At 67.2% G+C, this 55578-nt stretch carries 55 protein-coding genes (2 of these 55 running past the window's edge); 31 read left to right on the top strand and 24 right to left on the bottom strand.

The features are described 5' to 3' along the window. From purD to AUL33_RS02080, 5 genes are all read left to right on the top strand, one after another. Positions 1 to 29: the final stretch of a phosphoribosylamine--glycine ligase gene (gene purD, locus AUL33_RS02100; protein WP_156419236.1), read on the top strand. It extends 1237 nt beyond the left edge of the window; the window shows 29 of its 1266 coding nt (coding positions 1238-1266); its start codon lies off the left edge, out of view; it ends in the stop codon at positions 27 to 29. Between the two features lie 48 nt (positions 30 to 77). Further along, positions 78 to 548, top strand: a complete 471-nt coding sequence (locus AUL33_RS02095; RefSeq protein ID WP_062203161.1) for an ABA4-like family protein — start codon at positions 78 to 80, stop codon at positions 546 to 548. A 73-nt stretch (positions 549 to 621) separates the two neighbouring features. Beyond that, positions 622 to 2907, top strand: a complete 2286-nt coding sequence (locus tag AUL33_RS02090) for an acyl-CoA dehydrogenase (protein WP_062203159.1) — start codon at positions 622 to 624, stop codon at positions 2905 to 2907. Further along, the gene (locus AUL33_RS02085; protein WP_062203157.1) at positions 2904 to 4187 is read left to right on the top strand and encodes an acetyl-CoA C-acetyltransferase; all 1284 of its coding nucleotides are present in this window, start codon (positions 2904 to 2906) and stop codon (positions 4185 to 4187) included. Before AUL33_RS02090 ends, AUL33_RS02085 begins: the two co-directional genes overlap by 4 nt. Before the next feature lie 41 nt (positions 4188 to 4228). Next, on the top strand, positions 4229 to 6322 hold the full coding sequence (locus AUL33_RS02080; protein ID WP_062203155.1) for a 3-hydroxyacyl-CoA dehydrogenase NAD-binding domain-containing protein: 2094 nt from the start codon (positions 4229 to 4231) through the stop codon (positions 6320 to 6322). Between the two features lie 2 nt (positions 6323 to 6324). On the opposite strand, the gene AUL33_RS02075 is transcribed toward AUL33_RS02080, so the two are convergent. Then, positions 6325 to 7167, bottom strand: coding sequence for a fumarylacetoacetate hydrolase family protein (locus AUL33_RS02075; protein WP_062203153.1), 843 nt, complete (start codon positions 7165 to 7167; stop codon positions 6325 to 6327). A gap of 159 nt (positions 7168 to 7326) precedes the next feature. On the opposite strand from AUL33_RS02075, the gene AUL33_RS02070 reads away from it, so the two are divergent. Together AUL33_RS02070 and AUL33_RS02065 are read left to right on the top strand one after the other, a co-directional pair. Further along, complete coding sequence (locus AUL33_RS02070) at positions 7327 to 9129, top strand: acyl-CoA dehydrogenase (RefSeq protein WP_062203152.1); 1803 nt, start codon at positions 7327 to 7329, stop codon at positions 9127 to 9129. An 11-nt stretch (positions 9130 to 9140) separates the two neighbouring features. Further along, on the top strand, positions 9141 to 9878 hold the full coding sequence (locus tag AUL33_RS02065) for a crotonase/enoyl-CoA hydratase family protein (RefSeq protein WP_062203150.1): 738 nt from the start codon (positions 9141 to 9143) through the stop codon (positions 9876 to 9878). Here the strand turns inward: AUL33_RS02065 and AUL33_RS02060 are convergent. The 7 genes from AUL33_RS02060 to aroC form a co-directional block, all read right to left on the bottom strand. Beyond that, positions 9846 to 10505: a DedA family protein gene (locus AUL33_RS02060; protein WP_062203147.1), complete on the bottom strand. Its 660-nt coding sequence runs from the start codon at positions 10503 to 10505 to the stop codon at positions 9846 to 9848. The genes AUL33_RS02065 and AUL33_RS02060 overlap by 33 nt on opposite strands. 77 nt (positions 10506 to 10582) lie before the next feature. Next, positions 10583 to 11812 carry a class I SAM-dependent RNA methyltransferase gene (locus AUL33_RS02055; protein WP_062203145.1) on the bottom strand — a complete coding sequence of 410 codons (1230 nt, stop codon included), beginning with the start codon at positions 11810 to 11812 and terminating at the stop codon, positions 10583 to 10585. Continuing rightward, positions 11806 to 12570, bottom strand: a complete 765-nt coding sequence (locus AUL33_RS02050) for a TlyA family RNA methyltransferase (RefSeq protein ID WP_062203142.1) — start codon at positions 12568 to 12570, stop codon at positions 11806 to 11808. Before AUL33_RS02050 ends, AUL33_RS02055 begins: the two co-directional genes overlap by 7 nt. 86 nt (positions 12571 to 12656) lie before the next feature. Continuing rightward, positions 12657 to 14573 carry a 1-deoxy-D-xylulose-5-phosphate synthase gene (gene dxs / locus AUL33_RS02045; protein WP_062203141.1) on the bottom strand — a complete coding sequence of 639 codons (1917 nt, stop codon included), beginning with the start codon at positions 14571 to 14573 and terminating at the stop codon, positions 12657 to 12659. 132 nt (positions 14574 to 14705) lie between these two features. Next, positions 14706 to 14975 (bottom strand): exodeoxyribonuclease VII small subunit, encoded by a 270-nt coding sequence (locus tag AUL33_RS02040; protein ID WP_374754394.1) that lies wholly within the window; start codon positions 14973 to 14975, stop codon positions 14706 to 14708. A 25-nt stretch (positions 14976 to 15000) separates the two neighbouring features. Then, positions 15001 to 15927 carry a histone deacetylase family protein gene (locus AUL33_RS02035; RefSeq protein ID WP_062203138.1) on the bottom strand — a complete coding sequence of 309 codons (927 nt, stop codon included), beginning with the start codon at positions 15925 to 15927 and terminating at the stop codon, positions 15001 to 15003. 58 nt (positions 15928 to 15985) lie between these two features. Then, positions 15986 to 17080 carry a chorismate synthase gene (gene aroC, locus AUL33_RS02030; protein ID WP_062203136.1) on the bottom strand — a complete coding sequence of 365 codons (1095 nt, stop codon included), beginning with the start codon at positions 17078 to 17080 and terminating at the stop codon, positions 15986 to 15988. Positions 17081 to 17129: 49 nt separating this feature from the next. Here aroC and AUL33_RS22705 point away from each other — a divergent pair, with 49 nt between their 5' ends. Next, entirely contained in the window at positions 17130 to 17498 is a 369-nt protein-coding gene (locus AUL33_RS22705) for a DUF1344 domain-containing protein (protein ID WP_244491883.1), read from the top strand. On the opposite strand, the gene AUL33_RS02020 is transcribed toward AUL33_RS22705, so the two are convergent. From AUL33_RS02020 to AUL33_RS02005, 4 genes are all read right to left on the bottom strand, one after another. Then, positions 17499 to 18110 carry a histidine phosphatase family protein gene (locus AUL33_RS02020; RefSeq protein WP_082652250.1) on the bottom strand — a complete coding sequence of 204 codons (612 nt, stop codon included), beginning with the start codon at positions 18108 to 18110 and terminating at the stop codon, positions 17499 to 17501. Position 18111: 1 nt separating this feature from the next. Then, positions 18112 to 18930, bottom strand: a complete 819-nt coding sequence (gene fabI / locus AUL33_RS02015; RefSeq protein ID WP_062203132.1) for an enoyl-ACP reductase FabI — start codon at positions 18928 to 18930, stop codon at positions 18112 to 18114. Positions 18931 to 19062: 132 nt separating this feature from the next. Continuing rightward, entirely contained in the window at positions 19063 to 20037 is a 975-nt protein-coding gene (locus tag AUL33_RS02010; protein ID WP_062203130.1) for a DnaJ C-terminal domain-containing protein, read from the bottom strand. A gap of 158 nt (positions 20038 to 20195) precedes the next feature. Continuing rightward, positions 20196 to 20618 carry an RT0821/Lpp0805 family surface protein gene (locus tag AUL33_RS02005; RefSeq protein WP_062203127.1) on the bottom strand — a complete coding sequence of 141 codons (423 nt, stop codon included), beginning with the start codon at positions 20616 to 20618 and terminating at the stop codon, positions 20196 to 20198. A 76-nt stretch (positions 20619 to 20694) separates the two neighbouring features. On the opposite strand from AUL33_RS02005, the gene pdxH reads away from it, so the two are divergent. Then, on the top strand, positions 20695 to 21318 hold the full coding sequence (gene pdxH, locus AUL33_RS02000) for a pyridoxamine 5'-phosphate oxidase (protein ID WP_062203125.1): 624 nt from the start codon (positions 20695 to 20697) through the stop codon (positions 21316 to 21318). A 54-nt stretch (positions 21319 to 21372) separates the two neighbouring features. Here the strand turns inward: pdxH and tldD are convergent, their stop codons facing one another. Both tldD and AUL33_RS01990 read right to left on the bottom strand, forming a co-directional pair. After that, positions 21373 to 22788 (bottom strand): metalloprotease TldD, encoded by a 1416-nt coding sequence (gene tldD, locus AUL33_RS01995; RefSeq protein ID WP_062203380.1) that lies wholly within the window; start codon positions 22786 to 22788, stop codon positions 21373 to 21375. Between the two features lie 112 nt (positions 22789 to 22900). Then, entirely contained in the window at positions 22901 to 23398 is a 498-nt protein-coding gene (locus AUL33_RS01990; RefSeq protein ID WP_062203122.1) for an invasion associated locus B family protein, read from the bottom strand. A 326-nt stretch (positions 23399 to 23724) separates the two neighbouring features. Here AUL33_RS01990 and coxB point away from each other — a divergent pair, with 326 nt between their 5' ends. From coxB to rnhA, 11 genes are all read left to right on the top strand, one after another. After that, positions 23725 to 24669 (top strand): cytochrome c oxidase subunit II, encoded by a 945-nt coding sequence (gene coxB / locus AUL33_RS01985; RefSeq protein ID WP_062203120.1) that lies wholly within the window; start codon positions 23725 to 23727, stop codon positions 24667 to 24669. Between the two features lie 29 nt (positions 24670 to 24698). Beyond that, a complete protein-coding gene (ctaD, locus tag AUL33_RS01980; RefSeq protein WP_062203118.1) occupies positions 24699 to 26297 on the top strand; it encodes a cytochrome c oxidase subunit I in 1599 nt (532 codons plus the stop codon). A gap of 132 nt (positions 26298 to 26429) precedes the next feature. Continuing rightward, positions 26430 to 27374 (top strand): heme o synthase, encoded by a 945-nt coding sequence (locus tag AUL33_RS01975; protein WP_062203117.1) that lies wholly within the window; start codon positions 26430 to 26432, stop codon positions 27372 to 27374. After that, a complete protein-coding gene (locus tag AUL33_RS01970; protein WP_062203115.1) occupies positions 27364 to 27513 on the top strand; it encodes a hypothetical protein in 150 nt (49 codons plus the stop codon). Before AUL33_RS01975 ends, AUL33_RS01970 begins: the two co-directional genes overlap by 11 nt. 4 nt (positions 27514 to 27517) lie before the next feature. Next, positions 27518 to 28135, top strand: a complete 618-nt coding sequence (locus AUL33_RS01965) for a cytochrome c oxidase assembly protein (protein WP_062203113.1) — start codon at positions 27518 to 27520, stop codon at positions 28133 to 28135. A 116-nt stretch (positions 28136 to 28251) separates the two neighbouring features. Further along, positions 28252 to 29133 (top strand): cytochrome c oxidase subunit 3, encoded by an 882-nt coding sequence (locus tag AUL33_RS01960; protein WP_062203111.1) that lies wholly within the window; start codon positions 28252 to 28254, stop codon positions 29131 to 29133. Between the two features lie 81 nt (positions 29134 to 29214). Then, entirely contained in the window at positions 29215 to 29610 is a 396-nt protein-coding gene (locus tag AUL33_RS01955; RefSeq protein WP_062203109.1) for a DUF983 domain-containing protein, read from the top strand. A gap of 4 nt (positions 29611 to 29614) precedes the next feature. Next, positions 29615 to 30406, top strand: coding sequence for an SURF1 family protein (locus AUL33_RS01950; RefSeq protein ID WP_062203107.1), 792 nt, complete (start codon positions 29615 to 29617; stop codon positions 30404 to 30406). 59 nt (positions 30407 to 30465) lie between these two features. Next, a complete protein-coding gene (gene ispH / locus AUL33_RS01945) occupies positions 30466 to 31494 on the top strand; it encodes a 4-hydroxy-3-methylbut-2-enyl diphosphate reductase (RefSeq protein ID WP_062203105.1) in 1029 nt (342 codons plus the stop codon). Position 31495: 1 nt separating this feature from the next. Further along, on the top strand, positions 31496 to 32476 hold the full coding sequence (locus AUL33_RS01940; RefSeq protein WP_062203103.1) for a homoserine kinase: 981 nt from the start codon (positions 31496 to 31498) through the stop codon (positions 32474 to 32476). Then, positions 32473 to 32955: a ribonuclease HI gene (rnhA, locus tag AUL33_RS01935; protein ID WP_062203102.1), complete on the top strand. Its 483-nt coding sequence runs from the start codon at positions 32473 to 32475 to the stop codon at positions 32953 to 32955. Before AUL33_RS01940 ends, rnhA begins: the two co-directional genes overlap by 4 nt. A gap of 9 nt (positions 32956 to 32964) precedes the next feature. On the opposite strand, the gene AUL33_RS01930 is transcribed toward rnhA, so the two are convergent. Both AUL33_RS01930 and AUL33_RS01925 read right to left on the bottom strand, forming a co-directional pair. Beyond that, on the bottom strand, positions 32965 to 33450 hold the full coding sequence (locus AUL33_RS01930; protein WP_062203100.1) for a peroxiredoxin: 486 nt from the start codon (positions 33448 to 33450) through the stop codon (positions 32965 to 32967). 51 nt (positions 33451 to 33501) lie between these two features. After that, positions 33502 to 34332 (bottom strand): protein-disulfide reductase DsbD domain-containing protein, encoded by an 831-nt coding sequence (locus AUL33_RS01925; protein ID WP_192843121.1) that lies wholly within the window; start codon positions 34330 to 34332, stop codon positions 33502 to 33504. Between the two features lie 120 nt (positions 34333 to 34452). Here AUL33_RS01925 and AUL33_RS01920 point away from each other — a divergent pair, with 120 nt between their 5' ends. Continuing rightward, complete coding sequence (locus AUL33_RS01920; RefSeq protein WP_062203095.1) at positions 34453 to 35061, top strand: YqgE/AlgH family protein; 609 nt, start codon at positions 34453 to 34455, stop codon at positions 35059 to 35061. Between the two features lie 49 nt (positions 35062 to 35110). Here AUL33_RS01920 and AUL33_RS01915 read toward each other — a convergent pair whose 3' ends face one another. From AUL33_RS01915 to thrC, 4 genes are read right to left on the bottom strand one after another with little or no spacing between them, the layout of a single operon-like run. Beyond that, on the bottom strand, positions 35111 to 37999 hold the full coding sequence (locus AUL33_RS01915; RefSeq protein ID WP_062203093.1) for an EAL domain-containing protein: 2889 nt from the start codon (positions 37997 to 37999) through the stop codon (positions 35111 to 35113). 44 nt (positions 38000 to 38043) lie between these two features. Continuing rightward, positions 38044 to 38652, bottom strand: a complete 609-nt coding sequence (locus AUL33_RS01910) for a GNAT family N-acetyltransferase (protein WP_062203090.1) — start codon at positions 38650 to 38652, stop codon at positions 38044 to 38046. A gap of 17 nt (positions 38653 to 38669) precedes the next feature. Continuing rightward, complete coding sequence (locus AUL33_RS01905; RefSeq protein WP_062203088.1) at positions 38670 to 39974, bottom strand: pitrilysin family protein; 1305 nt, start codon at positions 39972 to 39974, stop codon at positions 38670 to 38672. Beyond that, positions 39971 to 41380 carry a threonine synthase gene (gene thrC, locus AUL33_RS01900; RefSeq protein WP_062203086.1) on the bottom strand — a complete coding sequence of 470 codons (1410 nt, stop codon included), beginning with the start codon at positions 41378 to 41380 and terminating at the stop codon, positions 39971 to 39973. The genes AUL33_RS01905 and thrC overlap by 4 nt, the downstream gene beginning before the upstream one ends. A 144-nt stretch (positions 41381 to 41524) precedes the next feature. On the opposite strand from thrC, the gene AUL33_RS01895 reads away from it, so the two are divergent. Continuing rightward, on the top strand, positions 41525 to 42085 hold the full coding sequence (locus AUL33_RS01895) for a hypothetical protein (protein WP_062203085.1): 561 nt from the start codon (positions 41525 to 41527) through the stop codon (positions 42083 to 42085). Between the two features lie 23 nt (positions 42086 to 42108). Here AUL33_RS01895 and AUL33_RS01890 read toward each other — a convergent pair whose 3' ends face one another. Next, complete coding sequence (locus AUL33_RS01890) at positions 42109 to 42792, bottom strand: HAD family phosphatase (protein ID WP_062203083.1); 684 nt, start codon at positions 42790 to 42792, stop codon at positions 42109 to 42111. A 192-nt stretch (positions 42793 to 42984) separates the two neighbouring features. Here AUL33_RS01890 and AUL33_RS01885 point away from each other — a divergent pair, with 192 nt between their 5' ends. Next, positions 42985 to 44118 carry a site-specific DNA-methyltransferase gene (locus AUL33_RS01885; protein ID WP_062203081.1) on the top strand — a complete coding sequence of 378 codons (1134 nt, stop codon included), beginning with the start codon at positions 42985 to 42987 and terminating at the stop codon, positions 44116 to 44118. Here AUL33_RS01885 and AUL33_RS01880 read toward each other — a convergent pair whose 3' ends face one another. Both AUL33_RS01880 and AUL33_RS01875 read right to left on the bottom strand, forming a co-directional pair. Next, positions 44119 to 44727, bottom strand: coding sequence for an HAD-IA family hydrolase (locus AUL33_RS01880; RefSeq protein WP_062203079.1), 609 nt, complete (start codon positions 44725 to 44727; stop codon positions 44119 to 44121). It abuts the gene before it with no gap. Beyond that, a complete protein-coding gene (locus AUL33_RS01875; protein ID WP_082652248.1) occupies positions 44724 to 45935 on the bottom strand; it encodes an A/G-specific adenine glycosylase in 1212 nt (403 codons plus the stop codon). Before AUL33_RS01875 ends, AUL33_RS01880 begins: the two co-directional genes overlap by 4 nt. On the opposite strand from AUL33_RS01875, the gene AUL33_RS01870 reads away from it, so the two are divergent. From AUL33_RS01870 to AUL33_RS01855, 4 genes are all read left to right on the top strand, one after another. Continuing rightward, positions 45913 to 46671, top strand: coding sequence for a glycosyltransferase family 25 protein (locus tag AUL33_RS01870; protein WP_082652263.1), 759 nt, complete (start codon positions 45913 to 45915; stop codon positions 46669 to 46671). The genes AUL33_RS01875 and AUL33_RS01870 overlap by 23 nt on opposite strands. Before the next feature lie 2 nt (positions 46672 to 46673). Next, the gene (locus AUL33_RS01865; protein WP_192843120.1) at positions 46674 to 47918 is read left to right on the top strand and encodes an O-antigen ligase; all 1245 of its coding nucleotides are present in this window, start codon (positions 46674 to 46676) and stop codon (positions 47916 to 47918) included. Further along, on the top strand, positions 47915 to 48463 hold the full coding sequence (locus AUL33_RS01860; protein ID WP_062203073.1) for a DUF721 domain-containing protein: 549 nt from the start codon (positions 47915 to 47917) through the stop codon (positions 48461 to 48463). The genes AUL33_RS01865 and AUL33_RS01860 overlap by 4 nt, the downstream gene beginning before the upstream one ends. A 180-nt stretch (positions 48464 to 48643) precedes the next feature. After that, a complete protein-coding gene (locus AUL33_RS01855; protein ID WP_082652247.1) occupies positions 48644 to 49378 on the top strand; it encodes a DsbA family protein in 735 nt (244 codons plus the stop codon). 298 nt (positions 49379 to 49676) lie between these two features. Here the strand turns inward: AUL33_RS01855 and metC are convergent, their stop codons facing one another. Then, positions 49677 to 50855 (bottom strand): cystathionine beta-lyase, encoded by a 1179-nt coding sequence (gene metC, locus AUL33_RS01850; protein ID WP_062203071.1) that lies wholly within the window; start codon positions 50853 to 50855, stop codon positions 49677 to 49679. A gap of 207 nt (positions 50856 to 51062) precedes the next feature. On the opposite strand from metC, the gene AUL33_RS01845 reads away from it, so the two are divergent. The 4 genes from AUL33_RS01845 to AUL33_RS01830 all read left to right on the top strand — a co-directional run. Next, complete coding sequence (locus AUL33_RS01845) at positions 51063 to 52082, top strand: amino acid ABC transporter substrate-binding protein (RefSeq protein ID WP_062203069.1); 1020 nt, start codon at positions 51063 to 51065, stop codon at positions 52080 to 52082. Between the two features lie 83 nt (positions 52083 to 52165). Then, positions 52166 to 53365 (top strand): amino acid ABC transporter permease, encoded by a 1200-nt coding sequence (locus AUL33_RS01840; RefSeq protein ID WP_062203376.1) that lies wholly within the window; start codon positions 52166 to 52168, stop codon positions 53363 to 53365. Positions 53366 to 53375: 10 nt separating this feature from the next. Then, on the top strand, positions 53376 to 54875 hold the full coding sequence (locus AUL33_RS01835) for an amino acid ABC transporter permease (RefSeq protein WP_062203067.1): 1500 nt from the start codon (positions 53376 to 53378) through the stop codon (positions 54873 to 54875). A 92-nt stretch (positions 54876 to 54967) separates the two neighbouring features. After that, positions 54968 to 55578, top strand: the 5' portion of a protein-coding gene (locus tag AUL33_RS01830; protein ID WP_062203374.1) for an amino acid ABC transporter ATP-binding protein. It continues 178 nt past the right edge of the window; only the first 611 of its 789 coding nucleotides appear in the window; the start codon lies at positions 54968 to 54970; its stop codon lies beyond the right edge, outside the window.

Genomic DNA, 55578 nt, shown 5'->3' with positions numbered 1-55578 from the left:
CTCATCGCGCGGTGGCCCCGACCGTGTAACCTGATCGCGGCGGCGCAGATCGCGCCGGCCGACCGGGGAGGACGACCATGCCGCTCGACACGATCTTCGGCGCGATCAACCTGATGGCCATCGCCGGGTGGATCGCGCTTCTGGCCGGCCCGCTGATGCCGGTGTTGTCGCAGCGCATCGCGGCGTTCCTCTGCCCAACCCTCTTGGCGCTGACCTATGTCGCGCTGATCGCCGCCGCGCTGTCCCGCTTGGACAGTGTTGCGCCGGGAGGCGAAGGGCCGTCGCCGGGCTTCACGACGCTCGACGGCGTCGCCGCCATCTTCGCGACGCGCGAGGCCGTGTTGACAGGCTGGGCGCACTACCTCGCCTTCGACCTCCTGGTTGGCGCGTGGGAAGCCCGCGAAGCCCGCCGCCTCGGCATTCCGCACTGGCTCGTCGTACCCTGCCTCGTGCTGACCTTCGTCGCAGGGCCGGCCGGCTTCCTGGTCTTCCTGGCACTGCGCTGGCCGTATCGGCGCTCGTCCCTTCGTCAAGTTCCCGCGCGGTAAGCTGTTCGGGTTGGGAAACGGCGCCGAGCCCCTTACGTTAGGCTCCAAGAGCCGAATCGAGGGAGGAGATGCGATGTCGTTGCGAAGGGACAGGCTGACGCGGCCAATCTTCCGCTGGGCCAAGACCGCGATGCCTTCGATCTCGCAAACCGAGGAGAAGGCGATCGACGCCGGCACCGTCTGGTGGGACGGCGAACTCTTCAGCGGCCAGCCCGACTGGGACAAGCTCCTCGCCATGGCACCGGCCAAGCTCAGCGCCGAGGAGCAGGCCTTCCTCGACGGTCCCGTCACCGAGCTGTGCACGATGATCGACGAGTGGAAGATCGTCTGGGAAGACCACGACCTTTCACCCGAGGTCTGGGATTTCCTGAAGAGCCGCAAGTTCTTCGGCATGATCATCCCGAAGGCCTATGGCGGCCTCGGCTTCTCCAACACCGCCCACTCGGAGGTCGTGCGCAAGGTCTCCTCGGCCAGCGTCGTCGCGGGCGTCACCGTCATGGTGCCGAACTCGCTCGGGCCGGGCGAACTGATGATGCATTTCGGCACGCAGGCGCAGCGCGACCATTGGCTGCCGCGCCTCGCCGATGGCCGCGAAATCCCCTGTTTCGGCCTGACCTCGGCGCAGGCCGGCTCCGACGCCGCCGCGATGACCGATCGCGGCGTGGTCGAGTATGGAGAGTTCGAGGGCGAGCGGGTGCTCGGCATCCGCCTGAATTTCGAGAAGCGCTACATCACGCTGGCCCCCGTCGCGACGGTGATGGGCCTCGCCTTCAAGCTGTTCGACCCCGAGAACCATCTTGGCCGCGGCCCCGAACGCGGCATCACCGTGGCGCTCATCCCCACGGCGACGCCGGGCGTGCGCCATGGCGAACGGCATATCCCTGGCTTCACCTTCTTTCAGAACGGCCCGATCCACGGCAAGGACGTGTTCATTCCCCTGAGCTGGATCCTCGGCGGCGAGGCGCAGATCGGAGAGGGCTGGACGATGCTGATGACGGCGCTCGCCGCCGGCCGCGGCATCTCGCTGCCCTCGCAGTCGGCGGCGGCCGCCGCCATGGCGGCGCGCGTCACCGGCGCCTATGCGCGGGTGCGCACCCAGTTCAACGTACCGATCGGCCTGTTCGAGGGCATCCAGGAGCCCTTGGCGGAACTTGCCGCGAATGCCTACCAGATCGACGCCGCGCGGCGGCTGACGGTGGCGGCGCTGGACGAGGGCCATCGTCCGTCCGTGATTTCGGCGATCATGAAGTCCAACGCGACCGACCTGATGCGTCAGTCGATCGAGCGCGCGATGGACATACACGGCGGCAAGGCGATCATCGACGGCCCGTCCAACGCGCTCTCGGCGCAATACCGCTCGGTGCCGATCGGCATCACGGTGGAAGGCGCCAACATCCTGACCCGCAACCTGATGATCTTTGGCCAGGGCGCTATCCGCGCTCATCCCTACATGCTCAAGGAAATGCGGGCGCTGGCCGATAAGGACACCGAACGCGGCCTGACCGATTTCGACCGCGAGTTCTGGGGCCACGTCGGCCATTCAACGGCCAATCTCGTGCGCACATGGCTCTTCGGCTGGACCGGGGGCCTTGCCGCGCCGGCACCGCGCGGTGCGGCCTTCACCAGCCACTGGCGTCAGCTCTCGCGCTATGCGGCGACCTTCTCGATGGCGGCCGACCTCGCGCTGCTGACGCTCGGCGGCGCGCTCAAGCGCCGCGAGATGATCTCGGCGCGGCTCGGCGACGTCCTGTCGGAGCTCTATCTTCTCGGCGCGACGCTCAAGCGCTTCGAGAGCGAGGGGCGACCGGAGCTCGATCGTCCGATCGTCGAATATGTCATGCAGCGCGGCTTCAACCGGATGGGCCTCGCCTTCGCTGGCGTTTTCGCCAATCTACCGGCGCGCTGGGCGGCCGCGGCGGCGAAGATCGTCGCGTTTCCGCTGGGCATTCCCATGCGCCCGCCGGCCGACGAACTGGTGACCGAGGTCGCCGAGATCCTGATGCGACCGTCCTCGCAGCGCGACCGTCTGACGCCCGATCTCTATCTCGGCGAGGGGCGCGAGCGCCATCCGATCGCCGATCTCGAACACGCCTTCCGCCTCGTCACCGACGCCGCGCCGATCGCCAAGCGCATGCGCGAGGCCAAGATCCGTGACCGCGCGGCGGCATTGGCGGCCGGTGTCGTGACGGCGGAAGAGATCGCGCAGCTTGAAGCGATGGACGCAGCCGTGCTGCGCGTCATCGAGGTCGACGCCTTCCCGATGGAGGAGGTCTCGCCCATCGCCGCGCAGCACCGCCGGCCGCCGGCCGAGGAACCGCGCGCTGCGACCGGAGAGACCCGCGCCGAGGCCGCCGAATGAACCGCGCCGTCTATCTCGTCGACGGCGCGCGGACGCCCTTTCTCAAGGCGCGCGGCCGGCCCGGCCCGTTCTCGCCGGTCGATCTCGCCGTCCAGTGCGGCCGGCCGCTGCTCCTGCGGCAGCGCTTCGATCCCGCGCTCATCGATCGCGTGGTGCTCGGCTGCGTCAACGTCGTGGCGGACGAGATGAACCCGGCGCGGGTGGCCGCCCTGCGGCTCGGCCTGCCCGACACGATCCCGGCCGAAACCGTACAGGTCAACTGCGGCTCCGGCATGCTGTCGATCGACACCGCATTCCGCGACATCCAGCTCGGCCGCTCCGACATCGTTCTGGCCGGCGGCACGGACGCGCTCAGCCATTCGCCGCTCGTGCTCCAGCGCGACGCCGTCGAGTGGTTCGCGCGGCTCAATGGCGCCAAGACCACGGCCGACCGGCTGAAGGCTTTCACGGCGCTTCGGCCGGGGTTCCTCAAGCCGGTGATCGGTCTCGAACGGGGGCTCACCGATCCGATCACCGATCTCAACATGGGCCAGACCGCCGAAAAGGTCGGCCATCTCTTCGGCGTGACCCGGCGCGAGGCCGATGACTATGCGGCAAGGAGCCATCTCCGGTTGGCGGCGGCGCAGGCCGAAGGTCGGCTCGACCGGGAACTCGTGCCCGTCTTCTCACGAGATGGCACGGTGTTCGATCACGACGACGGCGTGCGGCCGGACTCCTCGGCGCGCAAGCTCGCGAGCCTCAAACCCGCCTTCGAGCGACCCTACGGCAACGTCACCGCCGGCAATTCCTCGCAGATCACGGACGGCGCCAGCTGGACGATCCTCGCCTCTGAGGCAGCGGTCGAAGAGCACGGGCTGCAGCCGTTGGCCCGCATTGTCGATTCGCAATGGACGGGGCTCGACCCCTCCATCATGGGGCTCGGGCCCGTCGTCGCCATGGCGCCGCTTCTCCAGCGCGCCGGCCTGCGGCTGGACGAGATCGATTTGTTCGAACTCAACGAGGCCTTCGCGGCGCAGGTGCTCGGCTGCGTGCGCGCTTTGGCGGACGAGACGGTCTGCCGCGAGGTGCTCGGCTTCGACGGAGCGCTCGGCACGATCCCCGACGATCGGCTGAACGTCGATGGCGGCGCCATCGCGCTCGGTCACCCCGTCGGCACGAGCGGCAACCGGATCACGTTGCATCTGGCGAATGCCTTGCGCCATCGCGGCGCGCGCTTCGGGCTGGCGTCGCAATGCGTCGGCGGGGGGCAGGGCGGTGCCATGCTGCTCGAGGCGGCGTGAACGCGGTGCCCCTTTCTTCTAGGACGACCGGAGGCCCGACGATGGCGACGATGATGGACGTGCTGCGCGACCGCGCGCTGGAACTTTCCGTTGCAGCCGACGCCCCGCGCGAGGGCAACTGGCGCATGGCGAGCGACGAGGACGGCATCTGCTGGCTCGTGCTCGACCGGCCCGGCAAGAGCGTCAACACGATCGACCGCAGCGTGCTCGAAGACCTCGACCGCTGCCTCGGGCTCATCGAGGCGCAGAAGCCACGCGGGCTGGTGATCCGCTCCGGCAAACCGTCCGGCTTCGCGGCGGGTGCCGACATCGAGCAGTTCGTGGGCGCCGGCGTCGCCGGGATCGACGCCATGCTGGAGGAGGGGCACCGCGTCCTCGACCGTCTGGCCGCGCTGCCCGTCCCAACCGTCGCGGTGATCCACGGCCATTGTCTCGGCGCCGGGCTCGAACTGGCGCTGGCCGCCAAGCTTCGCATCGCCATCGCCGGCGCCTCGCTCGGCTTTCCGGAGGTGATGCTCGGCCTTCATCCCGGCCTCGGCGGCACATTCCGCGCGACGGCTGTCGCCGATCCGATCGAGGCGATGACGATGATGCTGACCGGACGAGCGGCCTCGGCGCGCCGCGCCAAGGCGATCGGTCTCGTCGATGCGGTGGTGGAGGAGCGACACGTCGCCAATGCCGCGCGCGCCGCCGTCTTCGGCGATCTCCGCCCGGCGGCGGTCGGCCTGAAGGCGCGCGCCAGTCATCTGCGTCCGGCCCGCAAGCTCGCGGCCCGCCAGATGCGCGCCAAGGCTCGCGAAAAGGCGACGCCGGAAACCTACCCGGCGCCGTTCCGCCTCATCGACCTTTGGGAAGCGCATGGCGGCCACCCGGACCGGATGCGACAGGAGGAACAGGCGAGCTTCGCCGCGCTCGTCGAATCGAAGACGGCACAGAACCTTGTGCGCGTCTTCTTCCTGCGCGAGGCGCTGAAGGGCTTGCGGGACGGCGCGTCGGGCATCCGCCGTGTCCATGTCATCGGCGCGGGCGCGATGGGCGGCGATATCGCGGCCTGGGTGGCGCGCAAGGGCTTCCGCGTCTCGCTGTCGGATGTCGATGTCGAGCCGATCGGTCGCGCGATGAAGGCCGCGGCGAAGATGCTGGAGGCGACGCTGAAGGACCCGCTGAAGGTCCGCGATGCGCTCGACCGGCTTGTGCCCGATCCCGGCGGCGCCGGCATCGCGGGCGCCGATCTGGTGATCGAGGCGGCGCCCGAGCGCATCGAACTGAAGCAGGCGATCCTGCGCGACGCGCTCGCCCGGATGAAGCCCTCCGCCATACTCGCGACGAACACCTCGGCGCTGCCGATCGCCGAACTCGCGAGCGCGCTGGACGATCCCTCCCGGCTCGTCGGCATTCACTTCTTCAACCCGGTGTCGCGCATGCAACTGGTGGAGATCGTGCGCCACGATGCGGTGTCGGCCGAGACGCTGCGCCGCGCCACCGCCTTCGTCACCGAGATCGGCCGCTTGCCGGCGCCGGTGAAGCCGAGTGCCGGCTTCCTCGTGAACCGGGCGCTGACGCCCTACATCGCCGAAGCACTGCTGATGGTCGGCGAGGGCATCCCGAAGGAGCGGATCGACGCGGCAGCCGAACGCTTCGGCATGCCGATGGGACCGGTGGAACTCGCCGATCAGGTCGGACTCGACATCGCCGCCGAGGTCTCGCAGACCCTGCGCGAACGGCTCGGCATGGCGCTGCCCGAAACGCCGGCCTGGATGCACGAGCTGATCCGCGAGGGCCGGCTCGGCCGCAAGACCGGGCGCGGCCTCTACGAGTACGACGAGGCCGGCAAGCCTCGAAAGCTTGATCTCGACGCGCTGCCGGACGGCTCGCCCGACGATCCCGCGCTCGTCGATCGCCTGATCCTGCCGATGCTGAACGCCGTGGTGGCATGCCTGCGCGAAGAGGTCGTCGCCAGCGAGGAGATCGCCGATGGCGCGATGGTCTTCGGCACCGGCTTCGCGCCGTTCCGGGGCGGCCCGATCCGCTACGCCCGCGAGCGGGGCGTCGACACGGTGATCGCGCGCCTGCGCGAACTCGAGATGTCGCACGGCGCGAGGTTCCGGCCTGATCCCGGCTGGGACCGGATCTGACATCAGCCCTGAATGCAGACGGCGCTCTGCTGCCCCAGCCCGGTGCCGCCAAGCGTCACCCGGTCGCCGGGGGCCAGGAAGCGCGGCGGATCGAAGGAGAGGCCGACGCCGCTCGGCGTTCCCGTCATGATGACGTCGCCGGGCTCGAGGCGCAGGAACCGCGAGAGATAGGAAATGAGGTAGGGCACCTTGAAGATCATGCGGCTGGTGTTTCCGGCCTGCACCCGCTCGCCGTTTACATCGAGCCAGAGATCGACATGGTCGTAGTCCGTCATCTCGTCGAGCGTCACCAGCCAGGGGCCGATCGGCGCGAAGCTGTCATGCGACTTGCCCTTGAACCATTGCCCGCCGCGCTGCAGCTGGAAGGACCGCTCGGTCACGTCGTTGGCGAGCGTGAAGCCGGCCACGTGGTCCATCGCGTTTTCGACGCTGACATATTTGGCGGTGCGCCCCATCACCACGGCCAGTTCGACGCCCCAGTCCGTGCGCGTCGACAGGCGGGGGATCTCGATCGGGTCGTTCGGTCCGTTGATGGCGCTCGGCGCCTTCATGAAGATCGTCGGCTCCGGGTTGATCTTGAACCCGGCGAGCCGTGCGCTCTCATGGAAATTCGGCCCGATGCCGATGATCTTGCGAACGCTGGCGACAGGCGCACAAAGCCGGGCATCCGGGTCGGCCGCGGGCAGCGAGGCGAGATCGATCGACCGCAGCTCTCGAAGCGCGGCCGGGTCGATCGCATCGCCGCGCCAGTCGCGGACCCGGTCCGAGACGTCGCGCACTGTCCCGTCCTGATCGAGGATCCCGGGCCGCTCCTGCCCTCGAAGCCCGAACCTCACCAGACGCATGCCATTCTCCTGCCTGCACTTGCCGCTTTCATCTCGTCGCACAAATGGGCGTTCGCGACAGTTGGTCCAGCCTTTTGTTTTGACGTTAACGTCAAAGCTGATTACCCCTGAGCCCGTCCTGTCGCGAAGAAACGCCGCGACGATCTGGGAGGATCCGGCATGTACAAGGCACCTGTGCGCGAGATCGGATTCTCGCTGCGGCACGTCGCGGGCTTGGGCGAGGCGATGACGGCGGGCCAGGCCGGCGATCTCACCCCGGATCTTCTCGACGCCATTCTCGACGAGGCCGGCAAGTTCGCCTCCGACGAAATCGCACCGCTCGCCGCCATCGGCGACCGCGAGGGCGCCCGCTTCGCCGACGGCGCGGTGACGATGCCGGCCGGCTGGCAGGGTCTCTACAAGCGCTGGACCGAGGGGGGCTGGAACGCTCTGACGGGACCCGCCGACCATGGCGGACAGGACTTGCCGACGGCACTTTCGGCGGCGGTCTGCGAGATGTGGAACGGCGCGTCGATGGCCTTCGGCATCGGCCCGACGCTGACAATCGGCGCCGTCGATGCGCTGGAGGCGCACGGCACCGAGCATCTGAAGCGCACCTATCTCGACAAGCTCGTCTCTGGCGAGTGGATGGGCACGATGAACCTGACGGAGCCGCAGGCGGGCTCCGACCTCTCGGCGCTGCGGACCCGCGCCGAGCGGCGGGACGACGGGACCTACCGGATCTTCGGCCAGAAGATCTATATCACCTATGGCGAGCACGATCTCACCGACAACATCGTGCATCTGGTGCTGGCCCGTCTTCCGGATGCACCGGCCGGCGTGAAGGGCATATCTCTCTTCCTCGTGCCGAAAATGATGGTCAACGACGACGGCTCGCTCGGCGCGCGCAACGACGTCAAATGTCACGCGATCGAGCACAAGATGGGCATCCACGCCTCGCCCACCTGCACGATGATCTATGGCGACGGCACCGGTGAGACCGGCGAGCCGGGCGCCATCGGCTGGCTCGTGGGAGAGGAGAACCGGGGCCTCGCCTGCATGTTCACGATGATGAACTCGGCGCGGCTTTATGTCGGCATCCAGGGGCTGGGTGTTGCCGAGGCGGCCTTCCAGAAGGCGCTCGCCTATGCCCGCGAGCGGCGTCAAGGGCGATCGACGCTGCTGGCCAAGGACCGCAACGAGCCGGTCTCGCGCGAGATGGTGGAGATCATCGAGCACCCCGACGTCGCGCGCATGCTGCTGACGATGAAGGCGCTCGTCTCCTCGGCCCGTGCCATCGCCTATTCCTGCGGCCACGCGCTCGACATGGCGAAGGCGCACAAGGGGCGCGAGACGGCGTTGCGCGACTGGAGCGAGCGCGCCAACCTCCTGACCCCGCTTGCCAAAGCCTTCCCGACCGATGTCGGCGTCGAGGTCGCTTCGCTCGGCATCCAGGTTCACGGCGGCATGGGCTACGTGGAAGAGACCGGCGCGGCCCGGCTGCTGCGCGATGCACGGATCGCCCCGATCTATGAGGGCACCAATGGCATCCAGGCGATCGATCTCGTCGCCCGCAAGCTGCCGCTTTCGGACGGGCGCACGGTCGAGGCTTATATCGCGGAACTCGAAGCCATCGCCGAGGCGGTGCGTGGCTCCAACCGCGCAGCCTTCGGATCGACGGCGGACCGGCTGTCCGAGGCGCTGACCGACCTACGCGAGGCGACGGCGCATCTGCTGGCACTGTTGAAGGGCGGCAAGATGAACGAGGCGCTGGCCGGCGCGACGGCCTATCTGCGCCTCTTCTCGCTGACCGCCGGCAACTGCTACCTCGCCAAGGGCGCTCTCGCCGAGCCGGAGGCCGACGAGCGCGCCGCACTTGCACGGTTCATGGCTGAGAACCTCCTGCGCGAGGTGGCCGGGCTGAAGGCGCAGGTTCTCGGCGGTGCCGCCAGCCTCGATGCGGCCCGCGCGGCGCTCAACTGAGGGGCGCTGCGATGAGCAAGCATATCCGAACCCAGACGAGCGACGGTGTCATGCTCCTGCGGCTCGACCGGCCGCAGAAGCGCAATGCCATCGACCGCGCGATGTACGGCGCGATGTTGGACGCGTTGGACACGGCCGGCCGCGATCCCGGCATTCGTGCCGTGGTGATCGCGGGCGCACCCGGCGCCTTTTCGGCCGGCAACGACCTGAGGGACTTCGTCTCCTTCGGCGAGGGCGGCGCGATGGACGAGGTCCATCGCTTTCTCCTGGCGTTGATCGCCTTCGACAAGCCGCTTCTTGCGGCCGTGGACGGGCTCGCGGTCGGGATCGGGACGACGATGCTGATGCATTGCGATCTGGCCTATGCGACGCCGCGCTCGACCTTCCGCACGCCCTTCGTCGATCTGGCCCTGGTGCCCGAAGCCGCGTCCAGCCTTCTGGCACCGCGCCTGATGGGCCACCAACGCGCCTTTGCCTTGCTGGCGCTCGGCGAGACCTTCGACGCCGAGACGGCGCGTGCTGCCAACCTCGTTTATGCCGTGACGCCGGATGCCGAGGCGGATGCCGTCGCGGCGGCGAAGAAGCTGGCCGCCAAGCCGCCGGAGGCGCTGCGGCTCTCGCGTTCGCTCCTGCGTGGCGACCGCACGGAGATCGAGGCGCGAATCCGGCTGGAGATCGAGCATTTTAGCGCGCGGCTGCGCTCGGACGAGGCGCGATCAGCCTTCGCGGCCTTCTTCAGCCGGAGCTGACAGGGCCGCTTGCGGTTGCGAAGCGGCCTCGCGCTGCTGGCGCAGGCGCTTGCGGAAGCCAAGCAGCGTCGTCGCCGTCAGCCCCAGGAAGACCACGGCGATCGCCGCATAGGCCCATGGGCTGCCGTGGAGATAGGTGTCGATGCGGTCGCCGAGGATGAACGCGCCGAAGCCGTAGGCGGCGGACCAGAGCGCGGCGCCGAGCGCGTTGAAGAGCAGGAACTCCCACCAGGGAAAGCGCAGCGTGCCCGCCGCGAATCCGCAGACTTGGCGTAGCACCAGGATGAAGCGGGCGACGAGTACGATCGGCGGGCCGACCTTGCGGAACCGGTCCTCGACATAGGCGAACTTCTCGGGCGTCAGACCGAACTTCGCGCCATAGCGATCCGCGAAGCGTCGCCCGAACCGATGGCCGAGATAATAGCCGAGATTGTCGCCCATCGTGCCGCCGACGAAGGATGCGCCGACGACCCCCCAGACGTTCAACTCGCCATGGCCCGCCATGATGCCGGCGGCGATGAGGATGCTTTCGCCGGGAAAGGGCAGGCCGGTCGATTCCAGAAAGATCGACACGAAGATGACGACGTAGCCGTAGCTTTGCAGAAAGCCGGTGATGGTGTCGATCATCGGTTCGGATCTCGCGTCGCCGGCTGGTTCTTAGCCGCCGGCCCTAGGCCAAATGGGCAGCGAAGGAAGGATCGCGATCAGCGCTCGAAGAGTGCCACCGCCTCGACATGGTGGGACCAGAGGAACTGGTCGATCGGCGTGACCGAGATCAGCCTGTAGCCACCGGCGACGAGGATGGCGGCGTCGCGCGCCAGCGTCGTCGGGTTGCAGGAGACGGCGGCGATGCGCCGGACCTTCGACTTCGCCAGTTCGTGGCACTGCGCTTCGGCGCCGGCACGCGGCGGATCGAAGAGCACGCCCGCGAACTTCTCGAGTTCCTTGGCCGTCACCGGGCGACGCATGAGATCGCGCCGCTCCAGTGTTACGGGCTTCAGGCCCGCGACCCCGCGCCGGGCCTGATCGAGCGCGGCGAGAGCCGGCGCGTCAAATTCGACGGCATGGACGGCCTGCGTGCGCGCCATCCGCAACGCGAAGGCGCCAACGCCGCAGAAGAGGTCGGCGACCGTCTTCAGCCCGGCGAGATGCCCGAGCGCCACGCGTGCCATCGCGTCTTCGGCGGAGGCCACCGCCTGAAGGAAGGCGCCCGGCGGCAGCAGCACCGGCAGACCGTCGATGGTGATCTGCGGCGGGCGCGCCTCGACGATCGTCTCGCCGGATACCGACAGGCGGGCGATGGCCGGATCGAGCGCCAGCTTCACGGCCGCCTGGCGCAGCGCCGGCGTCAGCTTGGCGGCATCATCGACCGAAATGTCGAGGCCCGACAGCGTCTCGGTGACGGTCATGCGCAGTTCGCGCTTGCGGTCGATGAGGAGCGCGGCGAGCTTCTTGAAGAAGGCGAGGCGCTTGACGATCTGCGGCGTCGCCACGAGACAGGTGTCGATCTCGGAAATTCGGTTGCTCGCCGCCTCGTGAAAACCGAACAGGATGCGCGTGTCGGCGCGCACGGCCGAGAAGACTGCGCGGCGCCGCGAGGCCGGCGGGCAGGGCACGAGTTCGCCGATCTCGGCCTCGACGCCCTCGCGCCGGAAGGCTTCCACAACGACGTCGCGCTTGAAGGCTCGGTACAGCTCTTCGCTGGCATGCTGCAGGTCGCAGCCGCCGCAGGCGCCGAAATGCGGACAGGGTGGTTCGCGTCGCTCGGTCGACGGAACTTCGATGTCGACGATCTCGGCGCGATTGCCCTCGCGCTCCACCCTCAGGATTTCGCCGGGAAGCGCGAAGGGCACGAATGCCATTCCGTTGGCACCGCGCCCGATGCCGTCGCCCTTGGCGCCGAGCGCGTCGATGACCAGACGTTCGCTCACGATTTGGCGCCCGCCATGAGAAACTCCTTGTTGCCGTCGCCGCCTTCGATCGGCGAGGGGATCGGCGCCCGCGAAGTCCAGTCCGGTTGCGAGGCCAGCCAGCTCGCCAGATCCTCGGCGATACCCGGCGCGCTGTCGGGATCGCGCAGCAGGCCGTTCTTGGCGATGGCATCCTTGCCGGCCTCGAACTGCGGCTTGATGAGGAAGACGCCGTCTGCGCCGGGTTCGGCGAGTTCGAGAGCCGGTGGCAGCGCCAGCTTCATCGAGATGAAGGACACGTCGCAGACGAGAAGATCGAAGCGGTGCCCCTCGAGGTCGTCTTCGTCGAGATCACGCGCGTTCAGGCCCTCGATCACCGTCACCCGCTCGTCGGCGCGGATACGCGGGTGGATCTGCCCATGGCCGACATCGATCGCCACCACGTGCTCGATGCCCCGCCGCAGCAGGACTTCGGTAAAGCCGCCGGTGGAAGCGCCGACGTCGAGCGCGATCCGGCCCGCGACGTCGATCCCGAACGCGTCGAGCGCGGCTTCCAGCTTCAGCCCGGCGCGCGACACGTAGTCGGCGGCGGGATCGTCCAGCACGATCTCGCTTTCGGGCGGCACGTTGAGGCTGGGCTTGGTGACGACGAGCCCGTCGACGCGCACATGTCCGCGCAGGATCGCGTCGCGGGCACGGGCGCGGCTCGCGGCCAGCCCGCGATCGCTCACGAGGATATCGAGCCGCACGCGCGACAGATGTTGTTCTTCAGTGGAGGCCATGGCGACAGGTCATGCGGCCCCGTCGCCCAAATGGCAAGACTTCAAGCGATTCTAAACTCGGCGCGCTCGGGGGAGAACCGGCGGCTTCACGCCTGCAGCACGCGCTTGGCGCTGTCGCCGAGCGCGTGGAATACGGTCTCGACGATGCCGGCGCGGTCGAGGCCCGACTGGCGCAGCATCGCGTCGGGCGCCGCATGATCGACGAACCGGTCGGGCATCGTCATCGGGCGGATCTTCAGGCCATGGTCGAGCAGCCCATGCCGGGCGCAATGTTCCAGCACCTGCGCGGCGAAGCCCCCGGACGCGCCTTCCTCCAGCAGCACGAGCACTTCGTGGTTCTGCGCGAGGCGGCGAACGAGGTCGGTGTCGAGCGGCTTGGCAAAGCGCGCGTCGGCCACCGTCGTCGAAAGGCCGAAACCTTCGAGATCCTCCGCGGCTGCCATGGCATCGGCGAGACGCGCGCCGAAGGAGAGAATCGCCGCCTTCGTGCCCTCTTTGACGATGCGTCCGCGTCCGATCTCCAGCGCCTTGCCGCGTTCGGGCAGATCGATGCCCGTGCCGTTCCCGCGCGGATAGCGGAACGAAATCGGCCCGTCGTCGTAGACGACGGCGGTGCGCACCATGTGGCGCAGCTCGGCCTCGTCCGCCGCTGCCATCACCACCATGCCCGGCAGCGGACAGAGGAAGCCGGTGTCGAAGGACCCCGCATGGGTCGGCCCATCGGCGCCGACGAAGCCGGCGCGGTCGATGGCGAAGCGCACGGGCAGGTGCTGGATCGCCACATCATGGACGATCTGGTCGTAGGCGCGCTGCAGGAAGGTCGAGTAGATGGCGACGAAGGGCTTGTAGCCCTCGCTGGCCAGCCCGGCCGCGAAGGTCACGGCATGCTGTTCGGCGATGCCGACGTCGAACGTGCGCGTCGGGTACGCCTCGCCGAAGAGGTCGAGCCCGGTGCCGTCTGGCATGGCGGCGTTGATCGCGACGATCTTCTCGTCGTCGCGCGCTTCCTGCACCAGCGTTTCGGCAAAGACCTTGGTGTAGCTCGGGGCGTTGGATTTGGCCTTGGCCTGCGTGCCCGTCACCACGTCGAATTTCGAGACGCCGTGATACTTGTCGGCACTGGCCTCGGCGGGGCCGTAGCCCTTGCCCTTCTTCGTTACGACATGCACGAGCACCGGCCCGTCGCCGGTGTCGCGCACGTTCTTGAGGACCGGCAGGAGATGCTCGAGATCGTGGCCGTCGATCGGCCCGACATAGTAGAAGCCGAGCTCCTCGAACATCGTGCCGCCGGTGAAGAAGCCGCGCGTGTACTCTTCCGTCCGGCGGGCGCCTTCCCGCATGAAGTCCGGCAGCCGACGCGTCACGGCCTTGGCGCGGTCGCGGAAGGATCGATAGGTCTTGCCGGAGACGAGGCGCGCCAGATAGGCCGACATGGCGCCGACCGGCGGCGCGATCGACATGTCGTTGTCGTTGAGGATGACGATCAGGCGCGCGTCGAGCGTGCCGGCATTGTTCATCGCCTCGTAGGCCATGCCGGCCGACATCGCGCCGTCGCCGATCACCGCGATCACGTGATTGGCCTTGCCCGACAACTCGCTCGCCACCGCCATGCCGAGGCCGGCGGAGATCGAGGTCGAGGAGTGGCCGGCGCCGAACGGATCGTACTCGCTCTCCGTGCGCTTGGCGAAGCCGGACAGCCCGTTTTCCTGGCGCACGGTGCGCATCGCGTCGCGCCGTCCGGTGAGGATCTTGTGGGGATAGGCCTGATGGCCGACGTCCCAGATCAGCCGGTCGCGCGGCGTGTCGAACACGGCATGAATCGCGACGGTGAGTTCCACCACGCCGAGCCCGGCGCCCAGATGCCCGCCGGTGCGCGACACCGCGTCGACGAGATCGAGGCGCAGCTCGTCCGCCACCTGCCGCAGATCCGCTTCGGCAAGACGCCGCAGGTCCTCGGGCGAGGCGATGCGATCGAGGAGCGGCGTGGACGGGACTGACGACAAGGACGGGCTCCTGCGGGACCATGCGGGGCGCGCAAACGGTGGGTACACCACCAGCGCGAGACGGTCTTAGATCGATTTCGGGTGGGCTTGTCCATCGCAGGCCGCGCGAGCGCGGCGCGGCGAAGTGCCGTCTCAGGCGGGATCGAGCGGCTCCGTCCCGGTCGGCTTGCCGGCCCGCGACAGCTTGATCTTCTCGACCTTGTCCTCGGCGGCCGAGAGCAAGCGATCGCAATGGCTCTTCAGCTTCTCGCCCCGCTCGTAGATGCGGATCGAATGTTCGAGCTGCACGTCTCCGCGCTCGAGATCGGAGACGATGCGCTCGAGCGAAGCCAGCGCCTCCTCGAAACTCATGCGCTTGATGTCGGAATCGTCGGCCGGAAGGGCCATCGCGGTGTCGGACATGGTGTCTCCTTGCACGTCGGGTCGGTCAGCCGACCATCAGGCGCTTGACGTGGGCGGCGACGGACTGCCCGAGGCCCTGAAGATCGTATCCGCCTTCGAGGAGGCTGACCAAACGGTCGCTCGAATGACGGGAGGCGACGTCGAGAAGCTGCCCGGTGGCCCAGTCGAAGTCGGCCTCCGTCAGGTTCAGCCCGCCCAGCGGATCGCGGTGATGGGCGTCGAATCCGGCGGAAATGATGACGAGGTCCGGCCGGAACGCTTCGAGCGGCGGCAGTACGGCCTCGCGGAAGGCGAGGCGGAACTCGTCGGTGCCGTCGTCTTCGCGCAGCGGCACGTTGACGACGTTGCCGGCGCCCGTCTCGGTTCGCGCGCCGGTGCCGGGATAGAGCGGCATCTGGTGGGTCGAGACGTAGAGGATCGACGGGTCGGACCAGACGATGTCCTGCGTGCCGTTGCCGTGATGGACGTCCCAGTCGACGATCGCGATCCGCTCCAGACCGTGGACGGCCTGCGCATGGCGTGCGGCGATGGCGGCCTGGTTGAAGAGGCAGAAGCCCATCGCCGTGTCGCGCTCGGCATGGTGGCCGGGCGGGCGGGAGGCGACGAAGACGTTGCGCGCCGCTCCGTTGACGACGTCGTCCACCGCCGCGCAGGCCGCACCCACCGCATGGAGGGCGGCGGCGAAGCTCTTGGGGCTGACCACCGTGTCGCCGTCGATCCGGGCGAGCCCGTCCTCGGGCGTGGTGCGCGCGATCTTGCGGACATAGTCCTGCGGATGGCAGCGATAGACGTCCTCGAGCGATCCCTCGCTCGCCAGCACCCGGTCGAGGTTCTGGAAGGCCTCCGCCTCCAGCGCGCCGGCCACCGCCGCCATGCGCTCGGGCCGCTCGGGATGACCGGGGCCGGTCAGGTGCTCGGCGAAGATCGGGTGATGATAGAGGCGCGTCATCATGGAGTGGGGTCGCCCAGTCGGGGGAGGGATGTGAGCGAGATCCGCTCGTGAGGCGAAGTCAGCTTCGACCGGTCTGGCCGCGATGGCGCAGATAGTGATCCGCCACCGCGCAGGCCACCATCGCCTCGCCGATCGGCACGGCGCGGATGCCGACGCAGGGGTCGTGCCGCCCCTTCGTCATCACGTCGACCTCCCGCCCGTCCGCATCCACCGAGCGCTGCGGCGTCAGAATTGAGGACGTCGGCTTCACCGCGAAGCGCGCCACCACGGGCTGGCCGGTGGCGATGCCGCCGAGAATGCCGCCGGCATGGTTCGTCAGGAACTGCGGCGCGCCGTCGTTCCCCATGCGGATCTCGTCGGCATTCTCTTCGCCCGACAGCGTCGCGGAGAGGAACCCGTCGCCGATTTCAACGCCCTTGACCGCGTTGATCGACATGAGCCCGGCAGCGATGTCGGCGTCGAGCTTGCCGTAGAGCGGGGCCCCGAGCCCGGCGGGGACACCCTCGGCGACGATCTCCACCACCGCGCCGATCGAGGAACCGCTCTTGCGCACGCCGTCGAGAAGCTCCGCCCAGCGCTCGGCCGTCACGGCATCGGGGCAGAAGAACGGGTTGCGTCGGGTCTCCTCCCAGTCGAAGCGCGAGCGGTCGATGGCGATGCTGCCGATCTGGACGAGCGCGCCACGCACGACGAGGCCGGGCACCACCTGCCGCGCGATGGCACCGGCGGCGACGCGGGTCGCGGTCTCGCGCGCCGAGGACCGACCACCGCCGCGATAGTCGCGCACGCCGTACTTCATGTCGTAGGTGATGTCGGCATGGCCCGGGCGGTAGCGCCGGGCGATCTCGGAATAGTCCTTCGAGCGCTGGTCGACGTTCTGGATCTCCAGTGCGATCGGCGTTCCCGTCGCCACCACCTCGCCCTCGCGCTCGCCGGGCATGGTGCCCGAGAGGATGCGAACCTCGTCGGGCTCCTGGCGCTGCGTCGTGTAGCGCGACTGGCCGGGGCGGCGCTCGTTGAGGAAATGCTGGATCATCGCCTCCGACAGGACGGTGCCCGGCGGCGTCCCGTCGACGACGCAGCCGATGGCCGGACCATGGCTCTCGCCCCAGGTGGTGACGCGGAAGAGATGGCCGAAACTATTATGCGACATGGCGGCGGTCCGATCGGAGGGCAGAGCGCGGGTTTACGAGTTGGCGACCATGAAGGTCAAACCCATCGGTGAAAAGGACGGGCATCGGCTGTTGCGACGCGCAAAAAACCACAATCGCCCGTCCAACTTCATCGGTGCAGACATATGCGTCGTCGGCTTTGCCAGACGTCGCAGTGCAGAACGGGGGTTGCCCATGACGAGACGAGTCGTCGCCTTCTTCGCGTGTTCCTTCCTCACGGTCTCGATATCGATCCCCGCGGTCGCGGAAGAGACCGGCGGCGTGGTCGAGGGGATCGATCGCGACAGCGCGTCCCTGAAGCTCACCGACGGAACGATCTACCGGCTGCCGACCGGTTTCGACTATGCGTCCGTGAAGCCGGGAATGCAGGTCCATATGCTCTACGAACCCGCCGAGTGATCACACCCAGGCGGTGACGCCGGCATCGAACCGCAGGATGCGGTCCTGGAAGATGTCGGCCTGCGCCGCCTCTCGCGCGGAGACGCCTGCGAAGCGCCGCAGGAAGGCGCGGGTGATGCCGCCATGCGCGGTCACGATGGCGGGGCGCGTCAGGCCCTCGATGACCGGCGCGACCCGGTCGGCCAGCTGCTCGTAATTCTCCGCGCCGTCGCCCGGCGGCACGAAATTCCACTTGTCGCGTTTGCGCAGCGCCAGACCGTCCGGCTCGCGTTCGCCGATCTGGCTGAGCGTGAAGCCCTGCCAGTCGCCGAAATGGATTTCCTTGAGGCGCTCGTCCGTCTCGAAGTCGTCTGGATCGAGCCCGAGCTCGCGGCGCACGATCCTCATCGTCTCCATCGCCCGGTCCATCGGACTGGAGAGAAACTGGAAATCGCTCGCCGAAGCGCCGAGGACGTTGCGCAGGTAACGCCCGTTGCGCTTGGCCTGCGCCCGCCCGAGCGAGTTCAGCGGGATGTCGCTCTGGCCCTGCAGCAGGCCAGCGGCGTTCCAGTCGGTCTGGCCGTGGCGGCAAAGGTACAGGAGGGGCATGCTCGCCGCGTCGAAGACCGGCATCTCAGTCCTTGACGACCGAGATGTCGGGCGCGTCCACAGCCTTCATGCCGACGACATGGTAGCCGGAATCGGCATGATGGATCTCGCCGGTCACCGAGCGCGACAGGTTCGAGAGGAGGTAGAGGCCGACGTCGCCGACCTCCTCGATCGTCACGGTGCGGCGCAGCGGCGCGTTGTATTCGTTCCACTTGAGGATGTAGCGGAAGTCGCCGATGCCGGACGCGGCCAGCGTCTTGATCGGGCCGGCCGAGATCGCGTTGACACGGATGTTCTTTGGGCCGAGATCGACCGCCAGATACTTGACGCTCGCCTCGAGCGCGGCCTTGGCGACACCCATCACGTTGTAGTTGGGCATCACCTTTTCGGCGCCGTAATAGGTCAGCGTCAGCATCGAGCCGCCATCGGTCATCAGCTTCTCGGCGCGCTGGGCGACGGCCGTGAAGGAGTAGACCGAGATCAGCATCGTCTTGGTGAAGTTGCTCTCGGACGTGTCGACGTAGCGTCCGGTCAACTCATCCTTGTCGGAGAAGCCGATGGCGTGGACGAGGAAGTCGATCTTGCCCCACCTCTCCTCGATCGCCTGGAAGCAGGAGTCGATCGTGGCGGCGTCGCCGACGTCGCAATGGCCACAGACGAAGGCGCCGAGTTCAGCGGCAAGCGGTTCGACGCGCTTGCGCAGCGCATCGCCCTGATAGGTCAGCGCGATCTCCGCGCCCTGATCCGCCAGCGCCTTGGCGATCCCGTAGGCGATCGAGCGATTGTTCGCCACGCCCATGATGAGACCGCGCTTGCCCTTCATCAGGCCGACCGATTCCACCATGCCGGGTCTCCTTCCACTCGCTTCACGCAACGTCTCGATGCGGCGGCGGTATGGCATAGGCCGGGGATGCCAGCAAGCACGGCGCCGACGCAGCCTGTGAACGGCGGGGAGCTACGCCTCCCGCGGGGCGTGTCAGAGCGCGGCGTCGCGACGCTTTTCGAACAGGGCGACCAATTCGGGATCGGACTCGGCGGGCAGGACGATCGACAGGGTGACGAGGATGTCGCCGCGAGTGCCGTCCTTGCGGGTCAGGCCCTTGCCCTTCAATCGCAGCGTGCGCCCCGAATTCGTCCAGGGCTGCACCTTCGTCGCCACCTTGCCGTCGAGCGTCTCGATGGTGATGCGCCCGCCTAAGACAGCATCGCCCAGCGCGATCGACTGTTCGGCGAAAAGGTCGCGGTCCTGGACGCTGAAACGCATGTGGTCGGCAAAGGAAATCGTCACCAGCGCGTCGCCCGCCGGTCCGCCGTTGAAGACCGCCGGCTGGCCCTGTCCGCGCAAACGGATCGTCTGGCCGTCCTCGACGCCCTCGGGCAGGCGAATCGCCAGACGCTTGCCGTTCGGAAACACCGCCTCGACCTTGTCGTCCGAGACGATGTCCTCGAGCCGGACCCGAAGCGTCGCCTTGATGTCCTCGCCCTTCGTGGAGGCGTTGCGCGCGGCGGTGAACCCACCGGCGCCGTTGCGGGCGCCCGCTCGCTTGCTGCCGCCGAACGCCTGATCGAAGAAGTCGGAAAACAGACCCTCGCTGCCGGGGAAGTCCTGCGCACCGCCGCCACCGCCGGTGTTGCGGAAATCGAAGCCGCCGCCGGTGCCGCGCCCGCCGCCGAACGGGCTTTCGCCGCCACCCCCGCCCCCGAAGCCGGAAAAGCCCGAGAATTTCGGCTTGCCTTCGGCATCGATCTCGCCGCGGTCGAACTTCTCGCGCTTCTCCTTCTCGCCGAGGATTTCGTAGGCCTGGTTAGCTTCGTTGAAGCGCGCCCCCGCGCTGGCATCGGTGGAGTTGGAGTCCGGATGATACTTCTTGGCGAGCTTGCGGAAAGCGGACTTGATCTCCGCCTCGCTGGCGGTCTTGCCGACGCCGAGAACGGTATAGGGGTCACGCATAGGGCGCTGGATCCTGGAAGTTCGGGAAAAGCCAAGTCTCCCGCCGGTGGACGAAGTTCGGGCCGCGACGACACGCGACCCGGCGCTTATATGGCGAGAACGCCGCGCGAATTGAAGTCCCCACCGTCACGAGGCGCGTCCGGCGCGCCGCTCTTGGATCAGCCGCCCTCGGAAAAGCGCGTCAGCGTCCATTCGCCCTGGCCGCGCGTGCAGGCCTCGCCGTCGTAGAGCGCCACGCCGTCGAAGCGCTGGCGCGAGGTGCGGAAGGTCCGGCAGATCTCGTCGCCGGCGCGCACCTCGGTGATGGCGCTGATCGTGCCGCTCGTGCCCGTCTCGGCGTTCGACCAGGCGAGGGGAGCGGCCTCGATCGTCTCGATCTTGGCTGCAGACACCGCGTTGCGCACGGTTCGGCTGTCGGAGATGGTCTCGGCTGCGGCCGGATCTGCCGGTGCGATGGAGGCCGTCTGGATCGAATGATCGACCGCGGCGTCGTCGAGCGCGGCACCGTTCATCACCGTGCATCCGGCGGCGAGCGGCAGAAGCAGCGCAAGCGTCAGAACGGTCAGGGATGCCCGGGTCATCGCGTCCTTTAGACTTTGCCGTCCGCTGCGTTCGGTCTTAGGAAGCGGGGGACGGAAATCGGAATTCGAGGCGATAATGGGCAAGACAACCTTAACGTTCGGTGAAATCCAGCTGCCGGCCGACCCGTTCGAGGCGTTCGGGATCTGGCTGCGCGAAGCCGAGGCCGCCGAGCCGAACGATCCCAATGCGATGGCTCTGGCTACCGTGGATCGCGACGGGCTGCCCGATGTCCGGGTGGTCCTTCTCAAGGGCCTGGATGCCCGTGGCTTCGTGTTCTACACGAATTTCGAGAGCCGAAAAGGGGAGGAGATCCTCGCCAGCCGCAAGGCCGCGCTGAACTTTCACTGGAAGTCCCTGCATCGGCAGGTGCGGGTGCGCGGCACGGTCGAGGAAGTGTCCGCGGACGAGGCCGACGCCTACTACGCCAGCCGCGCGCGGGTCAGCCGACTCGGCGCCTGGGCCTCGCAGCAGTCGCGCCCGCTCGCCGATCGCGCGACGCTGGAAGCGCGCGTCGCGGAGCTCGAAGCACAGTATGGTGATGAGCCGATCCCGCGCCCGCCGCACTGGTCGGGCTTGCGTGTGGTGCCGAGCGAGATCGAGTTCTGGCACGACGGCGCGTTCCGCCTCCACGACCGGTTCCGTCTCGTTCGCGACGAGGCGGACGAGAGCGGCTGGAGCGCCAGCCGTCTCTATCCCTGATCGCATACCCCCAGAGCCCGACGATCACTTCGCCGGGCTCTGGCGTCGAGACCTCTAAGCCTCGGTGCCGCCCACCGTCATCTGGTCCATCCGCAGGTGCGGCTGGCCAACGCCGACGGGAACCCACTGCCCCGCCTTGCCGCAATTGCCGATACCGGTATCGAGCTTGGCGTCGTTGCCGATCATCGAGACGCGGTGCATCGCGTCGGGACCGTTGCCGATGAGCATGGCCCCCTTGAGCGGCTCGCTGACGACGCCGTTGCGGATCCGGTAGGCCTCGGTGCAGCCGAAGACGAACTTGCCGGACGTGATGTCCACCTGTCCACCGCCGAAGGACACGGCATAGACGCCGTCCTTCACCGAGGTGATGATCTCCTCGGGCGTGCGATCGCCGTTCAGCATCATCGTGTTGGTCATTCGCGGCATCGGCGCGTGCGCATAGGACTGGCGCCGCCCGTTGCCGGTCGCCTCCATGCCCATCAGCCGGGCGTTCTGTCGGTCCTGCATGTAGTTGACGAGCTTGCCGTCCTCGATGAGCACGGTGCGGTTGGTCGGCGAGCCCTCGTCGTCGATCGTCAGCGAGCCCCGACGCTCTGCGATCGTGCCGTCGTCGACGACGGTTACGCCGCGGGCAGCGACTTGCGTGCCGAGAAGGCCCGAGAAGGCGGAGGTCTTCTTGCGGTTAAAGTCGCCTTCGAGCCCGTGGCCGACCGCCTCGTGCAACATGACGCCTGGCCAACCCGATCCCAGCACGATGTCGAACGTGCCCGCCGGTGCCGCAACGGCTTCGAGATTGACCCGTGCCTGCCGCAGGGCTTCGTCGGCCAGATCCTGCCAGCGCTCGGCGACGACGAAGCCGCCGAAGCCCGTGCGCCCGCCAGCGCCCGAGGTGCCGGTCTCCTGCCGGTCGCCTTCTCCCGCCACCACAGATACGTTCAGCCGCACGAGCGGACGAACGTCCTGCACCAGCCGCCCGTCGGCGCGCAGGATCTCCACCACCTGCCACTGCGTCGCCAGCGAGACGCTGACCTGCCGCACGGCTTCGTCCTTCTCGCGAAGATAGCTGTCGATCTTCTGAAGCAGCTTGACCTTTTCGGCAAAACCCGGTGCCGGGATCGGGTTCTCGTCGCTGTAGAGGCGGGCATTCGTGCCGCGCGGCCCCTCGGCGCGCTCGCCACTATAGCCGGTGCGCACCGCGCTGACGGCATCGGCCGCGCGCTTGAGGGCAGCCCCAGACAGGTCGCCCGCATGGGCGAAGCCGATGGCCTCGCCGGCCACGCAGCGCAGGCCGAAACCCTGGTCGGTCGAGAAGTCGCCGGCCTTCAGGCGGCCATTGTCGAAGACAAGCGATTCCTGCTCGCGATATTCAAGGAAGAGTTCACCGTCGTCTGCGCCGGCCAGCGTCTGCGAGACGATCGCTTCGATCTCGGCGCGCGACAGGTCGAACCGGTCGATCAGGGAAAGGGCCATCGTCTGCTCCAAACGCGATGCAAGACGCTCCAGATAGGCGCGGACGCGCCCTCTGTCACGGACCCGACGTCCCGATTCGATCGGCGGCGGCGCGCGGCGCGTTCGTCTCCCGTCAGGGGAGGGCGGTGAAGCCTTCCGCGAAGCCGTTGAGATCGACGGGGATGCCGATGCCCTCTTCCGGGGTCTGGAAGACGATGAACGTCGCCGACTTTCCCGTCGAAAGGGTCTGCCGGAGATTGTCCTCCAGAATCACCTCCGCGTAGCAGCCGTCCTCGAAGCAGCGTACGAACTGCGCCCGGCCGATATCCTTGCCGTCGACATAGAGGCCGAGCCCGTTGGGCAGGAGGATGCCGAGAGGCGCCAGCACGCGCAGGATCTGCGCCTTGCCGTCGGCGGTCTTCAACGCGAGAACCGAGAGGCCGACCTCCGGCCGGTCCTCGGCGACGACGTTCTGCAGCAGAGCGCACTGCTCGCCCGCCGCGCCCGCTGGTTGGTCGCAGACCACGGCCCAGGCGCCGTGCTGCGACTTGACCGTTCCCGTCTGGGCGAGAGCCGCCAGCGGCGAAAGAAAGAAAAGAACGGCCGCCGCGGGGGCGAGGAGGGTTTTCATGGAGACTTCCCGAGGAAACGCCGAAAGGGATTCGACGCCTTATGGCAAACGAAAGGTTAAATCATTCGGCACCGCCGCGTCGAGACATGCGCGGGCGGCACGGGCGCCGCGTCCCCGGGGTGCAGGGACAAGGATGCAACGATCGCATTATGTCGCAAGCGCCTATGGCCCGCTCGTGTTGCGAAGGCGGCGGTTTCGTGGTTGAAGCGACCGCAGTACCTGCACATTAGCGGCATTCGAGTGTGCGAGCGGAATCGCTCCCGTATCGAACTCGCCGCCGGTGGTCCGGCACCCTGGATCATGTCCTTCCACGAGGGAGAGAATTCGTGAAGAGAACATCACTTGCCGCGGTCGCGCTCGCCGGTTCGTCCATCGCCGCCTCCGCGCAGGATGCGGTCCTGCACCCAGGCCAGCCGCATCCCTGGCAGGTGAACCTGCAGGAAGCGCTTTCGCCCATCGAAGCGCAGATCCACTGGTTCAGCAACTACACCTTGTGGTTCATCGTCCCGATCGTGATCTTCGTTGCCGGTCTTCTGGCCTGGGTGGCGTTCCGCTACAACGAGAAGCGCAATGCGACGCCCTCGCGCACCAGCCACAACACGATCATCGAGGTCGTGTGGACGCTGGCGCCGGTGCTGATTCTGCTCTGCCTCGCGATCCCGTCCTTCCAGCTCCTCACCGCGCAGTACAATCCGCCGCGTGAGCCGGAACTGACGGTGAAGGCGACGGGCTACCAGTGGTACTGGGGCTATGAGTACCAGCCGGCGCAGACCGACGCCGCTGCGTCCTCGGCGGTAGCGGGTACTGCGGCGAACCCAGCCGATCCCGCGGCCCAGCCCGTGTCGTTCCTGTCCTACCCGCTCGGCGAAGACGCGCGGGGTGCCGCTGGCAAAGCGGACATGGCGGTCTATCCCCGCCTTCTGGCCGTCGACAACGAGATGGTCATCCCGGTCAACACCGTCATCCGCCTGCTCTCCACCGGCGGCGACGTGATCCACTCCTTCGCCATGCCCTCTCTCGGCGTGAAGGTCGATGCGGTCCCCGGTCGCCTGAACGAATACTGGTTCGAGGCAAACCGCGAGGGCATCTTCTACGGTCAGTGCTCGGAGCTTTGCGGCACCAGCCACTACAACATGCCGATCGGCGTGCGCGTCGTCAGCCAGGAGCAGTTCCAGGCTTGGCTCGCAGCGGCCGCCACCAATGTCGAAAATGCCAACGCCCAGCTCACCGCCGAAATCGCCTCCGCGACTTCGGTCGTGGCCGCGCGCTGATAGCGCTCGTTCCCGGGGGACACTGAAAAATGGCTCACGCCGCCGCCCATGATGCCCACGACCACAAGCCGACAGGCTGGACGCGCTGGGTTTATTCGACCAACCACAAGGACATCGGCACCCTTTACCTGATTTTCGCGATCTTCGCGGGAATCGTCGGCGGTGCTCTTTCGATCGCGATGCGCGCCGAGCTTCAGGAGCCCGGCCTGCAGATCTTCGGCAATCCGCAGGTCTACAACGTCTTCACGACGGGCCACGGCCTGATCATGATCTTCTTCATGGTGATGCCCGCGCTCATCGGCGGCTTCGCCAACTGGATGATCCCGATCATGATCGGCGCGCCGGACATGGCCTTTCCGCGCCTGAACAACATTTCGTTCTGGCTCATCGTGCCGGCCTTCCTGCTGCTGATCCTGTCGATGTTCGTCGAGGGAGCGCCCGGCACGAACGGCGCGGGCACGGGCTGGACCATGTATCCTCCGCTCTCCGTCATGGGCCATCCCGGCCCGGCGGTCGATCTCGCGATCTTCGGCCTTCACATCGCGGGCGCCTCGTCGATCCTCGGCGCGATCAACTTCATCACCACCATCCTCAACATGCGTGCTCCCGGCATGACGCTGCACAAGATGCCGCTCTTCGCCTGGTCGGTGCTCGTGACCGCCTTCCTCCTGCTTCTGTCGCTCCCGGTCCTCGCCGGCGCGATCACCATGCTTCTGACCGACCGCAATTTCGGCACCACCTTCTTCGCGCCCGAGGGCGGTGGTGATCCGATCCTCTACCAGCACCTCTTCTGGTTCTTCGGTCATCCCGAGGTCTACATCCTGATCCTGCCGGCCTTCGGCATCGTCAGCCACGTCATCTCGACCTTCTCGAAGAAGCCCGTCTTCGGCTATCTCGGCATGGCCTACGCCATGGTCGCCATCGGCGTCGTCGGCTTCGTCGTGTGGGCGCACCATATGTACACGACGGGCATCTCTCTCAACACGCAGCGTTACTTCGTCTTCGCGACGATGGTGATCGCGGTGCCGACAGGCATCAAGATCTTCTCCTGGATCGCGACGATGTGGGGCGGCTCGATCCGCTTCGCGACGCCGATGCTCTGGGCGATCGGCTTCATCTTCCTGTTCACCGTCGGAGGCGTCACGGGCGTAAAGCTCGCCAATGCCGGCATGGATCGCGTGCTCCACGACACCTACTACGTCGTCGCCCACTTCCATTACGTGCTGTCGCTCGGTGCGGTCTTCGCCATCTTCGCGGGCTGGTACTACTGGTTCCCCAAGATGAGCGGCTACATGTACAACGAGACGATCGGCAAGGTTCATTTCTACATGACCTTCGTCGGCGTGAACCTCGTATTCTTCCCGCAGCATTTCCTCGGCGCCGCCGGTATGCCCCGTCGCTACGTCGACTATCCCGATGCGTTTGCAGGCTGGAACTACGTGTCCTCAATCGGCTCCTACATCTCGGGCGTCGCTGTCCTCGTCTTCCTCTACGGCGTCTACGAGGCGTTCGCGAAGAAGCGGTTGGCAGGTGCCAATCCCTGGGGTGCAGGCGCCACGACCCTCGAATGGCAGCTCTCGTCTCCGCCGCCGTTCCACCAGTGGGAAGAGCTTCCGCGCATCCGCTGAGCGTCGGCCTTCCAAGCACCCGATCCCGGCTCCGGCCGGGATCGTTCCGTTCGAGGATGCATCCCCGGACCGGATCCCGTTCCGCCAGCGACCGTGAAGCGTCGCACGGAACCTCCTGAACGAGGACGCGCCATGACGGCCATCGACGTTTCCGCGATTGACCAGGATCGCCCGACCATCAGTCTCGCCGAACCCTCCGACTATCTGGCGCTCCTGAAGCCACGCGTCATGTCGCTCGTCGTGCTGACGGCGGTGACCGGTTTCCTGGCGGCTCCGGGCCATGTCCATCCCGTGCTGGCCGTCGTCTCGCTCTTCGCCATCGCGCTGGGAGCCGGCGGATCGGGCGCGCTCAACATGTGGTACGATGCCGACATCGACCGCGTGATGAAACGGACCGCGCAGCGTCCCGTGCCGGCCGGCCGCGTTTCGCCCGGCAGCGCCCTGGCCTTCGGCCTTTCGCTCTCGATCTTTTCGGTGCTCCTGCTCGGCCTTGCTGCGAACTGGTTCGCAGCATCGTTCCTTGCCTTCACCATTGCCTTCTACGCTGTATTCTACACGATGGGCCTGAAGCGCCGAACCGTGCAGAACATCGTCATCGGCGGCGCCGCCGGCGCCTTTCCGCCGATGGTCGCATGGTCGGCGGTGACGGGGAACGTCTCGCTCGAGAGCTTCGTCCTGTTCCTGATCATCTTCCTCTGGACGCCGCCGCATTTCTGGGCGCTGGCCATGTTCAAGATGAAGGACTATGGCGCGGCGGGCATTCCGATGCTGCCCAACGTCGCGGGCGAGCGCTCGACCCGTCGCCATATCTTCGCGTATTCCCTGTTTCTGGCGCCCGTCGGCGTCCTGCCCTTCGTCCTGGGCTTTGCCGGACCGGTCTACGGAGCGATCTCGTTGCTCCTGGGCGCCAACTTCGTCCGGCTCGCCTACCGCGTGCTCGGCATGCCCGACAACGACGCGGCGATGATCCCCGCCAAGAAGCTGTTCGGCTTCTCGATCGTCTATCTCTTCGCCATCTTCGCCCTGCTCTTGGCGGATATCGTCCTCGCGCGTGGATTTGGTCTTCATGGTTTCTGAGCCCGAGAACGAGCGCATCCGCCTGACCACTGCCGAGAGCCGCGCGCAGCGCCGTCGCTCGATCGCCATCGGCGTGACGCTCGTCGCGATGGTGGTGATGTTCTACGTCGTGACGCTGATCAAGATGGGAGCGGTCTGACCCCATGGACGCACCGACCTCTCACACGCCGAACCCACGGTCCGGGCGCCGCGCGCGCATTATCGCCTTCAGCTGCCTCGCCTTCGCCTTCGGCATGGTCGGCGCAGCCTACGCATCGGTGCCGCTCTACGCGCTGTTCTGCAAGGTGACCGGCTACGGCGGCACGACGCAGCGCGCCGAACAAGGCTCGGCAACCATCCTCGATCAGACCATCAACGTGCGCTTCGACGCGAATGCTTCGCCCGGTGTGCCCTGGATCTTCCAGCCGAACGAACGGCAGGTGACGGTGCGTCTCGGCGAGACCCGACAGACCGCCTACCACGCCAAGAACAATTCGAACGTGCCGGTGACCGCGCAGGCGACGTTCAACGTTACGCCGCTGGTGGCAGGCTCCTACTTCAACAAGATCGCCTGCTTCTGCTTTTCCAATCAGACGCTGCAGCCGGGCGAGGAACTCGACATGCCCGTCGTGTTCTTCGTGGACCCGGCGATCCTCGACGATCCCGACCTGAAGACGGCGCCGACGATCACGCTGTCCTACACGTTCTTTCCGGTCGAGCCGGTTCGCGCGCCGGTGGCCGAGGCGGCACCGGCACCGGCGGCCGCGCGAAACGCCTTGTAGCGCAGGACATCATCAACCGGCGCGATCGGGGGATCGCGTCGTCATCGCAACGGGACCTTTGGTATCCATCCGCGTTTGCTGGTAGACAGGCAGGGCAGGGATGAGTGGGACGAACCATGGCTGACACGACGCATACGAAGAACCACGACTACCACATCATCGACCCCAGCCCGTGGCCGTTCCTCGCCTCGCTGGGCGCGTTCATCATGCTCTTCGGAGCGGTGGCTTGGATGCGCTTCCACGCCGGCAGCCCGTTCATGTTCCTCGGCGCGGACATCGCGACGCCGTGGATCTTCTTCATCGGTCTGGCCCTCGTGCTCTACACGATGTTCGCGTGGTGGTCGGACACGATCAAGGAAGGCCGTGAGGGCGCCCACACGCCGGTCGTGTCGATGCACCTTCGCTATGGCATGATCATGTTCATCGCCTCCGAGGTGATGTTCTTCGTGGCCTGGTTCTGGGCCTTCTTCGACGCCAGCCTGTTCCCGGGCGAGGCGATCCAGGCCGCGCGTACGCAGGCGCTTGGCGGTGTCTGGCCGCCCAAGGGCATCGAGGTCCTCGACCCGCTGCACCTGCCGCTGTTCAACACGATCACCCTGTTGCTATCCGGCACGACCGCCACCTGGGCGCATCACGCCATGCTCGAGGATGACCGCAAGTCGCTGATCACCGGTCTGGCGCTGACCGTCTTCCTCGGCGTGATCTTCTCCTACGTCCAGTATTTCGAATATGCGCATGCGCCCTTCGCGTTCGCGGGCTCGATCTACGGTTCGACCTTCTTCATGGCGACCGGGTTCCATGGCTTCCACGTCATGGTCGGCATCATTTTCCTCGCTGTCTGCCTGCTGCGTGCCATCCGTGGCCACTTCACCCCGCATAAGCATTTCGGCTTCGAAGCGGCGGCCTGGTACTGGCACTTCGTCGACGTGGTGTGGCTGTTCCTCTTCTTCGCCATCTACGTTTGGGGCGGCTGGGGCGCGCCGATCCACGCCGGCTGACCGGCGAAGCCCAACGATACGACGATCGGGAAAAGGCGGCTGCGGCCGCCTTTTTCCATTCCTGCCACGGAGAGAAGCGACATGAGCCTCGAGCCGACGAGCTACCCAGGTGTCGACCCCGTCAAGTCGGGTGCGCTCGGTCGCTGTCCGCGATGCGGTCGGGGTCGGATCTTCGCGGGTTTCCTACGCCTCGAAAAGGCCTGCGACAGGTGCGACCTCGATCTGGCCCCGCTCGACTCGGCCGATGGCCCGGCCTTCTTCGTGATGACGATCGTCGGCTTCGTGGTGGTCGGCTTCGCGCTCTACACCGAGGTCGTCTACAGTCCGTCAGTCCTCGTCCATATCGTCTTGTGGGTGCCGCTGACCTTCATCCTGGCTCTGCCGCTGATGCGGGTGGCGAAGGGCTTGATGGTCGGGCTGCAATACAAGAACAAGGCGGCCGAGGGCCGGTTGGCATCCCATGACGAGAACGACTGACGCCATGGGTCCGCAGTCCGTGGACCTGGCCGGGCCGACCTCGCGCGGACGGTTTCTCTTCGTCGTCGCCATCTGCCTCGTCGGCATCGCCATTCTGTCGCTGCTCGGCGTCTGGCAGGTCGAGCGGCTGACCTGGAAGAACGAGATCGTCGCGCGCATCGATGCGCGCATCCATGCCGCGCCGCGTCCGATCGGCGAGATCGAGGCGGCGGCTGCGGGGGGAGAGGACATCGATTACGTGCCGGCCGCCGCGACCGGCGTCTTCGACCATGCCGGCGAGCGCTATTTTCTTTCGACCTTCGACGGCCAAGCCGGCTGGAACGTCTACACGCCGATGCGGATCGACGGAGAGGACCGGCTGATCTTCGTCAATCGCGGGTTCGTGCCCTACGATCGCAAGGACCCCGCGACGCGCGCCGTCGGCAATCCGGAAGGCGTGGTGGCGGTCACGGGGCTGGCACGCGCCGCCGCGACCGAGAAGCCCAACAGCTTCATGCCCGACAACGATCCGGCGAAGAACACCTTCTTCTGGCGCGATGTCACCGACATGGCCGCGGGACTGGCACTCCCCGCCGGTACCTCGGTTCTGCCCTTCTTCCTCGATGCCGGCCCGGGCGCGGCACCGGGTGGCTATCCGGTTGGCGGGGTGACGGTGGTCGACGTGCCGAACAACCATCTGCAATACGCAATCACGTGGTTCGGGCTGGCCGCGGTGCTCGTGGTGATGCTCGTGCTGTTTCTCATCAAGCGCGTGAGGGAGCCGCGTCCTCCATCAGCGATCGGTCCGGCGGGTTGACAGGAGGGGGTGCCATCCCTTCATTCCAGCGATTGACGCCCATGGTTGGAGACTGACGAGTGCCCGACGAGAACGGCAAGCCATCCCTGACGATCCGCCTGTGCGAGCCGCGCGGCTTCTGCGCCGGCGTCGATCGGGCGATCCAGATCGTCGTGCTGGCGTTGAAACGCTATGGCGCGCCGGTCTATGTCCGGCACGAGATCGTCCACAACAAATACGTGGTGGACGGTCTGCGCGACATGGGCGCTGTGTTCGTGAAGGAACTGACCGACGTGCCCGACGACGGGCAGCCGGTGGTGTTCTCCGCGCACGGTGTTCCCAAGTCGGTGCCAGCGGAGGCCGAACGGCGCGAGATGATCTATCTCGATGCGACGTGCCCGCTCGTCTCGAAGGTCCACAAGCAGGCCATGCGGCATCTGCGGCTGGGGCGGCAGGTGCTGCTGATCGGGCATCGCGGCCATCCGGAGGTGATCGGCACGATGGGACAACTGCCAGAGGGCAGCGTCGTCCTCATCGAGACCGAAGCCGACGTCGCGTCCTTCGAGCCCGCGGACCCGGCCTCCATCGGCTTCGTGACGCAGACGACGCTCTCGGTCGACGACACCGCCGGGATCGTCGAGGCGCTGCAGCGCAAGTTTCCGGATATGCAGGCGCCCTCGTCGGAATCCATCTGCTACGCGACCACCAATCGGCAGGACGCCGTGAAGGCATCGGCAGCCGGGACCGACCTCTTCATCATCGTCGGTGCGCCGAACTCGTCGAACTCGCGGCGGCTCGTCGAGGTCGCCGAGCGCGCGGGATCGAAACGCGGTCTGCTCGTGCAGGGCGCGGCGGATCTGCCGCTCGGCGACATCGTGGATGGCGCCGTGATCGGCATGTCGGCCGGCGCGTCGGCGCCCGAAATCCTGACGGACGAGATCCTCGCGACGCTCCGCAGCCGCTTCGAGGTTCGCATCGAACTGGTGCAGACCGCCATCGAGAACGAGAATTTCCCGGTCATGCGCGCGCTTCGGGACGTGCCGCTGACCGCGGCCGACATGGCCTTCGTCAACGGCGATCGTCCGCTGGCCGGCCGGAGGGCGAACTGAGATGGCCGTCTATACCGATGTCGGCGAGGCCGAACTTGCCGCATTCCTCGCTCGCTACGATGTCGGCGCGCTTCTCAGCTACAAGGGGATCGCGGAAGGGGTCGAGAACTCGAATTTCCTGCTGCGGACGGATGCCGACACGTTCATCCTGACGCTTTACGAGAAGCGGGTGAACCGTGACGACCTGCCGTTTTTCATCGGGTTGATGGAGCATCTGGCGGCCAAGGGCCTCTCCTGTCCGCTGCCGGTCGCGCCGCGCGAGGGCGAGGTGCTCGGCGAACTCGCCGGTCGTCCCGGCGCGCTCTTCACCTTCCTCGAGGGCATGTGGACCCGCCGGCCGAGCGCCGAGCAGTGCCGGGGCGTCGGGCGCGCTCTGGCCGGTCTTCATGCGGCAGGCGAAGGGTTCGCGCTCGAGCGACCGAACGCACTGTCGGTAGAGAGTTGGCGTCCGCTCTTCGAAGGTTGCGGCCCGCGCGCCGACGACGTGGAGCCCGGCCTGTCGGAGGAGATCCGGCGCGAGCTGGAGGTCTTGGAGGCAGGCTGGCCAAAGGATCTGCCGACCGGCGTCATCCATGCCGACCTCTTTCCCGACAACGTCTTCTTCCTTCAGGGCGAACTTTCGGGCCTCATCGACTTCTATTTCGCCTGCAACGACATCCTTGCCTACGATCTCGCGATCTGCCTCTGCGCCTGGTGCTTCGAACAGGACGGGGCCTTCAATATCACGAAGGGCCGCGCAATGATCGAGGGCTACAGGGCGGTACGGCCGCTGACGCTAGCCGAACTCGACGCGCTGCCGATGCTGGCGCGTGGCGCGGCGATGCGGTTCCTGCTGACCCGTCTCTACGACTGGATTCACATTCCCGACACGTCCTTCGTCACGAAGAAGGATCCTCGGGAGTATCTGCGCAAGTCCCGGTTTCACCGGCAGGTCCAGAGCGTCGCCGACTACGGCGTCGCCGTTGAAAGTGCATCCGCATGAGCGATACCCCAGAGGCCTCGACCCGTGTCGACATCTTCACGGACGGCGCCTGCTCGGGCAATCCGGGTCCCGGCGGCTGGGGCGCGATCCTGCGCACCGGCGAGACCGAGCGGGAGCTTTCGGGCGGCGAGGCGCATACCACGAACAACCGGATGGAGCTTCTGGCTGCCATCGAAGCCTTGGCCGCGCTGAAGCGTGCCTGCGACGTGCATCTCCATTCCGACTCGCAATACATGCGCGACGGCATCACCAAGTGGATCCATGGCTGGAAGAAGAACGGCTGGAAGACCGCGGATCGCAAGCCGGTGAAGAACGCCGAGCTTTGGCAGCGGCTGGACGACGAGCGCAAGCGCCACGCCGTGACCTTTCACTGGGTGAAGGGCCATGCCGGCCATGCCGAGAACGAGCGGGCCGACGAACTGGCGCGGGCCGGCATGGCGCCGTTCAAGGGGCGGCGGACGGCAGTTCCGTCCGCCTGAATTCTCGAGTTAAAGCTGTCCGAGCACGGTGGCGGCCGAGGACGTGTCGGCCTGCCCCGGCGAATCCTCGACGTTCAATGCCTTCACCACCCCGTCCTCGACGATCATCGAGTAGCGCTTCGAGCGCGTCCCCATGCCGCCCACGGCCATGTCCATGTCGAGGCCAACCGCCCTCGTGAAGTCGGCATTGCCGTCCGCGAGGAAGAGGATGCGGTCGCCGGCTTCCGTCGCCTTGGCCCAGGCCTTCATCACGTGAACGTCGTTCACCGAGACGACCGCGATCGTATCGACGCCCTTGGCGCGCAGGTCCGCGTTCAGATCGAGGAAGCCGGGCAGGTGGTTCATCGTGCAGGTCGGCGTGAAGGCGCCGGGCACGGCGAAGAGAACGACCTTGTGGCCACCAAAGATCTCGTCGGTGGTGATAGGCTTCGGACCATCCTCGCCCGGCGTGCGGAAGGTGGCGTCGGGAATGCGGTCGCCGGGAGAAATCGTCATGCGGTTGGTCCTTCGGATGGGGTCGCAGCGACTTCTCGAGACTCGCAGGCGCTACGGCTGCTCGACGATGAGCGAGGGCGATAATCGGGCGCTTTCGCCCGAGGTCAACAGCACTGCGATCGCCAGCGGCATTCCCGCAGGCGTTGGACGGCGCTCGATGGCAATATCGAAGGCGGCGCCCGGTGCCTCGCCCGCCAAGACCACGCGTCGTGGCTGGCCAAGGCTCCAGCCGGCGGGCGCGGCGACGAAGATGTCGGCGTCGTGTGGCGAGGCGTCCGGCAGCGTGATGCGGAGCGATCGTCCATCGGGCGACGAGCGCGCCGTCCATCCGGCAATGGGGGGGACCGGCTCGGGTAGCGCGGCGCGTGCTGCGGCGACAGCGGCTTGCGCCGAGAGGCCGGCCGTGGGTTCTGCGGTCAGCGACGCCTGCACGGGAACGCAGATCTCGCGGCAGACACCGATGAGAAGATCGAGGCGGACCAACGGCTTGTCGGGCGAAGCGGATGTGGCTTCGAAGGGCAGGGCAACGGGTTCGAGATAGCCGACGCTCGTCAGATCGCCCTCTTGGAACCGCCGGGGAACCGGATACTCGACGTCGAACGCCTGCAGACTCTCGCTTCGGCTGAAGTCGAGTTGCGGCGCCAAGCCCGCCGGGCCGGGATCGATCCAGTAGGTCTTCCAGCCGGGCTCGAGCTGGATCTCCAAGGCGCCGCGAACGCGGCCCGCGGCATCGGGCGGCAGGGCAACGAGCCTCAGTGCGACGCCGTCCTGGCGAAACTCCGAAGCGGCAGTGGCCGGTCCGAGCAGACCGAGAAGCAAGGCGAGCGGCGCTGCCGGACGCAGGGCTCGTACGAGCCTGGACAGCTTCGATATCAGGCTCACAGGGAGAACGCAGGCGCTTGCGGCATCGGTTGACCCTGCCGGCGGCAAAACGACGGTAGCGCCCGTTCGCAGCCTCACGTCGCAGGTGCAAATAAGCGCGGACATCTCTATCTTGGAACCATGGACCTTGAACAGATGCGTAGCCGATCCGACGAAACCGCCTCGCTCGAGGGGCATTTCCTGATCGCCATGCCCGGCATGGAGGACGAGCGCTTCGCGCGCTGTGTCGTCTATGTCTGCGCGCATTCGGCGAACGGGGCGATGGGCTTCATCATCAACAAAGGGCAGCCGCTGAGCTTCGCCGCGCTGCTCACCCAACTGGAGATCGTCGGTGACCCCGACGAGATCCGTCTGCCGGAGAAGGGGCGAGAAGTCTCTGTCTGCGTCGGTGGCCCTGTGGAGCGCGGACGCGGCTTCGTCCTTCATTCCGACGACTACGAATCCGACTCGACCGTCACCGTGGACGAGGGGATCGCGTTGACGCCGACCCTCGACATCCTCAAGGCGATGTCGAAAGGGACCGGGCCGACGACCGCGATCATGGCACTCGGCTATGCCGGCTGGGGTGCCGGGCAGCTGGAATCGGAGATCGCCGCCAATGGCTGGCTGACCTGCCGCGCGGATCTCGGCATCGTCTTCGACGCCGAACTCGACCACAAATACACGCGAGCGCTCGGCATCCTCGGTGTCGACCCGGCCTTCCTGACGAGCGAAGCCGGACACGCCTGACATCGCTTGGCGCCCGAGGCCAAGGTCCGGCGTTTCGCTCGACCGTTGATCACGCACGCTTGGCCTGACGCTCCTGCAGCCGCCGCCGGGCCTCTTCGGCCGTCAGCGGCGGGGCAAACATGTAGCTCTGCGCGTACTCGCAGTTCAACTGGCGCAGCCGTGCGGCATCCGTCTCGTTGTCGACGCCCTCGGCCACAACGACGAGCCCGAGCTCGTGCGCCATCGTCACGATGGACTGGACGATGATCGGGCGCTGCGGCTGGGCGTCGCCGCGCAGGAAGGACTGGTCGATCTTCAGCGTGTCGAACGGAAAGCGCATGAGGTAGGACAGCGACGAATAGCCGGTACCGAAATCGTCGAGCGACAGGCCGACGCCCATCTCCTTCAGCTTGACGAGGAGCTTGGCCGAGCGCTCGGGATTGTCCATCACCAGCGATTCGGTCAGCTCCAGCTTGAGCGTTTCCGGCACGAGGTTGTAGCGCTTCAGGATCTGGCGGACGTCGTTGAGGAGATCCTGCCGGATGAGCTGGCGGCTGGAGATGTTGACGGAGCAGAACAGCTTCGACTGCCCTGGCAGCTTCTGCCAGTCCGACAGGCGACGGGCCGCCTCGTCGAGCGCGAACTGGCCGAGTTGGACGATGAGGCCGGTATTCTCCGCGATCGGGATGAACTCCGAGGGCGAGACCGGGCCGCGCTTCGCATGGTTCCAGCGCATGAGAGCTTCGAAGCCGACGATCTCGGTGGTCGAGAGCTTTACGATGGGCTGGAAGGCCAGCGACAGTTCGTTGCGCCCGAAGGCGCGGCGAAGGTCAGACTCCAGCTCGACCCGGCCTGAGGAATGCGTCTTGAACGAGGGCCGGAACGGCTCGATCCGGTCGCCGCCGAGGCGTTTGGCCTGATACATCGCGAGTTCCGCCTCGCGCAGCACCTCGTCCGCCCCCGCGCCGTCCGTCCAGCCGGTGAGGCCGACAGAGGCGGTGAGGATGATGTCGCGATCGGCGAAGGCGATCGGCGCGCGCACGACGTCGCGCAGCGTTTCGGCGAAGGTGCCGACCGCGCCGACATCATTTTCCGACATGAGGATGAGGCCGAACTGGTTGCCGGAGAGGCGGGCGAGCGAGTCCTGCGGTTTCAAGACGCGCTTCAGGCGGCGGCCGACCGTCAGCAGGATCGTGTCTCCCGTGGCGATGCCGAAATCGTCGTTCACCTGCTTGAAGCGGTCAATGTCGATGACGAAGAGGGTGGGGCGCACGTCGTCGCGGGTCGAGGCGAGGGCGGCGATCGAGTCGAGGCGATCGATGAAGAGTTCGCGGTTCGGCAGACCGGTGAGTTGGTCGTGCAGCGCATCGTGCAACAGGCGCTCCTCAGCCTTCTTGCGGTCGGTGATGTCCTTCAGCGTGCCGACGCAGCGCACGACCTCGCCATTGGAGCCGAGAACCGGACGGGCTTGAAGGTTCATCCAGTGATAGTGGCCGTCGTCGCTGCGCAGGCGGAAGTCCTGCGCGATGCGGCCGCGCCGGTGCTCCAGAATTGTGTCGAGCGTCACCTTGAACCGGTCGCGGTCGTCCGGGTGCAGGATGGGCAGCCAGTCGCGTGCGGGCCCGTTCATCGCGGCGATCGGCATGCCGGTCAGGCCGTCGCTGTCGGCGCCCGCGAAGATGCGGTCGCGCGCCACGTCCCAGTCCCAGATCGCGTCGCCCGTGCCCGCGAGCGCCAGCGAACGGCGCTCCATGTCCGACAGAATGCCGCTGCCGAACGTGCCGCCGGCGAAGGCGTGCTGCATCACCGTGAAGCCGATGAGGAGCACGATGAGGACGAGACCGCCGCCGAGCGCCGGCTGGATGATGTCGTTGTCGATGCGGCCCGTCACCGTTAGCCACGCCGCGGCGAGCCAGACGATGATCAGCAGCCAGGTCGGGATCAGCATGATCGCCCGGTCGTAGCGCACCGCCGAGAGCGACAGGATGAGGCAGAGGCCGATGCCGGCGGTGGCGGCCATCGACATGCGGGCGATGCCCGAGGCCATCGGCGGGTCGAAGGCGGCGAGGATGCCGAGCCCGGCGAGCCCGGCCAGCCAGAGCGCGGTGAAGGCGGATAGGACGCCGTGCCATCGGTTGAGGTTGAGATAGGCGTAGAGGAACACGACGAGCGTGAAGGCGAGGGCGACCTCCGTGCCGGCCCGCCAGATCCGTTCCTCGCCGGGCACGATCGGCACGAGCTTCTGCCAGAAGTCGAAGTCGATGCAGATATAGGCGAGCACCGCCCAGGCCAGCGCCGCGGTGGCCGGAAACATCGGCGAGCCCTTCACCACGAAGAGGATCGTCAGGAACACCGCGAGCAGGCCGGCGATGCCGAGCACGATGCCGCGATAGAGGGTGAAGGCGTTGACCGTGTCCTTGTAGGCATTGGGCTCCCACAGGCGAATTTCGGGAAGCTGGTCGGACGAGAGTTCGGCGACGAAGGTGATGATCGTGCCGGGGTCGAGCGTCACGAGAAAGACGTCGGCCTCGGGGCTTTCCTGCCGGTCGAGCGCGAAACCTTCGGATGGCGTGATCGCTGCGATGCGTTGGGCACCAAGGTCGGGCCAGAGGATGCCGGAGCGGGCCAGACGGAAATGCGGCGCGACCACCATCCGGTCGATCTGCCCGTCTGTGTTGTTGGCAAGCGCGAACACCGCCCAGTTGCCGGTGGGCTGTGCGGAACTCGACTCGATTTCGATTCGCCGCACGATGCCGTCGGCGCCCGGAACCGTCGAGACCTGGAAATTGGCGCCGCGGCCCGTGTAGAGGTCGACGGCGGGCAGAAGATCGATCGCGATGTCCTCGCGCCCGATACTGACCGGCGACAGCGCATGGCCCGGCGTCGCCAGCCCGAGCGAGGCGAAAAGTGCCGCCACGAGCCAGAGCATCGGGACCAGAAGGCGAAGGGTATGCGGCATGAAAAGCGTCGGGGCCTCGTGCTGACGGGAAGATCGCGTCGATTTCACGCCGTGGGTCCGGGCCGAGCGCGGGCGGCCCAGTCGTCGATCAGCAGCGAGTACAGGTGGTGATCCTCCCAGACACCGGCGATTTTGAGGTAGTCTCGCAGATGCCCCTCCAGCCGGAAACCGGATTTTTCGAGAAGCCGGGTGGAACGCTCGTTCTTCGGCAGGCAGGCCGCCTCGATCCGGTGCAGCCGCTCGACCTCGAAGGCGAAGATGCAGACCGCCTCGACCGCGCGCGCCATGACACCGCGACCGGCAAAGGGCACGCCCATCCAGTAGCCGAGCGTCGCCGACTGCGCGACGCCGCGCTGGATGCGGCCGAGCGTCAGTCCGCCCTGCAGCTGCGCGCCCGCTTCGTCGAAGACGAAGAACGTGTAGCTGGCGCGATCGCGCGCGTCCCGCCGGTAGCGCTTCAGGCGCAACCGATAGGCTGCTCGGCTGAGTTCGACCTCGCTCCACAGCGGCTCCCAAGGAGTGAGGAAGTCGCGGCTCGTCTCGCGCAACTCCCGCCACTGCGGATAGTCCGAAGCGCGCGGCAGACGCAGGGATACGCCGCGGCCCGTCAACGACGGTCGCGCCGATGCCTGCGTCCAGTCGAGCAGCCTCATCGCCCGCTCCGCGCCGCTCAGCCGTTCACGGCCGCCCGCACGGGTCGGGCGACGCCTGCCTTCGCGCCTTCCATCAAGCTGCCGAGCGCCGGGAGATGCGAGACCGGTCCGATCGCGGCCAGCGTCGGCACGGCGTCGAGGAAGGTGGCGCCCGCAAGGTCGGCGAGGCGACCGGCGGTGATCGCGCCGAGCCGGTCGAGCAGTTCGGCATTGGAGATGATGTCTCCATTGAACATCAGCTGACGCGCCATCTGGCCGGCGCGGGACGCCGGGCTTTCCTGGCTCATGAGGAGGCTGGAGCGCATCTGGGCGCGGGCCCGCACGACCTCCTTCTCGCCGATGCCGTCGGCGGCGCGCGCCAGCTCCTCGACGATCACGGGCGCGAGTTCCGCTAGCTCTTCCTCGCCGGTTGCGGCATGGACGCCGAAGATGCCGCTGTCCGAGAAGCTCCAGTGGAAGGCCGAGATCGCGTAGCAGAGCCCGCGGGTCTCGCGGACCTCCTGGAAGAGGCGCGAGGACATGCCGCCGCCGAGGATGATCGAAAGAACCTGCGCGGCGTAGAAGTCGCGCTTGTAGTAGGGGCGACCCTGGAAGCCGAGCACCATCTGCGCATCGGCGAGATCGCGTTCCTCGCGGAATTCGCCGCCGGTGTAGCGCGCCGTCTCGCGGGCACCGGAGACGACGGGGCGGTCGGCAATGTCGCCGAAGGCGGCGGTGACGCGGTCGACGATGTCACGATGCGACACGGCACCGGCGGCCGAGACGATCATCTGCCCCGGCGTGTAGTGCCGCGCCAGATAGGCCCTCAGGTTGCCGGCGGTGAAGGATTTGACGCTGTCACGGGTGCCGAGGATCGGACGCCCGATGATCTGGTCGTGGAAGGCCGATTCCTGGAAGTGGTCGAAGACGATGTCGTCCGGCGTATCTTCCGCCGCGCCGAGCTCCTGCAGGATGACCTGCTGCTCGCGCTCCAGCTCCTCGTCGTCGAAGCGCGAATCGAGGAGGATGTCGGCGAGGATGTCGAGCGCCAGCGGCACGTCGTCCTTCATCACGCGGGCATAGTAGGCGGTGGTCTCGACGCTTGTGGAGGCATTCAGCTCGCCGCCGACATCCTCGATCTGCTCGGCGATGTCGCGCGCGCTGCGCTTCGTCGTGCCTTTGAAGGCCATGTGCTCGAGGAGATGGGCGATGCCATGCTCGTCGCGCGCCTCGTCGCGCGCGCCGGCCTTGACCCAGACGCCGAGCGCGGCGCTTTCGAGCGTCGGCATTGTCTCCGTCGCGATCGTCAGCCCGTTCGACAGCCGCGTGATCTCGACGCTCATGCGGCCGCTCCGAGCCGCACGGCGCGGCTGCGGTCGCGGATATAGGTCTGGACGGCGGCCAGCTCGTTCGGCAGCACCTCGAAGCGCTCGTTCTTCTTCATCAGGTCACCATGGCTCGGCGGCAGGGGCGGCTCGAAGCCGCAGGCCGCCTTGACCGAGGCCGGGAACTTGGCCGGATGGGCCGTGCCGAGCGTGATCATCGGCACCTCGCCGATGCGCTGGTCGGCCACGGATACGCCGACCGCCGTGTGCGGATCGAGGAGATAGGCGGTGGTGCCGAGGTAGGCGCGGATCGTCTCGGCCGTCTCGCGCTCGCTCGTGCGCCCGGCATCGAACTCGGCGCGGATGGCCGCGATCGTGGCTTCCGGCACGGTGAAGGCGCGCGACTGCTGGAGCTGCTGCATCAGGCGGCGGATCGAGGCCGCATCGCGCCCGCCCGCCTCGAACAGGAGGCGCTCGAAGTTCGAGGAGATCTCGATGTCCATCGAGGGCGACATGGTGGCGTGGACGCCCTCCATCTCGTAGCGACCGGACTTCAGGGTGCGCTCCAGGATGTCGTTCTCGTTCGTCGCCACGACGAGGCGTTCGACCGGCAGGCCCATGCGCTTGGCGGCATAGCCGGCGAATATGTCGCCGAAATTGCCGGTCGGCACGGTGAAGGACACGGTGCGGCCTGGCGCGCCGACGCTGGCGGCGGCGGTGAAGTAGTAGACGATCTGGGCCATGATCCGCGCCCAGTTGATCGAGTTGACACCCGACAACGCGGTTTCTGCCCGGAAGCCGCGATCGTTGAACATCGCCTTCACGAGGGCCTGGCAGTCGTCGAACGTGCCCTCGATGGCGACCGCATGGACGTTGGCCGATTCCGACGTCGTCATCTGGCGCTGCTGCACCGGCGAGACGCGGCCCTTGGGGAAGAGGATGAACATGTCGGTGCGGTCGCTGCCGGCGAAGGCTGCAATGGCGGCGCCGCCGGTGTCGCCCGAGGTCGCGCCGACGATCGTGGCGCGCTGGCCGCGCTGCTCGAGCACATGATCCATCAGCCGCGCGAGCAGCTGCATCGCCACGTCCTTGAAGGCCAAAGTCGGCCCGTGGAACAGCTCGAGCACGAAATGCCGGTCGCCGATCTGCACGAGCGGGGCCACGGCCGGATGGCGGAACGTGGCGTAGGCCTCGCGCACCATGCGCTTGAGATCGGCCGGCGCGATGTCGTCGCCGACGAACGGCGTCAGCACCTCGATGGCGACCTCGGCATAGGGCCGTCCGGCGAAGGAGGCGATCTGCTCGGGCGAAATGGCCGGCCAGGTCTCGGGCACGTAGAGCCCGCCATCATCGGCGAGACCCGCCAGAAGAACGTCGGCGAAACCCAGGATCGGAGCTTCGCCCCGCGAACTCACATATCTCACGACTACTCCCATCGACCCGGATCGGGCCGCTTCTCATCGTCGGCCGGGAAAGCCCGCGGTTTTCGCGACGGCGGCGGTCGCAACGCGACAGGCGGCCTGATATAGAACGGCGCACCATGATAAGGGAAGAACCGCGGGATGCATATGTCTCTGGTTTCCAAGAGTTCGAAGGTCGCAGCCCTCCTGACGGGCGCCGCACTCCTTTCGGCCTGCAGTACGTCGGGTACCGGAGCGCCCGCTCCGGGCCCCGACGCGCCGGCGCCGCAGGCCGTGGCCAGTGCAGGCGTCGTGCCGGATTATTGTCCGCAGGTCAGCCTGCGGGAGGGCACCGCGATTCTGCGCAAGGGCGCTGGCGACGACCTGCAATATCTCGCGTCGATCGCCTCGACCACGCGGTCCTGCCGCGTCAAGGACGGCGAGCTGTACATGGAGGTCGGCATCGCCGGCCGTCTCGTGCCGGGGCCGGCCGGGCGTCCGGGCAGCGTCAACCTGCCGATCCGCATCGCCATCGTGAACGCGGGTGCCGTCGCCTACACCAATCTCGGGCAGGTCCAGGTCTCGACCGACCCGGCCGGCGGCCCGAAGAACTTCACCTATGTCGACCGCGCCATCCGCATCCCGATGCCCGCGGGGCGCACGCTAACGGTGTTCGCGGGGTTCGACGAGGGCGCGCCGGCGGCAGGACGCGCCGCTCCCAAGAGCTGAGCCGGAAGAGGGGGCGGCGTGCTCTACGCCGCTTCCCACTCCGCGAAGGCCGCGACTACGGCCGGGAATTCCGACAGGCGCTTGATGATCGTCTCCGCGCCGGCTTCGGTCAGGGCATCGCCATGGCCGGGATAGGTGTGCTTGCCGCCCACGAAACCGACGACGCGGCAGCCGGCCGCGGCCGCGGCCGCGACGCCATGCACGGAATCCTCGATCACCACCGTCTCGCGCGTCGGCACGCCGAACTGCTCGGCTCCGTAGAGATAGACGTCCGGCGCCGGCTTGCCGCGCTTGGTGCCGACCTCGAGCGCCGAGAAGACGTAGGGGCGGAAGCGGTCCCATAGCCCGACCTTGCGCAAGCACATCTCCAGCCGCATGCCCATCGAGTTCGAGCAGATGCAGCGCGGCAGATCCAGCTTGTCGAGCATCTCGGCCGCGCCCGCGATCGCCTGCACGTCGCTCGACAGGCGGCGTTCGATCTCGGCGTCGGTCTTTTCGACGAAGTCTTCCGGGAAGTTCATGCCCGTCTCCTCGCGGAGCAACTCCATCATCCGTACCAGCGTCAGGCCGGCGAAGCGCTCGGCGATCTCCTCGGCGGAGATCTCGTAGCCAAGCTCGGTCAGGCGCTCGGACTCGACGCGGGCGGCGATGATCTCGGAATCGATGAGAACGCCGTCGCAATCGAACATGATGAGCGAGAGAGCCATGGGATGCTCCTGAAGGAACTGAACGGAAAGGGTAAACTTCGGCGGCCCGGGTAGCACGGGACGCTGCGCATGGCCACCCGCAGGCCGGGAATCGGCGGCTCTCGGTGGTTTCACGAGGCCGCCTTTACCCGCCGTTAAGCTCGTTCGGTAACCATGATCCCGAAATCGAGTGTCGAGTAACGGGTGGTGTCCATGTCCAATCTTCGTCGCGTGTCGACCGTCTCCGCCGCCTCCGCCAAGCCCGAATGGCTGAACACGATCATCAAGGGCGACTGCGTCTCGCGCATGGCGGCGCTGCCGGCCAACTCGGTCGACGCGATCTTCGCCGACCCGCCCTACAACCTGCAGCTCGGCGGAGACCTGCACCGGCCCGACCAGTCGAAGGTCGACGCGGTGGACGACGCCTGGGACCAGTTCGAGAGCTTCGCCGCCTACGACGCGTTCACCCGCGCCTGGCTTCTGGCGGCGCGCCGTATTCTCAAGCCGAACGGCACGATCTGGGTGATCGGCTCCTATCACAACATCTTTCGCGTCGGCGCGATCATGCAGGATCTCGGCTTCTGGCTTCTGAACGACGTGGTGTGGCGCAAGACCAACCCGATGCCGAACTTCCGCGGCCGTCGCTTCCAGAACGCGCACGAGACGATGATCTGGGCCTCGCGTGACAAGGACGCCAAGTCCTACACGTTCAACTACGATGCGATGAAGGCCGCCAACGACGACACGCAGATGCGCTCCGACTGGCTCTTCCCGATCTGCTCGGGCGGCGAACGCCTGAAAGGCGAGGACGGGCTCAAGGTGCATCCGACGCAGAAGCCCGAGGCGCTGCTTGCCCGCGTCATCCTGTCCTCGACCAAGCCCGGAGACACGATCCTCGACCCGTTCTTCGGCACGGGAACGACGGGCGCCGTCGCCAAGCGGCTCGGCCGCAACTTCGTCGGCATCGAGCGGCAGGACGACTACATCGAGGCGGCAACCGATCGGATCCTGTCGGTGGAGCCGCTCGACGCCTCCATCCTGCACATGACCGGTGGCAAGCGCGCCGAGCCGCGCGTTCCCTTTGCGACGCTCGTCGAGTCCGGCCTCGTCGCCCCCGGCGCCGAGCTGACGGATGCGCAGGGCCGCTGGAGTGCCAACGTGCGCGCCGACGGCACGATCGCGGCCAATGGCGAGGCGGCATCCATCCACCGGATGGGCGCTCGGGTGCAGGGGCTCGACGCCTGCAACGGCTGGACCTTCTGGCACGTGCGCGAGAACGGCCGGCTGCGCGTCATCGACGAACTACGCCAGATCGTGCGCGACCAGATGGCCGCCAGCGCCGTCTGATCAGACGGGCAGGCCGCGTGTCCGGAGGTCATTCCGAAGCGTGGTCGCATCGGTGAACATCACCGCCTGCCAGCCGGCGGCGATGGCGCCCGCGACATTGGCGGCGCTGTCGTCGATGAAGAAAGTCGCGGCGGGATCGAGGTCGAAGAGCCCGGCGTGATGCGCGAAGATTGCCGCGTCCGGCTTCACCTGCCGGATGCGCCCAGACACCGTAACACCGCGCGCCTCACCGAGGAAACCGAACATCTCCTCCGCCTCCTCGAACGTGTCGGCGGCGAAGTTGGTCAGCAGCGTCACATCGATCCCGGCAGCGATCAGGTCGCGGTAGATCGCGACCGTTCCTTCATAGGCATGCGGCACCATCTGTCGCCAGCCGCGTCGGAAGGCGCGGATCAGCGACGCCTTTTCGGGGTGCTCGGCGACCAGCATCGCCTCCGCGTCCTCCCAGGCCCGGCCGCGATCCTGTTCGAGGTTCCAGGCGGGAGAGCACACCTCGGCCAGGAACCGCGCGCGCTCGGCATCGTCGGGGATCAGCGCCCGGTAGGGGATCTCGGGATCCCAGTGAATCAGCACGCGGCCGATATCGAAGACGACGTGGCGGATGGTCATGTCGGCAACTCTTTTGAAGTGACGGGAATCTGGGGCGGTTCGGCCAGCGCTGCCTCGATCGCCTTGCGCATCAGCGTCGGCAGCGCTTCGGTTTCGAGCGCGGAGGGCGTCGCCCACCAGCCGTCGATCGCAGGATCATCGGTGATCTCGGCGGTCCAGACTTCGAGCACGAGATCGAAATGGGTGAAGCCGTGAAGGACGGCGCCCGCCGCTCGCCACGAGGCCGGAAAGAGGGCGGCGGCGGCGCCGGTCGCACCGTCCTGACGCGAGGTCCAGTCGGTCGAGGGCGGCTCGCTCATACCGCCGAGCATGCCGGTGGCGGGGCGTCGGCGCAGCCAGACGGCGCCATCGGAGGCTCGGCGCGCGACGAAGGCGGCGCCGTTGCGGGTGGGCTTGGCCTTCTTCACCAGCTTGCGCGGAAAGCTCTCCTGCCGCCCTTCGATGCGCGCCTGGCACCCTTCGGTCAGCGGGCAGAGGACACAGGCCGGCTTGCGCGGCGTGCAGATCGTCGCGCCGAGATCCATCATCGCCTGCGCGAAGTCGCCGGGACGAAGGCGCGGCGTCATGGTTTCGACGAAGGACCGGATCGCCTTGCGCGCGGCCGGCAGCGGCATCTCGATGGCGTGGAGGCGCGTCGTCACGCGCTCGATATTGCCGTCCACCACCGCGGCCGGCTCGTCAAAGGCGATCGCGGCGACGGCGGCCGAAGTGTAGTCGCCGACGCCCGGCAGCTGGCGAAGCGCCGCCGCCGTCTCGGGGAAACGGCCGTTGTGATCGAGGGTCACGGTGCGGGCGCAGGCCAGAAGATTGCGCGCGCGGGCGTAGTAGCCGAGCCCCGCCCAGGCGCCCATCACCGCCTCGTCGGGCGCGCCGGCGAGATCCTGAACGCTCGGCCAGCGGGTCGTGAAGACGGCGAAATAGGCTTTGACCGCCGCGACGGTCGTCTGCTGCAGCATCACCTCGGAGAGCCAGACGCGGTAGGGATCGGGCCGCACGCCCCGTGCACGATCGGCCGGCGCGACGCGCCAAGGCAGGGTGCGCGCGTGCCGGTCGTACCAGGCGAGAAGTCGCGGCGCGACGCTGTCGGCCGCATCGGACGGGCTCGTGCTTGCTTGACTTCGCGCGGCCCGGAGTCCATCCGAGCCCGACCCGCGGGCCGTCCCGTCCGCCGCCTGGGGCTCAGTCTTGAAGATCGATTTCTTCGTCATCAACCTCGATCGGTCCCCGGAGCGCCTCGCATCGATCCGCGCCGATGCCGCCGCGCTCGGGATCGATCTGATACGGATCCCCGCCGTGGATGGAAAGAGCGTGGCCGAGGCCGATCGCACGCTGCTCGACCGCGCCGGCTTCCTGCGCCAGCACGGAAAGCACCCGATGGACGGCGAATATGGCTGCTATGCCAGTCATCTCGCCGCGCTGCGAGCGATTGCCGCAGGGGCGGCCGACGCCGGCGTCGTGTTCGAGGACGACGTGCATCCGCGCGCCGAACTCGCGCCCGTGTTCGAAGCGCTCTGTGACCGCGACGACTGGGACGTCGTGCGCTTCGCCCATCACCGGAAGGCCTCTCGCCGCCTCCTGCGTCGGCTGCCGGAGGGGCGGGGCCTCTTCGTCTCGCGCTTCGGCCCGACCGGCAGCGCCGCCGCCTATATCGTGCGCCGCTCCGCCGCCGCCAGGCTTGCCGACGCGTTGACGCCGATGCGTCTGCCCTTCGACGTGGCGCTGGAGCGCGGCTGGTCGATGGGCCTGCGCACGCGCGACGTCTGGCCCGATCTCGTCGGCTTCGGCGCGCACTCGAAAAGCAGCCTGACGCAGGCGGGTCGTCGTTATGCCTCGATGAAGCTGAAGCCCTGGCAGCGACTGCCCACGCTCGGCTTCCGCACGACCGATCTCGTGCGCCGCGCCGTCTTCGCGGCTACCGTTCGCCCGGGGAACAAGAACCAATGACGATGCGCCGCGTCTTCCTTCTGCGTCGGCGGATCGATCCCTGGATTCTCGGTGGCGGCATGGCGACGCTGGCGCTGATGCTGGGCACCGGCAAGGTCGCGTTTCTCCTCTTCGCGGTCTGTGGCCTGTATCTGGCTGCCATCCGCCACCGAACGCTGCGCCAGTTGCCGCCGGCCTTCTCCGCCGTGCTGGCGGCCTGGGCAATCTGGCAGATCGCTCTCAGCCTCCTGCGCGGCGAGCCTGTCTCCGGCAATCGCGTCCTCTCCTATGCCGCAGTGGAGCTGGCGGTAGTGTTCGTGCCCCTCGGCCTCTGCCTCGTTCCGCGACCGCTCGACGCGCTGGCGAACGGCGCGCGGGTCGGGTTGCTCGCGCTTCTGGTCGCCACGCCCGTTCAGTACGCCATGATCGGCGGACGCGTCGGGCTCGGCGCGAACGAGGCGATCTTCGCCTTCGTCGCCGGCGTCGTCGGCATCGCCGCCCGCTTTCCGGCGGCGCGGCCTTGGCGCTGGCTGCCGAACAGCCGGATCTGGACCTATCTGGCGAGCGTGCCCATCGTGCTCAGCGGCACGAGGGCGGCTCTCGTTCTCATGTTGATGACCGGTGCCTTCGATCTCTATCGGCTGGCGGCCCGCCGCTCCGCCGCCGGCAATCCGCGCCGTTCGCGGGTGATCCTCGGCGTGATCGCACTCGTGCTGATCGTCGGTGCCTATCCCGCGGCGACGATGATCGGCGCGCGTTTCGAAAGCGGCGTCGCCGAGATCCAGGCCTTCGAGGCGACCGGCAAGGTGCAGGGATCGGCGGACGTGCGCCTTGTCATGTGGCGCTCGGCGGCACAGGTTCTGGCCGAACACCCGCTGCTCGGCGTCGGCGGCACGGTGCGAATGGAGCGGGTGGGCGAGAAGGCCGGCGCCAACGCCTACATGGTCACCTACTATCAGCACCTGCACAATCTCGTCTTCGACGAGGCGCTGTCGAGCGGGCTCATCGGTCTCGCCCTGCTCTTCGCCGTCTTCGCGACGTTCCTGCGCACGGTCTTCGCCTCGACGCGGACCCCGTTGCTGCGCGAGACCTCGGTGGTCCTCGTCGCTTTCCTCTTCCTGTTCGGCAGCTTTCATGGCGTCCTTCTCAACGAGTGGACGCTGATCGCCGTCTTCGGCACGATGGCGACGCTCCTGACCTCGCTGCGTCGGGTCGAGCTCGCCGATCGCGCGAGGCTCGACACGGCACGAGAGGGCCAGCGGCGATGAACAACCGGACCGGACGCGGTAAGGACGACTGGCGGGCACCGCGCGGTGCGCGTCCCCTGGCCGATCTGGTCTCCGCGCTCGTCGATCCCATCGTCGCCCGCAAGGCCGGCATGACGGCCGGGCTCCTGGGGGCCTGGCCGGAGATCGCGGGGCTTCGCCTGCAGGAGGGATGCCGGCCCGAGAAGTTGCACTGGTCGAAGGGCAGCGGCGCCGATGACGGCTCGTTCGAGCCCGCGACGCTCGTGGTGGCCTGCGAGGGCGCGTATGTGCTGCGCCTTCAGCACGAGTCGCGCGAACTGATCGCCCGGGTGAACGCCTTCTTCGGCTATCCCGCCGTGTCGAAGCTAAAGATCGTGCAGCGTCCTGTCCGCATCGAGCGGCCGAACCGCAAGGTGCCGATCCGGCCATTGACGGCGGGAAACCGCGCCGAAATCGCCGAGGCGACCGCCCGGATCGAGAGCCCTCGGCTGAAGGCGGCGCTCGAGCGGTTCGGCGAAAGCATCATCGGCCGCAATGCGGCACGCCCCGGCCAGCCCGAGGACTGAGCACGGCACCAGTCCCTGCGGTCACCGCAAATTGCGGAACGCCGAAGCGGTTTCCGTTGGTTTTGCCACATTCCTTGCGCTAGGTCGCTCGGCCGGCCGGGTCATGCTTCCGGCCGGTGGCTCGATTCTCCCTCGTCGTCTACTCGCCGCCCGATGCCAACTCGAAAGGCCGTCGCCTCCATGTCCGTGATCCCGACCGCATCCGCCCCCCGTTCCGGCGCATCGTGGCGCCGCCTGATGCTGGCCGGCGCGGCCGGCCTCGTCCTCGCCATGGGCTCGCAGGCCGGCGCACAGACCGCGACCGGGACACCCGCAGCGAGCGCGCCTGCCACGAACCCTGCCGCCGCAACCGCGCCGTCCCCGGAGGGCACCGTAGACGTCGCCAAGCTGATGGCGCCGCAGGCCCTGCCGGACATCATCGTCGGCAAGGCGGACGCGCCGGTCACGATCGTCGAGTACGCCTCGATGACCTGCTCGCATTGCCGCGACTTCCACTCCGAGTCCTATCCCGCGCTCAAGCAGGACTATCTCGACACCGGCAAGGCCAAGCTGATCCTGCGCGAGTTCCCGTTCGATCCGCGCGCGCTCGCCGCCTTCATGCTGGCGCGCTGCTCGGGCGAGGACAAGCGGACCGCGATGGTCGACGTGCTCTTCGACCAGCAGGCAGAATGGGCTGCCGCCGAAAACGCCTCGGTGGCGTTGCTGAAGATCGCGCAACTGGCCGGCATGTCGCAGGACCAGTTCACCACCTGCCTCAAGGACACCGATCTGCAGAGCAAGGTCGTCGCCGTGCAGGAAGCCGGCCAGAAGGATTTCGGCGTCAGCGCGACGCCGACCTTCTTCGTCAACGGCGAGAAGTATGCCGGCGCCCTTTCGGCCGACCAGATGGCCGCGATCATCGAAAAGCACCTCTAAGCGCTTGGCGCCCAAGGATCGCCTTCGGTCCCAGGATCCGTCCAGGGGGCATGCGCAGTGAGGCATGCCCCCGGGTCGGACGGACACTGACGGACAGAGACCGGGTTCGTCCCGCCGCCTTGCGTTCCCCCGAGGTGCGGCCGCCGCCCCACTGGCCCGCAGGCCGACGATTGACTGGCCCGTCTGATCAAGCTGGGTCTCAGCCGCGGCGCGCATCTTCCGGCGTCGATCGCCTATGGCTCCGGACATCCTCGAAGCCATAGGCCCATCGCATCGGCGCCAAGACCGCAGGCCGAGCTTACAGCGCTGCCAGCGCGGCGAAGCCGCCTTCCAGATCGGCGCGGAGGTCGGCGACGTCCTCTAGCCCGATCTGCAGCCGGATCACCGGCCCCTCGAGCGGGGCCTTGGCGACGACGCGGTCGGACAGCCCGACCTCGAGCGCCAGGCTTTCGAATCCGCCCCACGAATAGCCGAGGCCAAAGATGCGCAGCGCGTCGAGGAAGGCCGCCGCGGCGCGTGGGCCGCCGCCGTCGAGCACGATCGAGAACAGACCGCTGGCGCCGGTGAACTGCCGCTTCCAGAGATCGTGTCCCGGGAACGAGGGGAGGGCCGGGTGCAGCACGCGCGCAACCTCCGACCGTGTCTCCATCCACTGCGCCAGTTCAAGCGCCGCCGCTTCGTGTGCCTTCAGCCGCAGCGCCATCGTCTTGAGGCCGCGCAGCACGAGATAGGTGTCGTCGGGCGACACGTTGACGCCGATCTGCATCTGCGCATCCCGCAGTCGATCGAAGGTCTCGCGGTTGGCCGAGACGCTGCCCATCATGACGTCGGAGTGGCCACCGGGATACTTGGTCAGGGCGTGGATCGAGAGGTCGACGCCGTGATCGAGCGGGCGGAAGAACAGGGGGGTCGCCCAGGTGTTGTCGATCATCGACACCGCGCCGCCGGCCCGGGCGATGCCCGCCATCTCGGCGACGTCGAGCATCTCGAACGTGTTGGAGCCCGGCGCCTCGAGGAACACCACGCGCGTGTTCGCCCGCATCAGGTCCTTTAGCCCGGCGCCGACGGCGGGATCGAAATACTCGGTCTCGATGCCCATGCGCGTCAGCAGGGTGTCGCAGAAGAGCCGCGTCGGACCGTAGACGCTGTCGACAACGAGGCAGTGGTCGCCGCTGCCGAGGAAGGCGAGAAGCGGGAAGCTGATGGCGGCGAGGCCGGAGGGAACGAGGATCGTGCCGTGCGAACCTTCGAGATCGTCGAGCGCCCGTTCAAGCGCGTCGGTCGTCGGCGTGCCGCGCAATCCGTAGATGTACTTCTGGTCCCGGCGCCGCATCGTCGCCGTGTCGGGGAAAAGCACGGTCGAGGCGTGGACGGAGGGCGGATTGACGAAGCCGAAGAACTCCGAAGGATCGTAGCCCGTGTGGAGCAGGCGGGTCGACGGGCCGGCGTGCGGGCCGAGCTTGCTGGGATTGCTCAAGGCAAGTGCTTCCTGATGAGTTCGCGGGCAATTGAACAGTCAATCGACTTTCGCTGTTGGAAAAAAGCGCCAGAAGCTTGACCTGCAAATTTATATGGCATGTGATCGCGCCAGATCAGCCGTTGGATTCTCGTTCGGTTGCTCCTTGGTCGCGATCGTCTGGTCGTACGGCATCTTTCTTTCCTGTTTCAAGACGAAGGTATCCTGATGAAACTGAAGCTTCTGACTGCCGCGCTTTGCCTTTCGGTCATGGGTGTCGCCGTCGGCGGTGCCTCCGCCACGACCCTCGACGACACGAAGGCGCGCGGCACCGTCCGGTGCGGCGTCAACACGGGCCTTCCCGGCTTCGGCTACCAGAACGATCAGGGCGAGTGGGCCGGCCTTGACGTCGACTACTGCAAGGCGATCGCCGCGGCGGTCTTCAACGATGCCTCGAAGGTCGTCTACTCGCCGCTCTCCGCCGTTCAGCGCTTCCCGGCGCTGCAGAACAGCGAAGTCGACGTCCTGTCGCGTAACACGACCTGGACGATGAGCCGCGACACAGCGCTCGGACTGACCTTCGCCGGCGTCAACTTCTACGACGGCCAGGGCTTCATGGTGAAGAAGGCGCTCGGCGTGAACTCGGCGCTGCAGCTTTCCGGCGCGACCGTCTGCGTGCAGAGCGGCACCACGACCGAGCTCAACCTCGCCGACTACTTTGCCTCCAACAACATGCAGTACAACCCCGTCGTCATCGAGGCGCAGTCGGACGTCAACAGCGCCTATGACAGCGGCCGCTGCGACGTTCTGACCACCGACCAGTCCGGCCTCTACGCCTCGCGCCTCGAACTTGCGACGCCGGACGATCACATCGTCCTGCCCGAGCTGATCTCGAAGGAGCCGCTCGGACCGGCCGTCCGCCAGGGCGACGACCAGTGGTTCAACGTCGTCAAGTGGACGCACTTCGCGCTGCTGAACGCCGAGGAGCTCGGCGTGACGCAGGCGAATGTCGAGCAGATGAAGCAGTCGCCCAATCCCGAGATCCGCCGTCTCCTCGGCGTCGAGGGCACGTTCGGCGCCGATGCCGGCATGAGCGCCGATTTCGTCGTCAACGTCGTCAAAGCGGTCGGCAACTACGGCGAGATCTTCGAGCGCAACGTCGGCCAGGGCTCGCAGCTCAAGATCGCACGCGGACAGAACGCACTGTGGTCGAAGGGCGGCCTGCAGTACGCGCCGCCGATCCGCTAAGCCGGTACCACTCCTCCACACACCATCCTGCCGCCGCATCATGGCGGCGGCAGGAGCTTCGTCCCGCCTGCTGAAGGATGTTCATGAGCGCCGAGATCGGTACGATGCCCCCGCAACGGCAGCGAGAGACGCGGGACTCGATCCTGACGAACCCGCAAGTGCGAAGCGCCGTCATCCAGATCGTTCTCGTCGGAGGCCTGGCGCTCTTCGTCTGGTGGCTGGTCGGCAACACCGCCGACAACCTTCGAAACGCCAACATCGCGTCGGGCTTCGGCTTCCTTCAGACGCGGGCCGGGTTCGACATCTCGCAGGTGCCGATCTCCTACACGAGCGGATCGACCTACGGCCACGCGATCCTCGTCGGCATCGCCAACACCCTGATCGTCGCCGGCACCGGCATCATCTTCGCCACGATCCTCGGCTTCCTGATCGGCATCGGGCGCCTGTCGCGCAACTTCCTGATCCGCGGTCTCTCGACCGTCTATGTCGAGACCTTCCGCAACATTCCCTCGCTCCTCGTGATGCTGTTCTGGTATTTCGGCGTCCTCTCGGTGCTGCCGCTGCCGCGCCAGGCCATCGAATTACCGTTCGACTCGTTCCTGTCCAACCGCGGCCTGCAGACGCCGAGCGCCATCTTCGGACCGGGCGCCTGGGTGACGCTGGTGGCGTTGATCGTCGGCCTGGTCGCGACGATCGTTCTCTCGAAGATCTTCAAACGGCGTCAACTGGCCACCGGACAACGCCCGAGCCTGATGCTGCCGGCGCTCGGCCTGATCGTGCTGCTGCCGATCGTGGTCTTCGCCGCCTCCGGATTTCCGGCGACACTGGATCTGCCGCAGCGCGGCACCTTCAACCTGACCGGCGGCTTCCAGATCAAGCCCGAGTTCCTCGCGATCTTCCTGGCGCTGTCCGTCTACACGGCCTCCTTCATCGCCGAGATCGTGCGGGCCGGCATCATGTCGGTGTCGAAAGGGCAGACCGAGGCCGCCTCGGCGCTGGGTTTGCGGCGCAACCTGTCTTTGCGCCTCGTCGTCGTGCCGCAGGCGTTCCGGGTCATCATCCCCCCGCTGACCTCGCAATACCTGAACCTCACGAAGAACTCTTCGCTTGGCCTCGCGATCGGTTATCCCGATCTCGTCGCGGTGGGATCGACGGTGCTGAACCAGTCCGGCCAGTCGATCGAGGTCGTCGTGATCTGGATGTCGGTCTATTTGGGCATCAGCATCACCGTCTCGATCGTGATGAACTGGTTCAATCGCCGCATGAAACTCATCGAGCGCTGAAGGGTCCGAGATGCAAGACCAGGTCTCTTCCTTCGTTTCGCGCAGCCAGCTTCCGCCGCTGCCGCCACCGGGCGACACGTCTGGCTTTGCGGGACGGGTTCGAACCCATCTGTTCGCAACCCCGTTCGACGCGATCCTGACGGCGCTCAGCCTGACGGCGATCGTCTATGTCGTCTGGTCTCTGCTGCAGTGGGGTGTCTTCGACGCGGTCTTCGTCGGCAGCGACCGCACGGCCTGCATTCCCGCCGAGGGCCGCGAAGTCGGCGCGTGCTGGGCGTTCATCGGCGCGAAGTTCCAGCAGTTCCTGTTCGGCCTCTATCCGCTCGACCAGCGTTGGCGCGTCGAACTCGTCTTCTTCGCCCTTGTCGCGCTCGTCGCCGCGATCGCGATCCCGCGCGTGCCCTACAAGCGGCTGAACGCGATCCTTCTGTTCCTGGTGTTCCCGCTCGTCGCGCTCGTGCTCCTCACCGGCGGTCGCTTCGTCCTGTCGGGCTCGATGATCGCGCTCGTCTTCGGCCTCGGCGCGTTGGCGACGCTTCTCGTCGGCAGCGCGCGCAGCAGCCGGGTCGGCGGTGACATCCTGATGACGATCGCGCGCTGGCTCACGGCCGTCGCGATCATCGTGGCGATCGCCTCGGCCTACGTGACCAGCGACCGCGTCATGCTCTTCAGGTTCCCGTTCACGGTGCTGAGTGCTGCCGCCCTGATTGCGGCGCTCGCCGCAATCGCGCTCGCGGTGGTCGCCACGCTGCGTACGGCCGACGATCGCATCAACCCCCTCTCGCTGCTCTATCCGTTGCTGGCGGCGTTCGCCTTCGTGTTCGTGCTGACCTCGAATTTCGGTTTGCCCGATGTGCCCACCAACCTGTGGGGCGGACTGCTCATCACGCTGACGGTGGCATTGACCGGCATCACGGCCTCGCTTCCGCTTGGCATCGTCTTGGCGCTCGGGCGTCAGTCGCAGATGCCGGCCGTTCGGCTTCTTTCGGTCGTGTTCATCGAGTTCTGGCGCGGCGTTCCGCTGATCACCGTCCTGTTCATGGCCAACTTCATGCTGCCGCTGCTGCTGCCGAGCGGCGTCAGCTTCAACCAGCTGCTGCGGGTGCTCGTCGGCGTGTCACTCTTCTCTGCCGCCTACATGGCCGAGGTGATCCGCGGCGGGCTGCAGGCCATTCCGAAGGGTCAGTACGAGGGCGCCGACGCCATGGCGCTGACCTACTGGCAGAAGATGCGTATGATCATCCTGCCGCAGGCGCTGACCCTCGTCATACCCGGCATCGTCAACACGTTCATCGGCCTGTTCAAGGACACCAGCCTCGTGTCGATCATCGGTCTGGCGGATCTTCTCGGCACGGTTCGCCGCGGTTTCAGCGACCCGCAATGGATCACCCCGGCAACGCCTGCGACGGGTCTCGTCTTCGCCGCCTTCGTGTTCTGGGCCTTCTGCTTCGGCATGTCGCGCTACTCCGTCTTCATGGAACGCCGCCTGTCGAAGGGGCATAAGCATTAGCCTCGCGGGCTCCCAACTCGCGTTCCAAGCCTCTGGCCGGCCTCGATGGCCGGTTCGCCAACCCCTCCCATTCGGAACCAGAGCCCATGTCGATGGATAGCGCCCAGACCGTCTCCCCGCTCGCCGGCGAACCGCAGAGCGGGCTCGGCCCGGTCGCGATCGAGCTGGTCAACGTCAACAAGTGGTACGGCGAGTTCCACGTGCTGCGCGACATCAACCTGCGCGTCACGCGCGGCGAGAAGATCGTCGTTTGCGGCCCATCCGGCTCCGGCAAGTCGACGATGATCCGCTGCATTAACCGGCTGGAGGAGCATCAGAAAGGCACCATCGTCGTCGACGGCGTGGAGCTCACGGGCGATCTCAAGAAGATCGACATCGTGCGTCGCGAGGTCGGCATGGTGTTCCAGCACTTCAACCTCTTCCCGCATCTGACGATTCTCGAGAACTGCACGCTGGCTCCGATCTGGGTGCGCAAGATGCCGAAGAAGAAGGCGGAGGAGGTGGCCATGCATTTCCTCTCGCGCGTCCGCATTCCCGAGCAGGCCAACAAGTATCCGGGTCAGTTGTCGGGCGGTCAGCAGCAGCGCGTCGCCATCGCGCGGGCGCTCTGCATGCGGCCGAAGGTCATGCTTTTCGATGAGCCGACCTCCGCGCTCGACCCGGAGATGGTGAAGGAGGTGCTCGACACGATGGTCGGCCTCGC

The sequence above is a fragment of the Aureimonas sp. AU12 genome (genome assembly GCF_001463705.1).
In the GTDB taxonomy this organism is placed as follows: domain Bacteria; phylum Pseudomonadota; class Alphaproteobacteria; order Rhizobiales; family Rhizobiaceae; genus Aureimonas.
Note: the sequence above shows the minus strand (reverse complement) of the source record. Positions and strands in the feature narration are given on the sequence as shown.

What these genes read in the sequence shown, in the direction of transcription:
- AUL33_RS01930 (WP_062203100.1), bottom strand. Translation starts at nt 33,450, where the DNA reads ATGACGATTTCTCCCGGCGACCGCATTCCCGACGCCACCTTCCGCACG.
- AUL33_RS02020 (WP_082652250.1), bottom strand. Translation starts at nt 18,110, where the DNA reads ATGCCGGTCTTCGACGCGGCGAGCATGCCCCTCCTGTACCTTTGCCGC.
- AUL33_RS01910 (WP_062203090.1), bottom strand. Translation starts at nt 38,652, where the DNA reads ATGAGGCTGCTCGACTGGACGCAGGCATCGGCGCGACCGTCGTTGACG.
- AUL33_RS01915 (WP_062203093.1), bottom strand. Translation starts at nt 37,999, where the DNA reads ATGCCGCATACCCTTCGCCTTCTGGTCCCGATGCTCTGGCTCGTGGCG.
- AUL33_RS02075 (WP_062203153.1), bottom strand. Translation starts at nt 7,167, where the DNA reads ATGCGTCTGGTGAGGTTCGGGCTTCGAGGGCAGGAGCGGCCCGGGATC.
- AUL33_RS02085 (WP_062203157.1), top strand. Translation starts at nt 2,904, where the DNA reads ATGAACCGCGCCGTCTATCTCGTCGACGGCGCGCGGACGCCCTTTCTC.
- AUL33_RS02070 (WP_062203152.1), top strand. Translation starts at nt 7,327, where the DNA reads ATGTACAAGGCACCTGTGCGCGAGATCGGATTCTCGCTGCGGCACGTC.
- AUL33_RS01885 (WP_062203081.1), top strand. Translation starts at nt 42,985, where the DNA reads ATGTCCAATCTTCGTCGCGTGTCGACCGTCTCCGCCGCCTCCGCCAAG.
- AUL33_RS01890 (WP_062203083.1), bottom strand. Translation starts at nt 42,792, where the DNA reads ATGGCTCTCTCGCTCATCATGTTCGATTGCGACGGCGTTCTCATCGAT.
- AUL33_RS01835 (WP_062203067.1), top strand. Translation starts at nt 53,376, where the DNA reads ATGCAAGACCAGGTCTCTTCCTTCGTTTCGCGCAGCCAGCTTCCGCCG.
- AUL33_RS02050 (WP_062203142.1), bottom strand. Translation starts at nt 12,570, where the DNA reads ATGGCCTCCACTGAAGAACAACATCTGTCGCGCGTGCGGCTCGATATC.
- tldD (WP_062203380.1), bottom strand. Translation starts at nt 22,788, where the DNA reads ATGGCCCTTTCCCTGATCGACCGGTTCGACCTGTCGCGCGCCGAGATC.
- AUL33_RS01965 (WP_062203113.1), top strand. Translation starts at nt 27,518, where the DNA reads ATGGACGCACCGACCTCTCACACGCCGAACCCACGGTCCGGGCGCCGC.
- aroC (WP_062203136.1), bottom strand. Translation starts at nt 17,080, where the DNA reads ATGTCGCATAATAGTTTCGGCCATCTCTTCCGCGTCACCACCTGGGGC.
- AUL33_RS01865 (WP_192843120.1), top strand. Translation starts at nt 46,674, where the DNA reads ATGCGCCGCGTCTTCCTTCTGCGTCGGCGGATCGATCCCTGGATTCTC.
- ctaD (WP_062203118.1), top strand. Translation starts at nt 24,699, where the DNA reads ATGGCTCACGCCGCCGCCCATGATGCCCACGACCACAAGCCGACAGGC.
- AUL33_RS22705 (WP_244491883.1), top strand. Translation starts at nt 17,130, where the DNA reads ATGAAGGTCAAACCCATCGGTGAAAAGGACGGGCATCGGCTGTTGCGA.
- AUL33_RS01975 (WP_062203117.1), top strand. Translation starts at nt 26,430, where the DNA reads ATGACGGCCATCGACGTTTCCGCGATTGACCAGGATCGCCCGACCATC.
- AUL33_RS01950 (WP_062203107.1), top strand. Translation starts at nt 29,615, where the DNA reads ATGGGTCCGCAGTCCGTGGACCTGGCCGGGCCGACCTCGCGCGGACGG.
- AUL33_RS01905 (WP_062203088.1), bottom strand. Translation starts at nt 39,974, where the DNA reads ATGAGCGTCGAGATCACGCGGCTGTCGAACGGGCTGACGATCGCGACG.
- AUL33_RS02040 (WP_374754394.1), bottom strand. Translation starts at nt 14,975, where the DNA reads ATGTCCGACACCGCGATGGCCCTTCCGGCCGACGATTCCGACATCAAG.
- AUL33_RS01860 (WP_062203073.1), top strand. Translation starts at nt 47,915, where the DNA reads ATGAACAACCGGACCGGACGCGGTAAGGACGACTGGCGGGCACCGCGC.
- AUL33_RS01920 (WP_062203095.1), top strand. Translation starts at nt 34,453, where the DNA reads ATGGACCTTGAACAGATGCGTAGCCGATCCGACGAAACCGCCTCGCTC.
- AUL33_RS02010 (WP_062203130.1), bottom strand. Translation starts at nt 20,037, where the DNA reads ATGCGTGACCCCTATACCGTTCTCGGCGTCGGCAAGACCGCCAGCGAG.
- AUL33_RS02065 (WP_062203150.1), top strand. Translation starts at nt 9,141, where the DNA reads ATGAGCAAGCATATCCGAACCCAGACGAGCGACGGTGTCATGCTCCTG.
- AUL33_RS01990 (WP_062203122.1), bottom strand. Translation starts at nt 23,398, where the DNA reads ATGAAAACCCTCCTCGCCCCCGCGGCGGCCGTTCTTTTCTTTCTTTCG.
- AUL33_RS01940 (WP_062203103.1), top strand. Translation starts at nt 31,496, where the DNA reads ATGGCCGTCTATACCGATGTCGGCGAGGCCGAACTTGCCGCATTCCTC.
- pdxH (WP_062203125.1), top strand. Translation starts at nt 20,695, where the DNA reads ATGGGCAAGACAACCTTAACGTTCGGTGAAATCCAGCTGCCGGCCGAC.
- AUL33_RS02005 (WP_062203127.1), bottom strand. Translation starts at nt 20,618, where the DNA reads ATGACCCGGGCATCCCTGACCGTTCTGACGCTTGCGCTGCTTCTGCCG.
- AUL33_RS01955 (WP_062203109.1), top strand. Translation starts at nt 29,215, where the DNA reads ATGAGCCTCGAGCCGACGAGCTACCCAGGTGTCGACCCCGTCAAGTCG.
- AUL33_RS01970 (WP_062203115.1), top strand. Translation starts at nt 27,364, where the DNA reads ATGGTTTCTGAGCCCGAGAACGAGCGCATCCGCCTGACCACTGCCGAG.
- AUL33_RS02090 (WP_062203159.1), top strand. Translation starts at nt 622, where the DNA reads ATGTCGTTGCGAAGGGACAGGCTGACGCGGCCAATCTTCCGCTGGGCC.
- AUL33_RS02060 (WP_062203147.1), bottom strand. Translation starts at nt 10,505, where the DNA reads ATGATCGACACCATCACCGGCTTTCTGCAAAGCTACGGCTACGTCGTC.
- AUL33_RS01845 (WP_062203069.1), top strand. Translation starts at nt 51,063, where the DNA reads ATGAAACTGAAGCTTCTGACTGCCGCGCTTTGCCTTTCGGTCATGGGT.
- AUL33_RS02035 (WP_062203138.1), bottom strand. Translation starts at nt 15,927, where the DNA reads ATGATGACGCGCCTCTATCATCACCCGATCTTCGCCGAGCACCTGACC.
- rnhA (WP_062203102.1), top strand. Translation starts at nt 32,473, where the DNA reads ATGAGCGATACCCCAGAGGCCTCGACCCGTGTCGACATCTTCACGGAC.
- AUL33_RS01855 (WP_082652247.1), top strand. Translation starts at nt 48,644, where the DNA reads ATGTCCGTGATCCCGACCGCATCCGCCCCCCGTTCCGGCGCATCGTGG.
- fabI (WP_062203132.1), bottom strand. Translation starts at nt 18,930, where the DNA reads ATGGTGGAATCGGTCGGCCTGATGAAGGGCAAGCGCGGTCTCATCATG.
- AUL33_RS01875 (WP_082652248.1), bottom strand. Translation starts at nt 45,935, where the DNA reads ATGACGAAGAAATCGATCTTCAAGACTGAGCCCCAGGCGGCGGACGGG.
- AUL33_RS01880 (WP_062203079.1), bottom strand. Translation starts at nt 44,727, where the DNA reads ATGACCATCCGCCACGTCGTCTTCGATATCGGCCGCGTGCTGATTCAC.
- AUL33_RS01895 (WP_062203085.1), top strand. Translation starts at nt 41,525, where the DNA reads ATGTCTCTGGTTTCCAAGAGTTCGAAGGTCGCAGCCCTCCTGACGGGC.
- AUL33_RS01960 (WP_062203111.1), top strand. Translation starts at nt 28,252, where the DNA reads ATGGCTGACACGACGCATACGAAGAACCACGACTACCACATCATCGAC.
- AUL33_RS02095 (WP_062203161.1), top strand. Translation starts at nt 78, where the DNA reads ATGCCGCTCGACACGATCTTCGGCGCGATCAACCTGATGGCCATCGCC.
- AUL33_RS02080 (WP_062203155.1), top strand. Translation starts at nt 4,229, where the DNA reads ATGGCGACGATGATGGACGTGCTGCGCGACCGCGCGCTGGAACTTTCC.
- AUL33_RS01840 (WP_062203376.1), top strand. Translation starts at nt 52,166, where the DNA reads ATGAGCGCCGAGATCGGTACGATGCCCCCGCAACGGCAGCGAGAGACG.